Raw genomic sequence first — 41846 nt, forward strand, 5'->3', positions numbered from 1 at the left:
GGCCCCCCCCCCCCCCCCCCACGGCATGCGGCAACGTCCACGCCGTGGGCCTGGATCGGGCCAGGTTGCGAGGCATCCGCGATCGGCTTGCGCCTGCGCGCCGCCGGCGTTGCAGGCGCCGCGACGCGGCTCAACGCTTTCGTTTTGCGGCGTTTCCGCGGTGGTACACGCGATCGACCTCGAACACCCCGCCGCGCTGCGATTCGGCATGGCCTTCGGCGCGGATGTGCACGCGCAGGCTGTCCGCATCCTGCGCATCGGTGGTGTAGCGGTAGGACACGCGGATGCCGTTGCTGGTGCTGATTTCCACCACCATGCCGTCGGGGTTGTCGTGCAGCAGCGCCTGCACGCCGGGCGCGATCTGCACGCGCGCGCCGGACAGCGGCAGGATCACCACGTCGCTGCTGCCGGGGCGGCCGAACACCACCGATTCGCGGGTGCGGTACAGCAGTAGCGTATCGGTCAACGGCGCGGCGAAGTCCATCTCCGGACGCAGCATCTGCAGCGGACCGCTGGCGCGGCGTGCGCCGGATCCGCCGCCGGGGGGGCCGCCCGGCGGGCCGCCTTCGCCGCCTGGACCGCCCGGGCCTCCCTGACCACCGCCCGGGCCTTCGCCGTCAGGCGCGGGTCCGCCGGCGGCGGCCTTTTGCCGCGGCACCGCGCGCTCGGCGGCCTTTTCTGCCTGCTTGGCGGCTTTCTTGTTGGCCTTGGCGTCGGCTTGCCATTGCGTCGGCGGGTCGGTGGCGACCTGTTGCGCGAACGCCGGGACCTGCAGCATCAGCACCAGCAGCAGAAGAGGGGGACAGCGACGGCGAACGGGCACGGCAAGACTCCGACTGGCAACGAGTCCGACGATGCTACGGCGCGGCGTTCGCGCGCTCTTGCCGTGGTGTGTTGCCGCCGGCCACGCAGCGCGCGGCTTCCTTTTCGCCGCGGGACCATGGTGCCGTGTCGGGGAAGGTTCCCGGCGGGCGGATGAAATGGCGACCGAAGCCTGGCGGTTCGCTGCAGTCGGGACTGAAGTCCCTTCCACAAACGGCCGGCCCGACCATCGCCTGGCCCCATGTTCCCGAAGGCGCGACCGCCGGGATGGCTTCGGGCCGCCGGTTGCGCCGGACGCTGTCGGTACTGTCCGTCGCGACCGCTGCGCCGATCCCGCAAGCCACTGCGGGATGCGGCCGCATCTGGGCGAAACCGCCCTACAGGTAGAGTCCCTCGGTCCGCAGCGCCGCAGCGCCGTTGCCGGCGACTCCCGCGGCGTTGGCCGGACGCGGATCCAGCCGTGCCTGGTCGGTTTCGTCGGTCCACACCACGAACGATTCCAGCGTGTTGTAGCCGAAGGTGTTGCTGATCGCCACGTCGGCGGCGTCGCGGCCGCGCGCGATCAGCACCCGGCCGATGCGCGGCAGGTTGTGGCGCGCATCGAAGGTGTACCACTGCCCGTCCAGGAACGCCTCGAACCAGCCGGAGAAATCCATCGGCGCCGCCGAGGCGGGCACGCCGATGTCGCCCAGGTAGCCGGTGCAGTAGCGCGCCGGGATGTTCATGCAGCGGCACAGCGCGATCGCCGAGTGGGCGAAGTCGCGGCACACGCCGCGGCCTTCCTGCAGCGCCTGCGCCGCGCTCTTGGTCGGGCGCGCGTGCTCGTAGCCGAATTCGATCTGCGCATGCACGTAGTCGCAGATCGCCTGCACCCGCGCCCAGCCGGTCGGCGCGCTGCCGAACAGGTCCCAGGCCATGCCGCTGAGCAGGTCGGTCTCGCAGTAGCGGCTGCCGAGCAGGTACATCAGGGTGTCGTCCGGCAGCTGCTCCACCGGGGTCTGCGGCGCGTCGTAGCGGTACTGGTCGGGCAGGCCGCTGTCGCGCACCACCGCGTCGGCGCGCAGGGTCAGCACGCCGGCCGGGGCCAGCATGCGCGTGCAGCTGTTGCCGAACTGGTCGCGATAGCCGCGCAGCGGAATCGCCGGCTCGGTCTGCAGCGCGGTGGCCACGACGATGTCGGTGCGGCGGCTGTCGTGGATGTCGAGCATCGCCAGCACCGGGGTGGGCTGCAGGAAACGGTAGCGGATCTCGTAGCCGAGGCGGATGAGCATGGGGGAGGGGGTCCGGTGCATGCAGCGAGGGGGCGTCCGAATGGACGGCGATGCACCGAGAGTGCGCAGCCTGCGCTCAGCCCGGTGTGAAGGCAGCTTGCAACCGATTCAGCATGCTGAGCAAGCGCTGCGCCCATTGCCGCTGTCCTGCGCGGTCGGCGATCAGGTCCTGGCGGAGTTCCAGTTCCACGTGCGCCAGGCCGCGCGCCTCGGCGTGCACCGGGATCGCGTAGTCGGTGGCGTCGCTGACCGAATAGGGCTGGTTGTCGCCGACCACCAGGCCCGGCTCGGCGCGCAGTTCGGCCAGCAGCGCCTGCGCGAAGCGCGCATCGCGCTGGTACAGCACGCCGGCATGCCAGGGCCGGGACTCGCCTGCCATCGCCGGGGTGAAGCTGTGCATCGCGATCAGGATGGTGGCCAGGCCGGCGTCGCGGCGCCGGTCCAGTTCCGCGGCGATGCGCGCGTGGTAGGGCGCGAAGATCGCGCTGACGCGCGCCGCGCGCGCGGCGGCGTCCAGCCCCTGGTTGCCCGGCACCACGGTGCCGTCGCTGACCTCGGCGATCGAACCCGGCGCCGACAGCGGACGGTTGCAGTCGATCACCAGCCGCGAATAGGTCTGCACGATCGCGAACGCGTCCAGCGCCTGCGCCAGGTCGGCGGTGACGCCGGCGATGCCGATGTCCCAGCCGATGTGCCGGTCCAGTTCGTGCTGCGGCAGGCCCAGGTCGGCCAGCGCCTGCGGCACGCGCTGCCCGGCGTGGTCGGCGATCAGCAGGTAGGGCGAACGGCCGTGCGCCTGGTACACGGTGTAGGGCGGCGGATCGCCGGCGCCGAGCAGGGACGGCGCGGCATCCGCGTGCATCGTCGGCTCAGCCACGCGGGGTGCCGTCCAACTGGTGCTCGATCATCCACAGCCCGGCCCACAGCTTGGCGTCCAGCTCGTAGCCTTCGCCCATCTTCTGCACCAGCCAGGCCGCCGCGCGGGCGCGCGGCACCGTGTGCACGGTGATGTCCTCGCTGGCATCGCCGCCGCCGTCGCCGACCTTGCGCAGGCCGCTGGCACGGACGAAGGCGACCTTTTCGTTGCTGGCGCCGGAGGAGGTCGGGCCGATCATCAGCACCTCGGCCTGGTCGGCGGTCCAGCCGGTCTCTTCCTCCAGTTCGCGCACCGCCGACACTTCGATCGATTCGCCCGCGTCGATGTCGCCGACCAGCCCGGCCGGCATCTCGATGGTGCGCGCCTGCAGCGGCACGCGGAACTGCTCGACGAACAGCACCTCGTCGTCCGGCGTCACCGCGACGATGATCGCGGCCAGGCCGCCTGCGTGCACCCGTTCGGAATATTCCCAGGTGCCGCGCACCACCATGCGCTGGTATTTGCCTTCGTAGACGATGCGGGGCGGGGAATCGTGGCGGGTCATGGGTAGCGTTCGCTCGGTTCGGAAGAAGAAGGCGTGGCCGCGTCGGCGCGCAGCCCGGCTGTCCTGAAGTGTAGAGGCATCGGTGTCGCGATGATGCGCGTGCGTTTGTGGGTTTGCAGGTTCGGAGCGGTTCCGCAGGCCAGGTGCGTCGGTTCCGACGCAGCGACGGGCGTCGCTCCGTTTGTTATGGCTGAAGCCGCGTCTACCGCGACTTGCGGCGAGCTGTCGGGTGCATTGTGGGTGGGCCTGACTGGAGCCGCGGAGGTCCGCCGCTCCGTTCGTCGCGGCTGAAGCCGCTCCTACAGGGGGCTTGCGGCACGCCTGCTGGGTGCGCTGTAGGAGCGGCTTCAGCCCCGACCTCGCCGAGGTCAACACGCTTGTCGCTTGGCGACGGCCCGAGACCATCCGGCGTCGCTCTGCAAGCGCGTCATCCGTATCGCGTTGCGCCGACGCCTAGCCGACGGGACCGTCCAGCCCCGCCGCCTGCAGCAAGCGGCGCCGGGTCAGCGGGCCGAAGCGCAGCGCTTCGCACAGGCCGTGCAGCATGTCGGCGTCGGCCTGGCCGCGGGCGAAGCCCGGTGCGGCCGAATGCAGCGGCGCGTCCAGTGCGATGGTGGCCAGTTGCCGCCACAGCAGCGCGTGCTCGCGCTGCTCGCGCAGGCGCACCGCCATCTGCGCCGCGCCGCGCAGGCGCAGGAACGCCACTTCGTCGATCCGCGCCAGCAGCGTGTCCAGGTCGCCGAAATGCGCCAGCAGGATCGCCGCGGACTTGGCGCCGATGCCGGTGACGCCGGGAATGTTGTCGATCGCATCGCCGGTCAGCGCCAGGTAGTCGGCGATCTGGTGCGCGTGCACGCCGTGCCGCGCCTTGACCCCGGCCATGCCCCAGCGCTGGCCGCGCGCGTAGTCCCACTGTTCGTCGAAGTCGAGCAGCAGCAACTGCGACAGGTCCTTGTCGGCGGACACGATCACGCCGTGGAAGCCGGCGCCGCGCATGCTGTGCAGGGCGCTGCCGATCAGGTCGTCGGCCTCGTAGTCGTGGTGCGCCAGCACGCCCAGGCCGAGCGCCGCGCACAGCGCCTTGCAGTGCGCGAACTGGCGCCGCAACGCGTCCGGCGCCGGCGCGCGATTGGCCTTGTAGGCCGGGTACAGGCGATTGCGGAAGCAGCTGTCCAGCGCTTCGTCGAAGGCGATCGCGATGTGCTGCGGGCGCTCGCGTTCGAGCAGGTCGAGCAGGAAGCGGGCGAAGCCGTGCACCGCGTTGGTCGGCCAGCCCTGCGCGTCCTGGAACTCGTCGGGGATCGAGTGCCAGGCGCGGAACACGTACAGGCTGGCATCGACCAGGTACAGCGGCCGCGTCGGCGCCGCTGCGTTCACGGCGTCCAATCGCTCAGCAGCTGCTGCGGATCGGGACGCTCGCGCTCGGGCACCTGCATGCGCGGCGTGCCGATATGGATGAAACCGGCGATGCGCTCGTTCTCGGCCAGACCCAGCCGCGCCGCCACCGCGTCGTCGTAGGCCATCCAGGCGGTCAGCCACTGCGCGCCGAAGCCGTAGGCCTGCGCCGCCTGCAGCAGCGCGAAGCAGACCGAGCCGGCGGTCAGCCATTGCTCGATCTCCGGCACTTTCTCCTCGCGCTGCAGCCGCGCGATCACCGCGATCGCCAGCGGCGCATGCGCGAAACGTTCGCGATCCTTCTCCACCGCGGCGGGCGGGGCGCCCGGGTCGCGCTGCAGCGTGCGCTCGGCCAGGAAGTCGCCCAGCGCCAGGCGCGCCTGGCCGGCGATGCGCAGGAACCGGAACGGCACCAGCTTGCCGTGATCGGGCACGCGCACCGCCGAGCGCAGCATCGCCAGCAGGGTCGCCGCGTCGGGTCCCGGCTCGCCCAATTGCTTGGACGGCACCGAACGGCGCTCATCCAGCGCTTGCAGCGAATGAAGTGTGCGCATAGTCTCGATTCCGTGGGGCGGGCGCCGAATTATAGTCGCGTGCCCAAAAGCGGCAGCGGATGCCGCGGTTACACGGAGAGTCAAGCTTCATCCTCGATCTGCCGCTAACTTCCGAATTGACGTCGGTCTCACTTGCGCTTGCGTATCACACTGCCATGACAATCGCCGAATATGCCGAGGAGCTGCTGCCCAGCCGCAATTCGGACCTGCTCGACCAGGTCCGGGACGTGGTATCGGTGCCGCTTGCAGAGGCGTTCGGCGAGGTGCTGGACGTGCTCGCCGATGCGCTGTTCCGCATGGCCGAGCGCGCGGGGCCGACCCAGAACGACTATTTCGAGGCGATCCAGCTGCTGCGGCAGCAGCGCGAGCCGATCGCGGCGCGCTTCCGCGGGCACCTGGCGCAGGCCTGGCAGGCCCTGGAGGCCGGTCGCCCGCTGTCGGTCGAACGCACCCTGGCGCGCGAGCGCGGCGACCTGAGCCTGGTCTCCGAACAGGAGCTGGACGTGCGCTTGGCGGTGCGCAACCTGGCCGGCGCGATCCAGCACCGCTGGCGCCCGGAACTGATGCGGCTCAACCGTTTCCTCGGTTTCATCGCCGGCGGCCAGCGCATCGATGCCGACAACAACCCGTTCGGCCCCGAGCATATCGGCGCGGCGGTGTATGCGGCGCTGCACGGTCTGGTGCTGGCGCCGCAGGTGCAACTGGCGATCGTCAAGATCTGCGAGCAGGAACTGCAGGAGCGGGTCGGCGAGCTGTACGCGCGGCTGGAGCAGCGCCTGGACCAGGTCGCGCGGGCGCGTTCGCTGCCGATGGGCCGCACCCGCCGCCGCGCCATCCCGCGCAACGGCGCCAGCGGCGACGAAGCGGCGCCGGACTGGATCAGCCGCTTCTTCGAGAGCTGGCATGCCGCCGCGCCGCTGTCGGCCGCGCAGCGGCGCGCGGCGCGCGTGCTGGACGCGCATGCCCGCGACGACCATGAGGTGCTGCCGCCGGCGCTGCGCGCCTTGCTGCACGAAGCGCAGCCGGTGGCCCCCGATCCCGCCGAGGATGCGCGCCGCAGCCTGTCGCCGCGCGAACTGCTGTCGGTGCTGTCGCTGCTGCAGACCACGCCGCTGGCCGGCTTCGCCGCGATCGCCGAACACGGCGAACCGCTGGCGCAGGGGCTGCGCCGGCAGGTGGTGGCGACCGGCGCGTCGCTGGGGCTGGATCCGGCCAGCACCCGCCTGGAGCCGGCCGATGCGGACACGCTGGACCTGGTCGGCCTGCTGTTCGAGGTCATGCTCGACGAATGCGTGCTGCAACCGGCGCAACGCGAACTGCTCGGGCAGATGCTGGTGCCGCTGGCCAAGGTGGCGCTGATCGACGGCCGCCTGTTCGTGCGCGACGGGCATCCGGCGCGGCGCCTGCTCAATCTGCTGGCCGATGCCTGCGACGGCAATGCCGGCGACAGCGCGATCGAACAGGTGCTGCAGGCGCAGGCGCAGGCGGTGGTGGAACGGGTGGTGAGCGATTTCGACGAGCACCTGGCGGTGTTCCTGACCCTGGAGGCGGAATTCGGCAGCGCCTACGAGCAGTACCGGCGCCGGGTGGAGATCGCCGAGCGCCGCGCGGCCGAGCTGCAGCGCGCCGAGGAACGCCGCGAGAAGGCACGGCGCCTGGCCGCACAGGCCGTGGACGAACGCGTGCAGGGCGACGCGGACGGTGCGGCCTTGCCGGTGCCGATCGACACCTTCCTGCGCCAGCCGTGGTACCAGTACCTGCAGCAGTCGGCGCTGCGCGACGACGGCCATGGCGCGGCGGTGAGCGCGGCGCTGGCGCTTGGCGACGCGGTGCTGGCGCAGTGCCGCCAGGCGCAGACCGGCGGCGGCGTGCCGGCGGGCGGCTGGCTGCAGCCGCAGCGCGCCGAGCTGTTGCGGCTGTGGACCAGCGTCGGCCTGGATGCGGCCGCCGCCGAGGCCGCCTGGCTGGGCTTGCAGACGGCGCTGGACGATGTGGCGCATGCGCGCCTGCTGCAGGCGCCGGCACCTGCGCCCGCGCCGGTCGCTGCCGAGACGCCGGCGGCCGAGACCGTGCCGGCGTTGCCCGAGCCGGCGCAGGCGGCCGATTTCGACCACACCACCGCCGAGTATTTCCGCACCCTGGCGATGGGGACCTGGCTGGACTTCGTCGATCGCGAAGGGCGCGTGCAGCCGGGCAAATTGTCCTGGGTCAGCCCGATCTCGTCGCGGCTGATGTTCGTCAACCGCCGCGGCGGCCGCCTGTGCGTCGCCTCGCCGGAGGCGCTGGCGATGATGGTGCAGCTGGATCGTTTGCGCCTGCATCGCGACGACGATGCGTTCTATAGCGCGATGCAGGGTGCGGTGGACCGGTTGGAACGGGTCGCGGTCGCGGCCTGAACGCGCCTGGGTAGGCGCGTTTCGCACGGTCTTGCAGGTGACGTTACGTAAAGACCGCCTAGGATGACGGACGAGGTCACGTTCCGGAGCGTAAAATGTGTAGCGCGTCACGGTTGCTGTTCAGGTACCTTGCCTACCATGCAGAGGCGGAAACAGGGGCCGTGTCCGTTCGACTTCCTTTTACTCTTTTCCTAGCGCCGCTCCCGGCGCGGAGCCTTCGCGCATGAGTTTCAGCCCCAGCTCGCCGCACGCACATCCCGCGCGCGACCCGCATCTGCTGATGCAGGCGCGCGACGGCATGCTGCCGGTGCTGGGGCAGGCGTTCGCTGCCGCGCTGGCGCATTTCGACGACGTCCTGTTCGACCGCGCCGAGAGCGCCGGCGCCTCGCAGCTGCTGTTCCTGGACGGCATGCGCGAGCTGCGCCGCCGCCGCGACGAAATCGGCGTGCGCTTCCGTGCGCAACTGGACCAGGCCTGGCAGGCGCTGGAAGCCGGCGCGCCGCTGTCGGCCGAAGTGGCGCTGGCCGGCTACGGCCAGGGCCTGAGCCTGGTGTCCGAACACGAACTGGAATCGCGGCTGGCGGTGCGCAACCTGGCCAGCGTGCTGCTGCGCGAATGGAAACCGGTGCTCAGCCGCATCGACCGCCGCCTGGGCTGGATTGCCGGCGGCCTGGAACTGGACGCCGACACCAATCCAGTCGGCCCCGAACACATCGGCGTCGCGGTGCATGCCGCGTTCTCCACCAGCGATTTCGCCCCGGAAGTGCGGCTGGTGCTGATCAAGCTGTGCGAGCGCGACCTCACCGGCGGCATCGGCAAGCTCTACCAGGAGTTGGACGACAGCCTGGCGCGGGCCGGGGTGATGCCGGAAATCTCGCGGCCGCGCCCGCCACCGCCGCCGCGCCGCGCGCCGTCGCCGCCGGAAGAGCGCCAGGCACGCGGCGACACCCCCGGGTTCGGCGAGGACAGCGGCGCTGCCGGCGAGGCGGGCGAGTACGACGAGCAGTACGCGCCGGCCTGGGCCAGCCGCTTCGTCAACCGCTGGGCCGAGAGCCGCGGCCGGCTGCAGGCCACCGATGGCTACGCCGAGGCCGGCGCCAACCTGCCCGGCGGCAGCCAGGGCGTGTTGCTGGAGGCGCTGCACGAACTGTTGCAGCAGACCCGCAGCGTGCGCGAGAACGCCACCTCCGCGGCCAGCGCCGCGGTCGGCCAGCAGCGCTCGTTGAGCCAGCGCGAAATGATCTCGGTGCTGTCGCTGCTGCAGGCCACGCCCAGCGCCACGCTGCGCGCGGCGATCGGCGACGACGGCGAATCGCTGGCGCAGCGGCTGAAGAGCGAGGTGTTGTCCAACGCCACCCAGTTCGGCGTGGATCCGGCGCATGCGCGGCTGGATCCGGTCGACGAGGACGCGATCGACCTGGTCGGCATGCTGTTCGACGTGATGCTCGACGAACGCGACCTGGAAGGGCGCTCGCGCGAGCTGATCGGGCGGCTGGTGGTGCCGTTCGTCAAGGTCGCGCTGCTGGACCGGCGCATGTTCGTGCAGAAGACCCACCCGGCGCGGCGCCTGCTCAACTCGCTGGCCGAGGCCTGCGAAGGCAATACTGGCGAGAGCCCGGCCGAGCGCGTGCTGATGGGCAAGGTCGAGGAGATCATCGAGCGGCTGGTCGCCGAGTTCAACGAGAACCTGGCGATCTTCCTGACCCTGGAAGAGGAATTCCGCGAGTTCCTGGCCCAGCACCGGCGCCGCATCGAGATCGCCGAGCGCCGCGCCGCCGAGACCCAGCGCGGCCAGGAAAAGCTGGAATTGGCCCGACAGCGCGCCGAGGCGGAACTGCAGGCGCGCTTGCAGGGCCGGCAGCTGCCGCGGGCGCTGGACGACTTCCTGCGCCAGCCGTGGCAGCACCACCTGACCATGGCGGTGCTGCGCGAGGGCGAGGACGGCGCCGGCGTGCGCGACGCGCTGGCGCTGGCCGACGGCCTGCTCGAGGAAGCGGCCGAGGCGCAGCGGCACATCGTCGGCAAGCCCTGGCTGCAGGCCTGGCAGGGACCGCTGACCAAGGTCTTCGCCAGCGTCGGCCTGCATGCCGAGGCCGCCGCTTCGGCGATCAACGTGCTGCACGACACGCTGCAGGCGGTCGCCGAACTGCGTCCGGAACTGGAGCGCCCGCTGCCGGAACTGCCGCAGGTGACGCTGCCGCAACCGCCGGTGCAGGAGGCGCAGCCGGTGGAACTGACCACGCCGGAAACGGTGGACGACTTCGACAACGCCGATGCCGACCGCTTCCGCAAGATGGCGATCGGCACCTGGCTGGATTTCATCGACCGCGACGGCAAGGTGCAGACCGGCAAGCTGTCGTGGGTGAGCCCGATCTCGGCGCGGCTGCTGTTCGTCAACCGCCGCGGCGTGCGCTTCTGCGTGGCCTCGCCGGAGGAACTGGCGGTGATGGTGCGGCTGGGCCGGCTGCGCAGCCATATCAACGATGGCGCGTTCGACAGCGCGATGCAGGGCGTCATCGACCGGCTCGACCCGCAGAACGCGACGCTGCATTGAGGGCCGTTGGCGCGAGGCGGATAGATTCTGTCTCGCCGCCTTCCCAGGCTCTGCGCGCGGTGCATGCCCTTGTAGGAGCGGCTTCAGCCGCGACCGGGCGTTCCCGGGAATGCCGTCGCGGCTGACGCCGCTCCTACAAAAACCGCCTGCGAACCGCTCGCCCGGCGCTGCCATCGCCGCGCGGACCCTGTAGCATCGGCGCCGACTAGGGCGGGCAACGCACGGGGAATCGCATGGCAGTGCAGGTGCTGGTGGTGAAGGAATCGGCGCACGGCGAACGCCGCGTGGCGGCGACGCCGGAGACGGTGAAGAAGCTGGTCGCGCTCGGCGCGCAGGTGCAGGTCGAACCCGGCGCCGGCGTGTCCGCCGGCTTCGTCGATGCGGCCTATCTCGCGGCAGGCGCGCAGCTCGCCGATGCCGCGACCCCGGCGCAGGCCGACCTGGTGCTGTGCGTGCAGCCGCTGCCGGTCGTCGCGCTGAACCAGCTCAAGCCCGCCGCCGGCGTGGTCGGCATCCTGCAGCCGCAGGCCGACCCGGCGCGCGCCGAGGCGATGCAGGCGCGGCAGCTGGTCGCGTTCCCGCTGGAGCGGCTGCCGCGCACCACCCGCGCCCAGGCGATGGACGTGCTCAGCTCGCAGGCCGGCATGGCCGGCTACAAGGCTACCCTGATCGCCGCGCAGCTGGCGCCGCGCTTCTTCCCGATGTTGACCACCGCCGCCGGCACCATCCGCCCGTCCAAGGTGCTGATCGTCGGCGCCGGCGTCGCCGGCCTGCAGGCCATCGCCACCGCCAAGCGCCTGGGTGCGCAGGTCGAAGGCTTCGACGTGCGTCCGGAGACGCGCGAGCAGATCGAATCGCTGGGCGGCAAGTTCCTCGACCTGGGGGTCAGCGCGGCGGGCGAGGGCGGCTACGCGCGGCAGCTGACCGAGGAGGAGCGCGCCGAGCAGCAGCGGCGCCTGGCCGAGCACCTCAAAGGCATCGACGTGGTGGTCTGCACCGCCGCGGTGCCCGGGCGCCCGGCACCGAAGATCCTCAGCACGGCGATGGTCGAGGGCATGAAGCCGGGCAGCGTGGTGGTGGACCTGGCTGCCGAGACCGGCGGCAACTGTGAACTGACCCGCCCCGGCGACACCATCGAGCACGCCGGCGTGGTCGTCGCCGGCCCGCTCGACCTGGCCAGCATGGGCGCCGTGCACGCCAGCGAGATGTATGCGCGCAACGTCTACAACTTCGTCGCGCTGTTCCTGAAGGACGGCGCGATCGCCTACGATTGGGACGACGAGTTGCTGGCCAAGACGCGCTGGACCGGTTGATCGGTGCGTCGGCCGCGTGCCGTGCCTGGCACGGCGCGCGGCCCCGACGCCGCGCGCCGATGCGACAGGTGCCGGCGCTGCCAGAGCGTTGTCTCCCGACATTCCCGGCATCGTGCCGGTCCCAATGAGGCAACGGCCAGCCGCAAGTTGCAGGCGGCGGGCTGCGGGAGCCAACTGTGGGAGCGACTTCAGTCGCGACGGGCATTCCCGATGACGCCAGTCCCGAATGTTCGCTCGATGGCGGCCGGGAAGCGCGCCCACCCCTGCAAAGTCTCCGAGCAAGGCCCCTGCGTCCACCTGCCGGCGCATTTCCGGCTCTGACGGTGGTGCGATGCAGCCTGGCGTCGCGTCGCGACGGATTCGACCGGCGTTGCGTCGCGATCGATGCTCCAGACCGGCCCCCAGTCGCGACGGCAGCGTTTAGACAGCGATAGAAAAGCGCCGCCGCCTCGGCGCGCTTACGGGACGGTCACCTGGAACCCGGCACAGGCCTGGTGTCCGGACTGGCGTTGGCCTTGATCCAGGCGTCGCGCTGCTGCGGGGTCATCGCTTCCCAGCGATCGCGCAGCGCCTTGCGTTGCTCCGGCGGCAGCGCCCGCATGCGTTCGAACAGGACCCGCGCCTCTTCGCGCTGCTGCGGCGTCATGTCTTCGTAGCGGCGCGCGCCCTTGCGCGCGCGTTCGCGCTGCTCGGGGGTCATGCTCTGCCAGCGCTGCGCGTGCTCGAACATCCTGCGCCGCTGCTGCGGCGCATCGTTCCAGCGCTGGCGCATCGGCGCGATCAGCAGCTCGCGCTGCTGCGCGCTTAGGTGCTCCCAGTCCGGCAGCGGCGGACCCGCATCGGCGTCGGTATCCGCCGGCGGTGGCGGCGCGGCGAACGTCGCCAGCGGGGTGGCCCCGGCCAGCAGGGCCAGCGCCAGGGACATGCGGATCAGGCGGTTCATCGTGTTCATTCCATCGCCAGCGAAGTATCGGAACCCAGCCACAGGTACAGGTCGGGGTTTTCGTCGAGCAGGCCGGCCACGGCATCGTCGCCGTCGCCTTGCGCGGCGACGCTCGCGGACACCGCGGCCGCGGCGGGAACGCCGGCGACGCTCGCCGCCTGGACCGCGACGGGCAGCGCCGGGCGCAGCAGCAGATGCATGCCGAAGGTGGCGCCGAGCAGGGCCGGGGCCGCCGCCAGCAGCCAGCCCCAGCGTCGCGCCGGCGCGGCGTGGGGGCGGCTGGCGGCGTGGCGGGCGGCGCGCAGTCGCGCCAGGGTCGGTGCCGGCAACGCCTGCAGCGAGGCCTGGTGCGCGCGGCGCATCTGCGCGTCGAACGCGGCCGAATGTGTGGTGTCGGGTTTCACCGGACGTCCTCCAGAAGTTTCTGCAACGCCTCGCGGGCGCGCGACAGATGGGTCTTGACCGAGCCTTCGGAGCAGCCCATCGCGCGTGCGGTGGTGGCCACGTCCAGCTCCTCGAGCACGCGCAGGGTGAAGGCTTCGCGCTGCCGCGCCGGCAGCGCGCGCAACGCCGTGACCAGGCGCGCATGCGTCTGCCGCTGCTCGTGGCGCTGCGCCGGCGTCGGGCCTTCGTCGGCCCAGTCCGGCTGGCTGTCCTCGCCGTACTCGCTGGCCGGCGCCCAGAAGCGCAGGCGGAAGCCGCGGCGGCGCTGCAGGTCGATGATGCGCCGGCGCAGGATGCTCCAGAACAGCGGGGTCCATTCCTGCGCCGGCCGCTCGCGGTAGGCGAGCAGCTTGATCATCGCGTCCTGCACGGCATCCAGCGCATCCTCGCGCTGGCGCAGGCCGGCCTCGGCGAAGCGGAACGCGCGCGGGCCGATCTCGGCCAGGAACGCGTCCAGCGACGCCGGCAGCGGACGCGCGGCGTCGTCGCTGTCGAGGTCGGTCGTCGGGGGATCGAGGGCGGGCGTGCTCACCAGCACAGCTTAGCTTCCTGGCGCGGGGATACCGTGGATAACGCGTTGCCGCCGCCGGGGTTGACCTGGCGGCGGCCCGGTTCGCCGCCGCTTGCCGCCCCAGACAGCCATCGCCCACCGATTCAGCACCCGGTTATGATTGCGGCGGTCGGGCGCGGCGCCCGGGAGAAGCGGAATGAGCGACGGTTTCGTGGCCTTGTACATCTTCATGCTGGCGGCCATCGCCGGGCATGTGATCATCTCGCGGGTGCCGGTGATCCTGCACACCCCGCTGATGTCCGGTTCCAACTTCATCCACGGCATCGTGCTGATCGGCGCGATGGTGGTGCTCGGCCATGCCGATACCACGCTGGAGAAGGCAGTGGGCTTCCTCGCGGTGCTGCTCGGCGCCGGCAACGCCGCCGGCGGCTACGTGGTCACCGAGCGCATGCTGGAGATGTTCAAGAGTTCCAAGAAGCCGGGGGACAAGCCATGAGCGCCGCGCAGCCGGCGCTGATCGCGGCGCGCCCGCAGGGCGCCAGGGTCTGGTTCCAACTGTTGAGCTACCTGCAGTATCCGGCGCTGGTCGTGGCCGCGGTCTACGCGGTCAAGCCGCTGTTCGCCGGCATGGTCGGCATGTTCGACGACTGGAACTACGCCTTGCTCTACGCCGGCGTGGGCGTGGGTCTGTCCTCGCTGCAGGATCCCACCCGCACCCAGAACAAGATCTCTCACCGGGTATGGCAGGACCCGCGCAAAGGCCGGCTGATGCTGTGGCTGCTGTCGATCGAGGCGCTGCTGCCGGTCGTGATCGGTCTGGTCGGCGCCTACCTGGCCAGCACCACCGCGCTGAACCAGCTGTCGCTGGGCCTGGTCGCGTTCGGCCTGGGCATGGTGGGGCTGCTGAAGACCGCGATCGAGATGTTCGAGCACCATCGCCTGGATCGTCAGCCGGATGCCGCGGCACCGCTGGCAGGGGAACCCGCATGAGCACCGCCGAAGCACTGTCCTGGCTGGTGAAGGCCAGCTACCTGGTGGCCGCCACCCTGTTCCTGCTCGGCCTGCAGCGCATGGCCTCGCCCAAGACCGCGCGCAGCGGCATCCATTGGGCCGGCTTCGGCATGTTGCTGGCGACCGCGGCGACGTTCCTGCTGCCCGGCCTGCACAACCTGACCCTGATCCTGCTGGCGATCGTGATCGGCACCGGCGCGGCCTGGATCTCGGCCAAGAAGGTCGCCATCACCGACATGCCGCAGATGGTCGCGCTGTACAACGGCATGGGCGGCGGCTCGGCGGCGGCGATCGGCGCGGTGGAACTGCTGCGCTTCTCGTTCCTGGCGCACCGCGACACCTCGCACTGGAGCGAGAGCGCGATCGCCGCGCTGGCCGCGCGCCAGCCCGATGCGACCACGCTGGCGCTGGCCATCGTCGGCTCGGCGATCGGCGCGATCTCGCTGTCCGGCTCGGTCATCGCCTGGGCCAAGCTCGACGGGCGGCTGGACAAGCGCGTCACCTTCCCCGGCCAGCAGGCGTTCAACCTGCTGGTGTTCGTGGCGATGCTGGGCCTGGGCGCCTGGGCCGCGATCGGGCTCAGCCCGGTGGCGATCGTCGCCTTCTTCGCGGTGGCGCTGGCGCTGGGCGTGCTGATGACGCTGCCGATCGGCGGCGCCGACATGCCGGTGGTGATCTCGCTGTACAACGCCTTCACCGGCCTGGCGGTCGCGTTCGAAGGCTACGTGCTCGGCAACGAGGCGCTGATCATCGCCGGCATGATGGTCGGCGCGGCCGGCATCCTGCTGACCCGGCTGATGGCCAAGGCGATGAACCGGCCGATCAGCGGCGTGCTGTTCTCCAACTTCGGCGGCGGCGGCCAGGCGCAGGAGATCAGCGGCGCGCAGAAGCCGATCGAGGCCGGCGACGTGGCGGCGATGATGGCCTACGCCGAACGCGTGGTGATCGTGCCCGGCTACGGCATGGCGGTGGCGCAGGCGCAGCACAAGATCTGGGAGCTGGCGCAGCGGCTGATCGAGCGCGGGGTCAAGGTCAAGTTCGCGATCCACCCGGTGGCCGGACGCATGCCCGGGCACATGAACGTGCTGCTGGCCGAGGCCGGCGTGCCGTACGACCTGATCGCCGACATGGACGACATCAATCCCGAATTCCCCAGCACCGACGTGTCGCTGGTGATCGGCGCCAACGACGTGGTCAACCCGGTCGCCAAGACCGATCCGGCCAGCCCGATCTACGGCATGCCGATCCTGGACGTGGTCAATTCCAAGAACGTCGTGGTGATCAAGCGCGGCAAGGGCACCGGCTTTGCCGGGATCGAGAACGCGCTGTTCTACGCCGACAACACGCGCATGCTGTACGGCGACGGCGCCGAGGCGGCCGGCGCGCTGGTCAGCGAATTGAAGGCGCTCGACGGCGGGCATTGAACCGGCGCCGGCGATCGGCGCCCATGGATGCTATCGCGGCCGAAGCCGCTCCTACAGGGCTTGCGGGAACACTGTAGGAGCGGCTTCAGCCGCGACCATTGCCTTCAACGCGCGCTGAAATAGGCCACGACCAGGCCGATGCCCAGCCACAGCACGTCGCCGGGGCGGTTGGCCAGCACGGTCAGCGTCCAGGCGTAGCGCGCGCCCAGTTTCAGCGACGAATCCCAGGTATCCAGGCCCAGCCCGGCGCCTACGTGCGCGGCGGCGATGCCCCAGTTGGCGGCGACGATCACCAGCGCGGTGGCGAGCACCGCCACGGCGATGCGCAGCTTGCCGCGCGGCAGCGTGCCCAGGCGCAGCATCCACGCGACCTCCAGCGCCACCAGCACCGCCATCCAGCCGGATTGGTGGCCCAGGCTCAGCGCGACCAGCATCCAGGCGATCAGGGCGGTGAAACAGCCCAGGCAGAGCAGCAAGGGCCATAGCCAGTGCGAAGTCCTGGCCGGCGTGGAAGAGGGCGGCATGCGATGTTCCCGGAGAATCCGTACAGGATACCCTTCGCCGCGTTCGCCGCGCACTCGGATAAACTGGACGACTTGCACCGGCGGGGCCAGCCCCCATATCGCCCCCATGTACTCACGCAGCAGCGAACCTGTCCAATTCGAACGCGATTGCGCGGCGGTGATGGTGCCGCAAGGCGACGCGGTCACCCTGCCGGCCGGCAGCTACGGCTACATCACCCAGGCGCTGGGCGGCAGCTATACGGTGTTCGTGGAAGGCAACCTGTTCCGCATCGCCGGCAAGGACGGCGACGCGATCGGCAAGGAACCGCCGCCGGGCCTGGACCTGCCGGAAGGCGCCGGCGACGAGCAGGTCGAGGCGCTGATCTGGCAACAGCTGCGCACCTGCTTCGATCCGGAGATCCCGTTCAACATCGTCGACCTGGGCCTGGTCTACGAAGTCGACATGCAGCCGCGCGAGGACGGCCAGCGCATGGTCGAGGTGAAGATGACGCTGACCGCGCCCGGCTGCGGCATGGGCGACATCCTGGTCGACGACGTGCGCAGCAAGCTGGAACTGATCCCGACCATCGCCGAGGCCGATGTCGAACTGGTGTTCGATCCGCCGTGGGGCCGGCATATGATGTCCGAGGCCGCCCGCCTCGAAACCGGCATGCTCTGACCCGCGCGCGACTGCGCGACCTGGGGCCGGGACAAGGCGCCGCCGCTGCGCTTCGATGATGCAGCGGCACGGCCGTCCCTCGACTACCACAGGAAACCCCGGTGTCCGCTACCGAGCCGTCTTCGCAGTTCCGCCTGATCCCGTCCACCACCGCACGCAGCGCCGACGCGCGCGCGCAGATCCTTGCCGCGCCGGGCTTCGGCAACTACTTCACCGACCACATGGTCGCCATCGAATGGGACCGCGAGCAGGGCTGGCACGACGCCCAGGTGCGCGCCTACGGCCCGCTGGCGCTGGATCCGGCCGCCTCGGTGCTGCACTACGGGCAGGAGATCTTCGAGGGCATCAAGGCCTATCGCCATGCCGACGGTTCGATCTGGACCTTCCGCCCTGACGCCAACGGCAAGCGCCTGCAGCGCTCGGCGCAGCGCCTGGCGCTGCCGGAGCTGCCGGTGGAGCTGTTCGTCGAATCGCTGCGCCAGCTGATCGCGGTCGATGCCGCGTGGGTGCCGTCGGCGCCGGAGACCAGCCTGTACTTCCGTCCGTTCATGATCGCCAACGAGGCGTTCCTGGGCGTGCGCGCGGCGCAGAAGGCCGGCTACTACGTCATCGCCAGCCCGGCCGGCGCCTACTTCGCCAAGGGCGTGGCGCCGGTGGCGATCTGGCTGTCCACCGACTACGCGCGCGCGGCCAAGGGCGGCACCGGCGCGGCCAAGTGCGGCGGCAACTACGCCGCCTCGCTGCTGCCGCAGCAGCAGGCGCAGGCGCAGGGCTGCTCGCAGGTGCTGTTCCTGGACCCGGTCGAGGGCAAGTACCTGGAAGAGCTGGGCGGCATGAACGTGTTCCTGGTGATGCGCGACGGCAGCCTGGTCACCCCGGCGCTGTCCGGCAGCATCCTCGAGGGCATCACCCGCGACAGCATCCTGCAGTTGGCGCGCGATCGCGGCATGCAGGTGGTCGAACGCCAGGTGACCATCGACGAGTGGCGCGACGGCGTGGCTTCCGGCGCGATCGCCGAGGTCTTCGCCTGCGGCACCGCCGCGGTGGTGACCCCGATCGGGCAGCTGAAGGGCAAGGATTTCGAGGTCGGCGACCTGACCGCACCGGCCGGCCCGGTGACCCTGTCGCTGCGCCAGGAACTGACCGACATCCAGTACGGCCGCGTGGCCGACCGCCACGGCTGGCTGTTGCGGTTGGGCTGAGTCCAGGCGTTCTCCCGCCCGCCGGCACTGCTGGCGGGCGCCGAGCTGGGCGTGGCGCAGGCTGCGCCCAGCTTCGATCCCCGGGGACGTCGTCCGTTCCCGGGTATGCCACGGGCGCCCCGGCACACCGCCCGGCGCGTGCGGCCGCGCATCGCCGCGACGTCCCCAATGCGCGCCTTGACCCTGCACTACCGCTGCGCAGGGCGTTCGCTGGCCCTGCCGCCGTCCGGCGCACCTGCTTCTACGGATGGGCCGCTGTCTGCATTGGCGCGTGACCACGCCCGCGCCGCGCAAAAATGTCCCGGGACTGTCTTCTCGGGTCATCGTCATTGCCTTCGTGTCGCAAAAAGATAAAGCGCAGCCCGTCTTTATGTTGACAACCGTCACGCTTATGAATTTTGGACGATCAAAAGTTGGTCCATACGCGTCTGTATTGGGATAGCGTCCGATGAACGGCTGGCAACAGGGGGCCGGCCTGGGAGTCGCGCTGCACTCGGATTCAGTGCCTGTTTAGGCCTCCGCAGCGCGAAAAATCGCCGTCAGGTGGCAATCAACGAAAAGGAAGTTCCGAATGTCCGAAATTTCGCAACGTGGTTCGCGCCAGCGTCCTTGGCTGATCGTGCTGGGAGCGTCCGCATTGACTTCGCTGTTGCTGGCGACCCCGGCATTCGCCGGCGACGTCAACCTCTCCGGCCTGAACGCCGAGCCGACCGTGCAACGTTTCATCGTCAAGACCCGCGATGCCGCCCTCGTCGGCGTCGCCAGCACGTCCGCCGCCGCCACCTCGGCCTCGCTGCGCGCGACGCTGCAGTCGGTCGCCGCGGCGATGCCGGCCAAGAACGGCCGCGCGCTGGGGCTGACCAGCCTGCGCCGCCTGGCGGTCGGCCCGGAAGTGATCCAGTCCAACCGACCGCTCGACCACGCCGAGGCCGAGACGCTGATGCGACAGCTGGCCGCCGATCCCAATGTCGAGTACGTCGAAGTCGACCAGCGCATGACCATCGCGCTGACCCCGAACGATCCCAGCCTGTCCAACCAGTGGGCCTTCGGCACCACCACCGCCGGCATCAACGTGCGTCCGGCCTGGGACCAGGCCACCGGCAACGGCGTGGTCGTGGCGGTGATCGATACCGGCATCACCAGCCATCCCGATCTCAACGCCAACGTCCTGCCGGGCTACGATTTCATCAGCGTCGCCGCCGACGCGCGCGACGGCAACGGCCGCGACAGCAACCCGGCCGACGAAGGCGACTGGGCCGCGGCCAACGAGTGCTACTCCGGTTCGCCGGCGTCCAATTCCAGCTGGCACGGCACCCACGTGGCCGGCACCATCGCCGCGGTGACCAACAACAGCACCGGCGTGGCCGGTACCGCGTTCAATGCCAAGATCCTGCCGGTGCGCGTGCTCGGCAAGTGCGGCGGCTACACCTCCGACATCGCCGACGCGATCACCTGGGCCTCCGGCGGTACCGTCAGCGGCGTGCCGGCCAACACCACCCCGGCCGAAGTGATCAACATGTCGCTGGGCGGCAGCGGCACCTGCTCGACCACCTACCAGAACGCGATCAACGGTGCGGTCGGCCGCGGCACCACCGTGGTGGTGGCGGCCGGCAACAGCGCCGCCAACGTCTCCGGCTCGGTACCGGCGAACTGCGCCAACGTGATCGCGGTGGCCGCGACCACCTCCTCGCGCGCCAAGGCCAGCTACTCGAACTACGGCACCGGCATCGACATCTCCGCGCCGGGCTCGAGCATCCTGTCCACGCTCAACGACGGCACCACCACCCCGGGCAATGCCAGCTACGCGTCCTACAACGGCACCTCGATGGCGACGCCGCACGTGGCCGGCGTGGTCGCGCTGATGCAGTCGGTCGCGCCGTCCCCGCTGACCCCGGCGCAGGTGGAGAGCACCATCAAGAGCACCGCGGCCAGCTTCTCCTGCTCGCAGGGCTGCGGTGCCGGCCTGCTCGACGCCAATGCCGCGGTGACCGCTGCGCTGGGCGGCGGCACCACCACGCCCCCCACCGGCAACACGCTGCAGGACGGCGTGCCGGTCACCGGGCTCGGCGCCAGCAGCGGCTCGGAGCTGAACTACACCGTGACGGTGCCGTCCGGCGTCAGTTCGCTGACCGTCACCATCTCCGGCGGCAGTGGCGATGCCGACCTGTACGTACGCCTGGGCAGCGCGCCGACCGACAGCACCTATGGGTGCCGCCCGTATCTCAACGGCAACAACGAGACCTGCACCTTCAACGCGCCCAGCGCCGGCACCTACTACGTGCGGCTCAAGGCGTACAGCACGTTCTCGGGCGTCACCCTGACCGCGAACTACTGATCCGCACGCGGCGCGGCGCTCGCCTGGACGGCGGCGCCGCGTACGCCGCGAATGCCGAACGGATCGGCAGGGCAGGACGCCCTGGACGCTGCAGATACGACAGCCCCGCGCCCCGGCGCGGGGTTTTTTGTTGCGCGGCGTCCGTCGCCATCGCCGCTGCGCGGAGATCTGCTTCTGCAGTCCGCAACACGGGTGGCCTGCTGTCACAGATCGACACATTGGCAGCAGGTTTCCCTGCGCCGGCTGCAGCCAGCGCCGATATGGAGGATGCAGGACCGTCTTCACCGGCTGCGGCGGCGATGCCGTCGCGGCCCAAGCGCGCTTGGCGGCGTCCGCCCAGCGCCAGGCACGGCCGACTGCGCCATGCGCCACAGGGGGGGAAGTCCGATGTCCAAGCATGCAATGTCTCGCCGTGCCCGCTGCGCTGCGATCGTCTCCATCCTGTCGCTGGCGGCCTGCGCAAGCGCTGCCGCCGCCGGCGAGATCGGTCTGCAGGGCCTGGCCTCGACGCCGAATCCGCAGCGTTTCATCGTCACCTACCGCGACGGCGCTCGTCCCGCGCTGTCGGCGCGCACGGCACCGCTGGCGGACGCGGCACGCATCCTGCCGGCGCGGCGCGGCCGCGCGCTCGGCCTGGCCTCGCTGCGGCGCCTGGCGACCGGCGCCGATGTGGTCGGTGCCGATCGCGCGCTGGACCGGGTCGAGGCCGAGACGCTGATGCGCCGCCTGGCCGCCGATCCGGCGGTGAAGAGCGTGGAGGTCGACCTGCTGTTGCGGCCGACGCTGGTCCCGAACGACCCCGGCCTGTCACAGCAGTGGGCGTTCGGCACCACCTCGGCAGCGATCAACGTGCGCCCCGCCTGGGACGTGGCCAGTGGCAAGGGCGTCGTGGTGGCGGTGATCGACACCGGCATCACCGCGCATCCGGACCTGGCCGCGAACGTGCTGCCAGGTTACGACTTCATCAGCGCCCCGCTGGTCGCCGGCGACGGCGGCGGCCGCGATGCCAATGCGGCCGATCCGGGCGACGGCTATCCGGCCAATACCTGCGGTGCCGGCACGCCCGGCGCATCCTCCAGCTGGCATGGCACCCACGTCACCGGCACCATCGCCGCGGTCAGCAACAACGCCGCCGGCGTGGCCGGCACTGCGTTCAATGCCAAGGTCCTGCCGGTGCGCGCGCTGGGCAAGTGCGGCGGTTACCTGTCCGATGTCGCCGATGCCATCGTCTGGGCGTCGGGCGGCAGCGTCGCCGGCGTTCCCGCCAATCCAACCCCGGCGCAGGTGATCAACCTGTCGCTGGGCGCCAGCGGCACCTGTTCGGCGACGATGGCCAATGCCATCGCCGCCGCCGTGGCGCGCGGCACCAGCGTGGTGGTGGCTGCCGGCAACAGCAACGGCAACGTCGCCGGCAGCGTGCCGGCCAACTGCCCGAACGTGATCGCGGTGGCCGCGACCACCTCCGCCGGCGCGCGCGCCAGCTTCTCCAACTATGGCGCCGGCGTGGATGTCGCCGCTCCAGGACAGGGCATCCTGTCCACGCTCAACACTGGCACCCTGGCGCCGGCCGCGGCCGGCTACGCATCCTATAGCGGCACCTCGATGGCGGCGCCGCATGTGGCCGGCGTGGCCGCCCTGGTGCTGTCGGCAGCGCTGAACCCGCTGACCCCGGCGGAACTGGAGGCGCGCTTGAAGGCGACCGCCAGTGCATTGCCGGTGGTCTGCACGCTGGGTTGCGGCGCGGGCCTGGTCAATGCCGGCGCGGCGGTGGCGGCGACGCTGAAGGCGCAGACCCTGGTCCGCGGCGTGCCGCTGGGCAGCCTGGCGCTCAAGGCGGGGACTTCGCTGTACTACCAGGTCACCGTGCCGGCCGGCACGCCCTGGCTGAAGCTGGCCCTGGCCGGCGGTACCGGCAACGCCGACCTGTATCTGCGCGGTGGCGGCCTGCCGACCGACACCGTCTACGGCTGCAGGTCGATCGCGACGGCCAATGCCGAGAGCTGCACGCTCAACCTGCCTGCCGGGACCTACTACGTGCGGGTGAAGGCGGTGACCGCGGTGGCCGGGGTAGGCGTGACCGCCAGTTACTAGGGAACCTCACTCGCATAGGTCGTACGCGCGCGCCTGCAATACGTCAAGCAGGCGCTCGGCGTCGATTTCCAGCAGCAAGCCGCGCTGCCCGGCGTTGAACCACACGCTGCCCGGGGCCAGCGCCGATTGCTCGACCAGCACCGGCGCCGGCCGCTGCTGGCCCAGCGGACTGATCCCGCCGACCTTGTAGCCGGTGCGGCGCTCGGCCTCGGCCACTTCCATCATCCGTGCCGATTTGCCGGCGCCGGCTGCGGCGAGCTTCTTCAGCTGCACGCGGCGATCGGAAGGCACAACCACGCACACGGCGTTTTGGTCGATCCACGCCATCAGGCTCTTCAACACCCGTGCCGGCGGCAGGCCGAGCGCCTGCGCCGCCTGCAGGCCCTTGGCGCCGGCTTCGGCCTCGTAATCGTAGGGATGCAGGCGATAGGCGACGCCGGTCGCGTCCAATGCCCTGGTTGCGCGGGTGGCTTTGGACATCGCGGCTCAGACGGGCTCGAAGCGGTTCGCGGCCACGTTCTTGCGCACCTTCTGCGGATCCCAGATCTGCCCGTTCATGGCGATGTAGACCCCGGCCGGCAGCGACTGCACCGCGCCGACCGCGCAACCGATGTTGAATTCGGCATCGGAGCCGCGGAACCGCGCCGGGTTCAGCGCGCCGGTCATCACGATGGTCTTGTCCGGGATCGTCTGCAGCACCTTGCCGGTCTGCACCATCGAGTCGGTGCCGTGGGTGAGCAGCACGTGGCGCGCGGACTGCGCGGCGACGGTGGCGCGGATCAGCTCGCGGTCCTCGTCGGTGATGTGCAGCGAGTCCTTGCGGATGATCGGGATCACGGTGAAGCGGAAGGTCACGCCCAGTTCCTTGAGGATCTGGCCGATCTGCGGATCGCCGATCTGGTAGTCGGACTTGTCGTCGAAATAGATCTTGTCGATCGTGCCGCCGGTGGTGACGATCAGGAGTTCTTCCATTGCCGGTTCCTAGAGCATGACGGGGCGCGGCCGCGGTCGCGCAAGGCCGCCATGATACCGGCAGGCCGGCGGCGGCCGCTCAGGGCGTGTCGTGGCCGGGCGGCTTGGGGCCGCGCTTGCGGGCGAAACGCGCGCGCAGTCCCGGCGCGCTGGACAGGCCGATCGCCAGCAGCGCCAGCAGCAGTTCGGCCCAGGCGTAGGCGCGCTGCGGCGGATGGCTCCAGGCGGCCATCACCCCGTGGCTGAACCAGAACAGCCCGAACACGCCGGCCCAGAAGCGCGCCACCGCCGAGCCGCGCAGCACGCCGATCGCCAGCAGCAGCGGCGGCAGCGCGAACACCAGCAGCGCGGCGAGACGGTGGCGGTCGTCGTGGAACCAGGCCGCGTACAACAGCGCCAGCACCAGCAGCGTGGCTGCCAACGCATGACGCAGGCGGGTGGTGCTCATGGCGCCGCCAGGCGTTGCGCGATGCCGGCCAGGCGCCGGCCCAGCGCGCGCGCCAGCTGCGCTTCTTCCTCGCTGGGTTGCGGATCGTCGTCGGCGCCGGCGACGTGGCTGGCGCCGTACGGGGTGCCGCCGCTGCGCGTGCTGCTGAGCAACGGCTCGGTGTAGGGAATGCCGACGATCACGCAGCCGTGGTGCAGCAACGGCAGGTGCATCGACAGCAGCGTGGCTTCCTGGCCGCCGTGCAGCGAGGCGGTGGAGGTGAACACTGCCGCCGGCTTGCCGGCGAGGGTGGCGCTGGCCCATTCGGCGCCGAGCCCGTCGATGAAATGCTTGACCGGCGCGGCCATGTTGCCGAAGCGGGTCGGACTGCCCAGCGCAAGACCGACGCAGTCGCGCAGGTCGCTGGCGTCCACGTACGGCGCGCCGCTGTCGGGCACCGGCGGCGCGCTGGCCTGGGTGACCGCGGCCACCGGCGGCACCGTGCGCAGGCGCGCGGCCATGCCGGGCACTTCGCCGACGCCGCGCGCGATCTGCCGCGCCAGGCGCGCCACCGAACCGCCACGGCTGTAGTACAGGACCAGGATCTCGGCCATGCGGCCCTCGCTTGCTTGCACCAGAACGGCCGCCAGTATCGGCGATGCCGGCATCCGTGCGCATCGGGTACCCTTGCCCGATGCAGCCTTTGGACACGGTCAATCTCTGGACGGAGCGGGTGCGCGACCGCGCGCGGATGCGCAGCTTCGCCGGGTTCCTGTGGCGGCGCTTCCTCGACGACCGCCTGTTCCAGGCCGCCGCCTCGCTGGCCTACACCACGATCTTCGCGCTGGTGCCGCTGGCGATGGTGGTGTTCGGCGTACTGTCGGCGTTCCCGGTGTTCGACCGCTGGAGCGACCAGCTCAGCGACTACATCTTCTCCAACTTCGTGCCGGCCGCGGCGCGCTCGGTGGAGGCCTATCTGCGCCAGTTCTCGGCCAGCGCCGGGCAGCTGACCAGCGCCGGCACCATCGCGCTGATGGTGTCGCTGCTGATCACCTTGAACAGCGTCGAGCAGACCTTCAACCGGATCTGGCGGGTGGTCTCGGCGCGGCCGCGGCTGACCCGCTTCCTGGTGTACTGGACGGTGCTGACCCTGGGGGCGCTGCTGGCCGCGGCGTCGCTGGCGGCGTCGGCGCGGTTCTTCGCGCTGCCGCTGTTCCGCACCAGCGAGGGCCGGCTGCTGGCGCAGATGGCGCTGGGCCTGGCCCCGGTGCTGATCGAATTCATCTGCATCACCCTGGTGTACCGGGTGGTGCCGCACCACACGGTCAAGCTGCGCCACGCGGTGCCCGGCGCGCTGCTGGCGGTGGCCCTGCTGGAACTGGTGAAGTGGGGGCTGAGCCTGTACCTGGGCAGCTTCCAGTCCTACCAGCGCATCTACGGCACGGTCGCATTCGTGCCGATCTTCCTGCTGTGGACCTACCTGAGCTGGATCGGGATCCTGCTCGGCGCCTCGCTGGCATCCTCGATCGCCGCCTTCCGCTACCAGCCGGCGTCGATGCGGCTGCCGGCCGGCTACGAGATCTACGGCTTGCTGCGCCTGCTCGGGCGCTTCGCGCAGGCGCGCAAGGACGGCCACGGCCTGCACGAGGATCAGATCCTGCAGCTGGAGCCGATGCTGACCGATTCGCTGGTGCAGGAACTGCTGTGCGAACTGGAGCGCAGCCGCCTGCTCAGCCGTGCCGAGCATGGCGAATGGCTGCTGGCGCGCGACCTGGCCGACGTGCCGCTGACCGAACTCTACGAAAACTGCCAGCTGCGCATCCCGATCGCCGAAGCCTACCTGCCGTGCCGCGACGACGCGCTGGGGCAGGCGGCGTGGCGCGCGCTGGACGAATTGCGCATGCCGCTGCGCGACGTGCTGAAACGGCGCGTCGGCGACCTTTACACCGATATCGGAGACCTCGCATGACCCTGCGCATCCTGTTCCCGTTGTTCGCCGCTGCCGCGCTGCTGGCAGGCTGCGATCGGCATCCTTCGCCCGCCGACGGCGCCGCGCCGGGCGCGCCGGCGCCTGCGGCTCCCGCCGCCCCACCGGCACCTGCCGCGCCCGCTGCGCCGACCGCGCCCGCCGCTGGCGAAGGAGCGAACGTGGTGCAGGAAACCCGGCCGCAGCCGACGCTGAAGGTGAAGGCGGTGGACGGCAGCGAGTACGACCTGGCCGCGCATCGCGGGCAGTGGGTGGTGGTGAATTTCTGGGCCACCTGGTGCGCGCCGTGTCTGAAGGAAATGCCGGAGCTGTCGGCGTTGCACGTGATGCGCGACAACATCGAAGTGGTGGGCCTGGCCTACGAGGACATCGAGCCGGCGGAGATGCAGGCGTTCCTGAAGGAACACCCGGTGGCCTACCCGGTGGCGATCCTCGACACCTATGCGCCGCCGGCCGATTTCGCGACCCCGCGCGGGTTGCCGATGACCTACCTGATCGCCCCGGACGGCAAGGTCGCCAAGCAGTTCCTGGGTCCGGTCAATGCGCACGACATCGAGGCGGCGATCGCCGCGGCCGGCGGCAAGGTCGCCGGCCAGGCGAAGGCCGCCGGTTGATGGCGGCCGCCCGCTTCCTGGTCTCCGGCCGGGTGCAGGGCGTGTATTTCCGCGCCTCCACCCGCGAACGCGCGCTGGCGCTGGGGCTGGATGGGCACGCGCGGAACCTGGCCGACGGAAGCGTGGAGGTCATTGCAGCAGGCGAGGCCGCGGCGCTGGAGGCGCTGGCCGAATGGCTGCGGCACGGCCCGCCGGCAGCGCGGGTCGAGCAGGTGCTGCGCGAGCCGTGCCCGGAGCCGGTGGCGGCGGGCTTCGCGATCGGGTGACATCGCGGAAATCTTGGCGGCTCGCGGGGGAGGGGCTTCAGTCCCGACGAGGCCTTACCGGTAGCGCGTCGGGACTGAAGCCCCTCCCACACCACCGCCGGTCGCTGCAGAAGGCGTCTGAATCCGGTCGCGTCGTTGCGGACGCGTCCTGTCGCGGCTGAAGCCGCTCCTACAGGAGGCCATTGCGCCGTCGGGCGCGGACCGCATCATCGAGTCCCGAGTCCCGAGTCCCGAGTCCCGAGTCCCGAGTCCCGAGTCCCGAGTTCCGAGTCCCCAATCCCCAATCCCCAATCCCGGCCTCAAACCGGATACGACGCGATCGGCTGCAACACGCCGAACTTTTCCTTGCGCGGTTTGTGCTTCAGCGGCGGCAGTTCCAGTTCCGGCTCCTGCAGCGGGGTGTCGGGCAACTGGTCGAGCAGATGCCGGATCAGGGTCAGGCGGCCGCGCTTCTGGTCGTTGAAGTCGACCAGCGTCCACGGCGCCTGGTCGCGGTGGGTGGCGTCCAGCATCGCCTCGCGGGCGCGGGTGTAGTCGGCGTACTGGGCGCGCGACTGCAGGTCCACCGGCGACAGCTTCCAGCCCTTCAGCGGATCGTGCAGGCGTTCGGCGAAGCGCTTCTCCTGCTGGTCCTGGTCCACGCACAACCAGTACTTGAACAGGCGGATGCCGTCGTCGACCAGCAATTGCTCGAACAGCGGCGCCTGGCGCAGGAAGGCCTGGTATTGCGCGTCGCTGCAATAGCCCATGACCCGCTCCACCCCGGCGCGGTTGTACCAACTGCGGTCCATCAGCACCATTTCGCCAGCGGCCGGCAGATGCGTGGCGTAGCGCTGGAAATACCACTGCGTGCTTTCGCGGTCGGTCGGCTTGGGCAGCGCCACCACCCGGCATTGGCGCGGATTCAGATGTTCGGCGATGGCCTGGATCGCGCCGCCCTTGCCGGCGGTGTCGCGGCCTTCGAACAGCACCAGCATGCGTTCGCCGCTGTGCTGCAGCGCTTGCGCCAGCGCCGTCAGCTCCAGTTGCAGCGGTTGCATCAATGCCTGGTACTGCTTGCGCTTGAGTTTGCTCATTTGCTGCGTCTCGTGCGGGTGCCGGCCATGCTGCGCGCCACTTCCAGCAGCGCGCCCTGCTGGCGGCTGTCGAGCGTGCGATAGGCCTGCAATAGGTCGTGTTCGCCGCGGGTGCGGGCCGGGTCGAGCTGGCTGGCCAGTTCGCCGAGCAGCGCGCCCGCGGGAACGCCGAAGGCGCGCGCCAACGCATTGAGCTGGTCGCGGCCGGGCATCTTCTCGCCGGTCAGCCAGGCCTTGACCGTGGCGGCGCCGGCGCGCGGGATGGCGGCAGCGATGTCCGCGGCGGTCATGCCGCTGGCTTTGGCCAGCAGGCGCAAGGTGGTGTCCAAGGGCATGCGCGGTTCCAGGTCATTCCTTCAGGCGTGGGCGCAGCGTGGCCAGGTTGCATGGCCGGGTGCGCGCGTCGAGCTGCGCGGCGACGATCCTTTCCCAGGCGGTGCGGCAGGCCGAGGTCGAGCCGGGCAGGCAGAACACGAAGGTGGCGTTGGCCAGGCCGGCGAAGGCGCGCGACTGCAGCGAGGAGGTGCCGATCTCCTCGAAGCTGATCGCGCGGAACAGTTCGCCGAAGCCGGGCATCTGCTTGTCCAGCAGTGGCAGCAGCGCCTCGGGGGTGGAGTCGCGGCCGGTGAAGCCGGTGCCGCCGGTGACCAGGATGCCGTCGACCTGCGGGTCGGCGATCCACGCCGAAACCACCGCGCGCATCCGGTAGCGGTCGTCGGGCAGCAGCTCGCGCGCGTACAGGCGGTGGCCGGCCTCGCCGAGCACCGACACCAGGTAGTCGCCGGAACTGTCTTCGGCCAGGCTGCGCGTGTCCGAGACGGTCAGTACGCACAGGTTCAACGCGATGAAATCGGCTTTGGCGCTCATGCCCGAAGCCTAGCGGCTCGCCCGGTCGGCGTATAGCCTGCCGGCGCGCATCGGCGGCGTCCGTACAGGCGCCGTCGCAGAAGCAGGGCGATGCCGGTTCAGGCGGTTGCGTGCGCGGGCTGCGCCGGGGTGCCGGGCAGGGTCAGCGCGCGCGGCCGGTAACGGCTCACGCTGGCCGCGGGATGGGACGCCAGGGGCAGGCGCTCGGGTTCGCGCTGCAAGGCGCGACGCTGCGCGTCGGCGCTGCTCCATTCGGCGTAGTCGAGCAGGCTGAGGCCGTCGTCGGACAGGTGCAGGTGCGAGGCGATCAAGCCGCGCAGCGCGTGCGCGCCGTTTTGCAGCGCAGCGAACGCCGCGCTGGCGTGGAGCTGCGCCTGCGCGGCATCGCGGGTCGCCAGTCTGGTCACCACGACGCAGCCGGGCGCGCGCTGCGGATCGGACACCCCGCTGCGGATGCGCCGGTAACGGTGCAGCGTCAGTCGCGGCGCCGGCGCGCGCGAGTGCAGGCTGCGGCCGAGCTGGGTGGTGTCGTCGCCGCAGCATTGTGCGTACAGCAGATCTGGCGCGGCGCTCAGCGATTCCAGCCAGGCCAGGGCATGCAGGCCGCCGCCGGGGTTGGCGTGCAAGCGTGCGAGCAGCGTCGCGCAGACCGGTGCCGAGGCGTGGGCGACCAGTACGCTGCGTGCGTGCGGGGAGGTGAGGTCGGGCGACAGGCGTGACGGCATCGGGGCGTGCGCGAACGGAAGGCGCGCAGTGTCGAACCTCAACCGAACTTCAGGTCAAGCGCGTTCGTGCATGGGGGCGCTTCGGCAGCGTGCGGCGATGTAGGTGTCGTCAGCCGCGGTCGGCTGCCGCTCGCGCTGCGTTGAGGAAGCAGGATCGCCGCTGCCGGCAACCTGTCGGGAGGTTCGGTCTGGCTGCGAACGCATCCGTTCCCGCGCGCCAGGTGTCGGTGACGCCGCGGCCGGGCGATTGGCGAGCTACTGCGGCCCGCTCCAGCCGTGCTGGCGCGCGGTATCGCGCAACACGTCGGCGAAGTCCGCAGCGAAGCCTTGCATGTCGAACAGGCCGGCGCTGGCGCGGCGCTGCTGCAGCGTGTCGCGCAGCGCCGCCGGATCGCGGCCCAGCTGCACGGCTTTGGCGATGAACGCGGCGTCGTCGGCCACGTTCATCTCGTCCATGCCCATGTGGTGGTTGAGACTGCCGGCCACGCGTGCGGCGAAGGTCGCGCCGGGGCAGGTCAGCAGCGGGCAGCCGGCCCACAGCGCGTCGGAGGCGGTGGTGTGCGCGTTGTACGGATGCGTGTCCAGGAACAGATCGGCATGCCGGTAGCGGGCCAGGTAGTCGGCATGCGCCAGCTTGGGCATGAAGCGCAGCCGCGCCGGATCCACTTCGGCACGGCGCGCGACATCGCGCAGCCGCGCATCGGCCTGGCCGGGCCCGGACAGCAGCCACAGCACGCTGTCCGGCACCTGGCGCAGCACCGCGAGCATGCGCGCCATGCTGCGCGGGGTCAGCTTGTAGCTGTTGTTGAAGCAGCAGAACACCGTGCCGTGCTCGGGCAGCCCGCAGTCGCGGCGCGACGGTGGCGCGCCGACGTGGCGGCTGTCGTCCGAGGGCTGGAACGCGCGCGGCAGGCGCAGCACGCGCTCGCTGTAGTGCGCGGCCAGCGCATCGGGCAGCGCGAACGCATCGCCGATGACGTAGTCGATCCACGGCGCGCCGGACGTGCCCGGGTAGGCCAGCCAGTTGATCTGCAGCGGTGCCGGACGCAGTGCCAGCACTTCCGGCGCACCGCCGCCGCCCCAGCCGCGCAGGTCGAACAGGATGTCGATGCCGGCAGCGCGAATGCCTTGCGCGATCGCCCGGTGCGGCTGTCCGGCGACGTCGTGCCAGGCGTGCGCCGCGGCGCGCAGGCGCGTGCGGATCGCGCTGCCGTCGTCGCGGTTCAATGCGAACAGCTGCACGCGCAGGTCGGCGTGCGCGCGCAGCCGTTCGAACAGGGCCACGGTCAGCAGCCCGGTGGGATGCGCGCCGAAGCCGTTGGACAGGAAGCCGACCTGCAAGGGGCCGGCGCGGCGCAGCGTCGCCGCCGGCAAGGGCGCCAGCGTCTGCGCCAAGGCGAGCGCACGGTTGCGCGCGCAGTGCAGCTGCTCGGCGGCGGTGGCGTCCTCGTTGAGGAACGCGAACGGTTCGATCGCCGGATGGCCCTGGCGTACCGCGCCGCGGACCTGCTGCGACAGCGCATCCAGCGCGCGCCAATCGCACAGTTTGCGCCGCCAGTTCAGCAGGTGCGCGGCGATCGACGGTTCCTGCGGCAGCAGCGCATGCGCGTGCGCATAGGCCTGCGCGGCGGCTTCGGCTTCGCCGTTGTCCTCCAGCGCATGGCCCAGCCACAGGGCGATGCCCGGGTGTTGCGGCGCGTGCTGCAGCGCCTGGCGCAACGCGGCGGCGGCTTCGGCATGGCGGCCCTGGGTCCAGCGGACGCGGCCCAGCCGTGCCAGGGCTTCCGGATGCGTCGGGCGCAGCTGCAACGCGCGCAGGGCGGCCTGTTCGCCGGCGGCGATCGCCCCGGCGCCGAGTTCGGCGTCGGCCAGCATCACCCAGGCGATGAAGTCCTGCGGGTCGCGGCGCACCGCGTCCTGCAGCTGGCGCAGTGCGTCCAGCGCGCTGCCGCTCACGCGCGCGCGGTGGCCGGCGCGTGCGCAGCGGCGCGGCGCATGCGCACGCTCACGGGCTGTCGCTCAGCCGCGCCAGTTCGTCGACCTGGTGCTCGTGGCTCAGCCGCTCGATCAGCGCGTCGAGGTCGCCTTCGATCACGTTCGGCAGGTCGTACAGGGTCAGGCCTTCGACCCGGTGGTCGGTGATGCGGCCCTGCGGGAAGCTGTAGGTGCGGATGCGCTGGCTGCGGTCGCCACTGCCGACCTGCAGCTTGCGGTCCTGCGCCTCGGCCGCGGCCTGCTTGCTGCGCTCGGCGTCGAGCAACTGCGCCTTCAGCCGCTTCATCGCCTTGTCGCGGTTGGCGTGCTGGCTGCGCTCGGTCTGGCATTCGACCACCACCCCGCTCGGCACGTGGGTGATGCGGATCGCCGACTCGGTCTTGTTGACGTGCTGGCCGCCGGCGCCGGACGAACGGAACGTATCCACCTTCAGGTCGGCCGGGTTGATCGCGATCTCTTCCACGTCGTCGGCTTCGGGGATGATCGCCACCGTCGCCGCCGAGGTGTGGATGCGGCCCTGCGATTCGGTCGCCGGCACCCGCTGCACGCGGTGCGTGCCGGATTCGAACTTGAGCTTGGAGTAGGCGCCGCGGCCGACGATGCGCGCCACGATCTCCTTGTAGCCGCCGTGCTCGCCGGGACTGTCCGATTCGACTTCCACCTTCCAGCCCTGGCGCTCGGCGTAACGCGCGTACATGCGGAACAGGTCGCCGGCGAAGATCGCCGCCTCGTCGCCGCCGGTGCCGGCGCGCACTTCCAGGAACAGGTTGCCGTCGTCGCGCGGATCGCGCGGCACCAGCAGCAGCGCCAGCTGTTCGTCCAGCGCGAGCAGGCGCGCGTGGGCGGCGGCGATCTCCTCTTCGGCCAGCTCGCGCAGTTCCGGATCGCCGCGCATCGCCTCGGCCGCGGCCAGGTCGGCCGAGGCCGCGGCCTCGTCGGCCAGTGCGGCGGCGACCGGCTCCAGCTGCGCGAATTCGCGCGAGTAGTCGCGGAAGCGCGCGTTGTCGCTCACCACCTCGGGATCGGACAGCAGGCGTTCGAGTTCTTCGCGACGCTCGGCCAGCGCCTCCAGCTTACGGCGCAGGGTCGGTGTCATCGGTCTTCAGAATGGGATGGAAATAGCCCGGTTTTTCCGGGAACAGGCGCTCGGCGGCGCGGGCCAGGTCGGCATCGCCGCTCAGCGCCGCCTCGCGCAGCGCCGCGGTGGGCGGATGCAGCAGGCGGTTGGTCAGGGTATTGGCGAGGAATTCCAGCACTTCGTCGGCCGGCTTGCCGTTGGCCAGCTGCTGCCGCGCCTTGGCCAGCACGTCGTCGCGGGTGCTGTCGCCGTGCGCGCGCAGGCGCTTGAGCGGCGCCTGGCGGGTGCTGGCCTGCAGCGTCTCGATGTAGCGCAGCACCTGCAGGTCGATGATCGTCTCGGCGGCCTCGGCCGCTTCGCGGCGGCCGCGACGATTGTCTTCGACCGCGCGTTCCAGGTCGTCCACGGTATACAGATAGGCATCGGCCAGCTCGGCCACGCCGGCCTCGATGTCGCGCGGCACGGCCAGATCGAACAGCAGCATCGGCTTGTGCTTGCGCGCGCGCAGCGCCTGCTCGACCTGCGCCCGGGTCACCACCGGCTCGCGCGCGGCGGTGGCCGAGAACACCACGTCGGCTTCCTGCAGATGCCGTTCCAGCTCGCTCAGCGGCAGCGCCACGCCGCCATGCCGGCTGGCCAGCTCCTGGGCGTGGGCGAGGGTGCGGTTGGCGATCAGCAGGCGCCGCACGCGGCCTTCGCTGAGGTGCTTGGCGGCCAGCTCGATGGTCTCGCCGGCACCGACCAGCAGCACCGTCGATTCGCTGAGCCGGGCGAAGGAGTTCTGCGCCAGGCGCACCGCGGTGGAGGCCACCGAGACCGGATTGGCGCCGACCCGGGTGTCGGTGCGCGCGCGCTTGGCCACCGAGAAGGTCTGCTGGAACAGCCGGTCCAGGCGGTTGCCCATCGCCCCGTGCTCGCGCGCCAGCGCCCAGGCGTCTTTCACCTGGCCTAGGATCTGCGGCTCGCCCAGCACCATCGAGTCCAGTCCGGTGGCGACGCGGAACAGATGCCGCACCGCGTCGGCATCCTGGTGCTGGTACAGATAGCCGTGCAGGCCGGCCGCGTGCGAATCCAGCCAGTCGGCCAGGCTCTGCGCGTCGTCGGCGATCGCGTACAGCTCGGTGCGGTTGCAGGTGGACAGCAGGGCGGCCTCGGCGACGTTGGGCAATGCGCGCAGCGACTGCAGCGCGCGCGGCAGCGCATCGCCGGCGAACGCCACCCGTTCGCGCAGGTCGACCGGCGCGGTCTGGTGGTTCAATCCGAGCACCCACAACGTCATCTGTTCAGTTGCTTGCGATAAGCTGCTGGCCATTCAGGGCCCCATTTTACGGCCCGGTTGCCCCCGATGCCCGCATTGATTCGCATCCGTATCGTTCTATTGCTGTCGGCGCTCGCCGCTTTGCCGGCCATCGGCGCCCCCGCCGCCGCGCCGACGGCCGCCGCCAAGGTGCCGCCGAGCGCCGCGGCGTCTTCGTTGACGCCGGTGCTGGCCGGCGAATTCGCGCTGCAGGCCGGGCAGCTGGCCGATGCCTCGCACTGGTACCTGCAGGCGGCGAACGAGGCGCCCGGCGATGCCGGTCTGGCCGAGCGTGCGACCCGTATCGCGATGCTCGCCAACGACAATGCGGCCGCGGCGCAGGCCCTTGCGCTGTGGCGTCAGCGCGCGCCGGAGTCGCTGCCGATGCGCGGCGCCGAGGCGGCGCTGGCGCTGCGCAACGGCAATCTGCGCCAGGCGCGCGGTCTGCTGGTGGCGCTGCTGCGCGACAAGGACGCGCGCGGCTGGCGCTACGCGCTGGTGGCGCTGGTCAGCGGCAACCGCGATCCGGAAGTCGCGGCCAAGGTGCTGGACCAACTGCTCGACGCCAATGCCATCCCCGACCAGCTCGAGGCCTGGCAGGAGTTCGGGCGCCTGGCGCTGCGCCTGGAACAGCCGAAGCTGGCCGAGCGCATCGTCGATCAGCTGGTCAAGCGTTTCCCGGAGGAGCCGCGGGTGGCCCTGCTGCACGCCACCCAGCTGCAACAGGCCGGCAAGACCGAGCAGGCGCGCGCGCTGCTGCAGGGCGTGGAGCCCAAGGCGCCGCGCGATCCTGAACTGCGCGGCGCGCTGGCCTACGCCTACGACGCGATCGGCGACACCGCCGCGGCGGCGCGGGTGCTGGCGCTCGGTCCGCAGGACACCCAGAACTACGGCCTGCGCGCTTCGATGCTGGCCAAGCTGCAGGACAACGCGGCGCTGAGCGCGCTGTACGCGGAGCTGAGCAAGGAGACCGTGCAGCCGGATCCGGAGCGGCGCCTGCTGCTCGGCAAGATCGCCGAGTTCCTGAAGCGCTATCAGGAAGCGGTGACCTGGTACCGCGGCGTGCCGGCCGGCCCGTTGCGCAACGAAGCGCGGCTGCGCACCGCCGGGGCGCTGTACGAACTCGGGCAGAAGGATGCGGCCTTCGCCGAGGCGCGCGCGCTGCAGGACGATGCCGAGGCCGACGATGCCGCGCGCCGCGACGCCTACGTGCTGGAGGCGGAATTGCGCCAGCGCAGCGGCGACGACGCCGGCGAACTGCAGGTGTTCGAGCGCGGCCTGGCCGCCTATCCGGACGACAACGCGCTGCTGTACGCGCGCGGCCTGGCCTGGGAGCGGCGCGACCGCATCGACCGTGCCGAAGCCGACCTGCGCAAGATCCTGGTCACCGAGCCGGAGAACGTGGCCGCGCTCAATGCGCTCGGCTACACCCTTGCCGACCGCACCCATCGCTACCGCGAGGCGCTGCAGTTGATCGATCGCGCGCGTACCGCCGATCCGGACAACGCCGCGATCATCGACAGCTACGGCTGGGTGCTGTACCGGTTGGGCAAGACCCAGGAGGCGCTGGTGCAGCTGCGCCGCGCCTGGACCCTGTTCAAGGATCCGGAGATCGCCGCGCACATCGGCCAGGTGCTGTGGGAACAGGGCAAGCGCGACGAAGCCACGAAATACTTCGACGAGGCGCGCAAGCTCGATCCGAAGAATCGCGCGCTGCAGCGGGCGATGGAAAAGGTCGCGCCGTGAGGTCGGCGTTGCGCGCGGCATGGGCGCTGACGGCGCTGCTGGTGCTGGCCGGGTGTACTTCGCTGGCGCCGCGGCAGGCGCCGCCGGCCGCGAGCGCACCGCTCGGCGAGGCCGCGCGCCAGGCCGAAGCGGCCCGCGGCGCATGGCTGCAGGCGCATCCGCAGTGGTCGTTCCAGGGCCGGGTGGCGATCACCAAGGGCCGCAATGGCGGCAGCGGCCGCATCGACTGGGCGCAGCAGCAGCGCCAGTACCGGATCGAGCTCAGCGCGCCGGTGACCCGGCAGAGCTGGCGCCTGACCGGCGACAGCCAGCGCGGGGGAGGCCGTCTGGAAGGGCTGGAGGGCGGTCCGCGCGCCGGCGATGACGCGCAACAGCTGCTGCTCGAGGCCACCGGTTGGGAGATTCCGGTCAATCTGCTGCCGGATTGGGTGCGCGGACAGGTCGCGGCGGACGTGGGCGCACCCGAGCAGGTGAGCTACGACGCCGAGGGGCGCCCGCAGACGCTGCGGCAGATGGGCTGGGAGATCCAGTTCCAGGAGTGGTACCCGCCCAGCGACGGCCGTCCGGCCCTGCCGCGGCGCATCGAGGCGCGCAACGGCGACGCCAAGGTGCGCCTGTTGCTGGACCAGTGGGACTTCGCCGCGCCATGAGCGCCGTGGAAGAGGGCGGCTGGTCGGCGTGGCCGGCCCCGGCGAAGCTGAACCTGTTTCTGCAGATCACCGGCCGCCGCGCCGACGGCTATCACGAACTGCAGACCGTCTTCCGCCTGCTCGATTGGGGCGACACCGTGCATCTGCGTGTGCGCGCCGACGGCGTGGTGGCGCGGATCGGCGACTCCGTGGCAGGCGTCGCCGAGGCCGACGACCTGTTGGTGCGGGCTGCGCGACTGCTGCAAACGCATGCCAAGATCGCTCAAGGTGTCGACATCCGCGTCGAAAAGCGCATTCCTGCAGGTGGCGGTTTCGGTGGCGGCTCGTCCGACGCGGCGACCGCGCTGGTCGCGCTGAATGCGCTGTGGGGCGCCGGACTGGACGAGGATGCGCTGGCCGGCCTGGGTTTGACGCTGGGCGCGGACGTGCCGGTATTCGTGCGCGGCCGCGATGCCTGGGCCGAAGGGGTGGGCGAACGGCTGACCCCGTTGCGCCTGCCGCCGGCCTGGTACGTGCTGGCCGATCCGGCGGTTCACGTGCCCACCGCGGCGCTGTTCCAGGCTCCGGATTTGACGCGGGATGCTGCGCCCGCGAAAATGGCCGACTTCGTTTCAGGTTTCCTGCTCGGCAATGCGTTCGAGCCGGTGCTGCTCCGCCGCGAACCGGCCATCCAGGCCGTGTTCCAGGCGCTTGCGCAGATCGGCACGCCGCGCCTTACCGGGTCGGGGAGCGGGTGCTTCGTCGAGTTCGCCGATCGCGCTGCCGCCGTGCGCGCGCTGGCGGCCTTGCCGGACGGGTTGCGCGCCTGGGTGGCCGGCGGCGTGACCCGATCGCCGCTGCTCGATGCGCTGGAGGCATAGCAACAGTTTCATGCAGGGGCGTCGCCAAGAGGCCCAAGGCACCAGGTTTTGATCCTGGCATTCGTAGGTTCGAATCCTACCGCCCCTGCCAATTGTGTCTGCAGATCCTTCTGCAAGAGCCCGCACATCCATGTGCGGGGGTTCAACAGGTAGAAGCCTTCTTCGCCTGGGTTTTCACAAGTTTCATGCTGTTTCTTCGTTTCGCAGTTCTTTCGCCGCCGCCGCCCGAGACACTCCTCATGCAAGATCAACGTAACCTGCTGGTGTTCTCTGGCAATGCCAACAAGCCGCTTGCCAAGAGCATCTGCAAGGAGCTGGGCGTGCGTCCCGGCAAGGCGATGGTGTCGCGCTTCTCCGATGGCGAAGTGCAGGTGGAGATCGAGGAGAACGTGCGCCGGCAGGAAGTGTTCGTGATCCAGCCGACCTGCGCGCCCAGCGCGGAAAACCTGATGGAGCTGCTGGTGCTGATCGACGCGCTCAAGCGCGCCAGCGCCGCCAGCGTCACCGCGGTGGTGCCGTACTTCGGCTACTCGCGGCAGGACCGGCGCATGCGTTCCTCGCGCGTGCCGATCACCGCCAAGGTCGCGGCGAAGATGTTCACCGCGGTCAATGCCGACCGCGTGCTGACCGTGGACCTGCACGCCGACCAGATCCAGGGCTTCTTCGATATCCCGGTCGACAACGTCTACGCCTCGCCGCTGCTGCTGGCCGACATCTGGCGCGCCTACGGCACCGACAACCTGATCGTGGTGTCGCCTGACGTGGGCGGCGTGGTCCGCGCCCGCGCCGTGGCCAAGCGCCTGGACGACGCCGACCTGGCGATCATCGACAAGCGCCGCCCGCGCGCCAACGTGTCCACGGTGATGAACATCATCGGCGACGTCGAAGGCAAGACCTGCGTGCTGGTCGACGACATCGTCGACACCGCCGGCACCCTGTGCGCCGCGGCGGCCGCGCTGAAGGCGCAGGGCGCGCTGAAAGTGGCCGCGTACTGCACCCATCCGGTGCTGTCGGGCCCGGCGGTCAGCAACATCAGCAATTCGCAGCTCGACGAGCTGGTCGTCACCGACACGATTCCGTTGTCGGACGCCGCGCGCGGCTGCAGCAAGATCCGCCAGCTCAGCGTCGCCGAGCTGCTGGCCGAAACCATCCGCCGCATCGCCTTCGGCGAGTCGGTGAGTTCGTTGTACGTGGATTAAGGCTGGGAATGGGGAATCGGGAATAGGGAATCGCAACGGCGCAGTGTCGCGCTTTGCCCGATTCCCCATTCCCGATTCCCCACTCCCGGCTTCACAGACTCTTCTGGTCGCGGAAGAGTCCTCAAAACCGCCGCGAGGCGGTTCATTCAACCAAGGTAGTAAACGCAAATGGCAACCACACATGAAATCAAGGTTCAGCGCCGCGAGGTCGAGGGTAAGGGTGCGAGCCGCCGCCTCCGTCGCGACGGCCTGATCCCCGCCATCGTCTACGGTGGCGAACTGAAGCCGGTCAACATCGAGCTCAACCACAACGAAGTCTGGCTCGCCAGCCAGAACGACTGGTTCTATTCGTCGATCCTGAGCCTGAGCCTGAACGGCGACATCCAGAAGGTGCTGCTGCGCGATATGCAGCGCCACCCGTTCAAGCAGCTGATCATGCACATCGACTTCCAGCGCGTGAACGACAACGAGGCGCTGCACGCTTCGGTACCGCTGCACTTCCTCAACGAGGACACCTCGCCGGCCGGCAAGTCGGCCGAAGTGGTCGTCACCCACGAGCTGAACGAGATCCAGGTCGTGTGCCTGCCGAAGGACCTGCCGGAGTTCGTCGAAGTCGACCTGTCCGCGCTGTCCGTCGGCGACGTGATCCACCTGTCCGACCTGAAGCTGCCGGCCGGCGTCGAGCTGCCCGAGCTGAAGCTGGGCAAGGAGCACGACGTGGCGGTGGTCATCGCCAAGCACGGCCAGATCGAGGCCGAGCCGGAAGCGACCGAGGCTCCGGCCGCGGCCGAGCCGACGAAGAAGGACGGCAAGTAATCGCCTGCGCAGCGCCCGGGCCATCGGGTCCGGGCGCTGCGGCGATGCTGCGGCATGACTGGTCTGCGTCTGATCGTCGGTCTGGGCAATCCCGGAGCCGAACACGCGAACACCCGGCACAACGCCGGGTTTCGTTTTGTCGAACATCTGGCCGAGCGGGCCGGCGCGCGCTGGAGCGTGGACGCCAAGCTGTTCGGCGAAACCGCCAAGGTCGATGTGGCCGGGCAGGCGCTGTGGCTGCTGAAGCCGGCCACCTTCATGAATCTCAGCGGCAAGTCGGTGACCGCCGCGTTGCGCTACTGGAAGATCGAACCGGCGCAGGCGCTGCTGGCGCACGACGAACTGGATCTGGCGCCGGGCACGGCGCGGCTCAAGTTCGACGGCGGCCATGGCGGGCAGAACGGCTTGCGCGACACCATCCGCCTGCTCGGGCATGCCGGCTTCCATCGGCTGCGCATCGGCATCGGCCATCCCGGCCACAAGGACAAGGTCGTCCCCTGGGTGCTGGGGCGTGCGAGCAAGGACGACCAGATCCTGATCGACCGCGCCATCGACGACGCCATCGCGGTGCTGCCGCTGGCGGTGCAGGGCGATTTCAACGAGGCGATGAAGCGGTTGCATACGCAGGGGAAATAGGGAATGGGGAATGGGGAATGGAAAGGCGGCTATGCTTTTCCGATTCCCTATTCCCGATTCTCCATTCCCGGATTACAAACATGGGCATCAAATGCGGCATCGTCGGCCTGCCCAACGTCGGCAAGTCGACTCTGTTCAATGCGCTGACCAAGGCGGGCATCGCTGCGGCCAACTTCCCGTTCTGCACCATCGAGCCCAACGTCGGCGTGGTGCCGGTGCCGGATCCGCGGCTGGGCGAGCTGTCCAAGATCATCAATCCGCAGAAGGTCGTGCCGACCGCGGTTGAGTTCGTCGACATCGCCGGCCTGGTCGCCGGCGCGGCCAGCGGCGAGGGTCTGGGCAACAAGTTCCTGGCGCACATCCGCGAGGTCGATGCGATCACCCACGTGGTGCGTTGCTTCGAGAACGCCGACGTCATCCACGTCAACAACAAGGTCGATCCGATCTCGGACATCGAGACCATCGATACCGAGCTGGCCCTGGCCGATCTGGACAGCGTCGAGAAGGCGTTGAACCGCGCCGAGCGCAGCGCCAAGGGCGGCGACAAGGACGCGGCCGCGCGCAAGCCGGTCCTGGCCAAGCTGCAGGCCGCGCTGGCCGACGGCAAGGCCGGGCGCAGCGCGGGCCTGGACGAGGAGGAGAAGGCGCTGGTGCGCGACCTGTTCCTGCTCACGCTCAAGCCGGTGATGTACATCGCCAACGTGCTCGAGGACGGCTTCGAGAACAACCCGCACCTGGACGCGGTGCGCGCGCGCGCCGCCACCGAGGGGGCCGAGGTGGTGCCGGTGTCGGCGGCGATCGAGGAAGAGCTGTCGCAGCTGGACGACGCCGACCGCGACACCTTCCTGGCCGACCTGGGTCTGGCCGAGCCGGGCTTGAACCGGGTGATCCGCGCGGCGTACTCGCTGCTCGGGCTGCAGACCTATTTCACCGCCGGCGTCAAGGAAGTGCGCGCGTGGACGGTGAAGGCCGGGTCGACCGCGCCGCAGGCCGCCGCGGTGATCCACACCGATTTCGAGAAGGGCTTCATCCGCGCCGAAACCATCGCCTACGACGACTTCATCAAGTACAAGGGCGAAGCCGGCGCGCGCGAGGCCGGGCGGCTGCGCCTGGAGGGCAAGGAATACCGCGTGCAGGAAGGCGACGTGCTGCATTTCCGCTTCAACGTCTGACCCGCATGCGCGCGTTCGCGCCGTGCCACGGGCGCGGCGCGCGCGGTGCGCGTTTCCTGCGACATCGCGTCAAAATACTGTTGACAAGGCAGGGATGTCAGGGAAGAATAGCGGGCTGTTTCACCCCGGACTGATTTCGGCCTTGCGGCCTGGTCGGGACGGGTAGCTGGAGGGATACCCAAGCGGCCAACGGGGGCAGACTGTAAATCTGCTGGCTTACGCCTTCGGTGGTTCGAATCCACCTCCCTCCACCAGTTTTTTTGTTGTGGCAGTGCGGCATCCCGTAGCGGGAGTAGTTCAACGGTAGAACCTCAGCCTTCCAAGCTGATGGTGCGGGTTCGATTCCCGTCTCCCGCTCCATTGAACGCGCTTGTGTCACAATAGAACTACGCTCACGTAGCTCAGTCGGTAGAGCACCTCCTTGGTAAGGAGGAGGTCGAAGGTTCGATTCCTTTCGTGAGCACCATATTCAGTCTCCAAATCTTTCTACGATCACCGAGAAGAAGCAGCCATGGCCAAGGGTAAGTTCGAGCGCACCAAGCCGCACGTCAACGTCGGCACCATCGGTCACGTCGACCACGGCAAGACCACGCT

Annotated in this window: 41 protein-coding genes, 4 tRNA genes and 1 pseudogene; 25 read left to right on the forward strand and 21 right to left on the reverse strand. The window is 70.3% G+C overall.

Features of this window, described 5'->3' with window-relative positions; all coding sequences use genetic code 11:
• Positions 1-130: 130 nt before the first annotated feature.
• From H9658_RS20885 to H9658_RS20910, 6 genes are all read right to left on the reverse strand, one after another.
• Positions 131-823 (reverse strand): hypothetical protein, encoded by a 693-nt coding sequence (locus H9658_RS20885; RefSeq protein ID WP_191826800.1) that lies wholly within the window; start codon positions 821-823, stop codon positions 131-133.
• A gap of 376 nt (positions 824-1199) precedes the next feature.
• Positions 1200-2093 (reverse strand): transglutaminase-like domain-containing protein, encoded by an 894-nt coding sequence (locus H9658_RS20890; RefSeq protein WP_191826801.1) that lies wholly within the window; start codon positions 2091-2093, stop codon positions 1200-1202.
• A 76-nt stretch (positions 2094-2169) separates the two neighbouring features.
• A complete protein-coding gene (locus H9658_RS20895) occupies positions 2170-2955 on the reverse strand; it encodes an N-formylglutamate amidohydrolase (protein WP_191826802.1) in 786 nt (261 codons plus the stop codon).
• Positions 2956-2962: 7 nt separating this feature from the next.
• Entirely contained in the window at positions 2963-3514 is a 552-nt protein-coding gene (locus H9658_RS20900; RefSeq protein ID WP_191826803.1) for an NUDIX hydrolase, read from the reverse strand.
• 453 nt (positions 3515-3967) lie between these two features.
• The gene (locus H9658_RS20905) at positions 3968-4891 is read right to left on the reverse strand and encodes a 5'-3' exonuclease (protein ID WP_179568174.1); all 924 of its coding nucleotides are present in this window, start codon (positions 4889-4891) and stop codon (positions 3968-3970) included.
• Complete coding sequence (locus H9658_RS20910; protein WP_179568172.1) at positions 4888-5463, reverse strand: nitroreductase family protein; 576 nt, start codon at positions 5461-5463, stop codon at positions 4888-4890. The genes H9658_RS20905 and H9658_RS20910 overlap by 4 nt, the downstream gene beginning before the upstream one ends.
• A 155-nt stretch (positions 5464-5618) precedes the next feature.
• Between H9658_RS20910 and H9658_RS20915 the strand changes: the two genes are divergently transcribed.
• From H9658_RS20915 to H9658_RS20925, 3 genes are all read left to right on the forward strand, one after another.
• Positions 5619-7859, forward strand: a complete 2241-nt coding sequence (locus H9658_RS20915) for a DUF1631 family protein (protein WP_191826804.1) — start codon at positions 5619-5621, stop codon at positions 7857-7859.
• A gap of 223 nt (positions 7860-8082) precedes the next feature.
• Positions 8083-10413 (forward strand): DUF1631 domain-containing protein, encoded by a 2331-nt coding sequence (locus H9658_RS20920; protein WP_191826805.1) that lies wholly within the window; start codon positions 8083-8085, stop codon positions 10411-10413.
• 233 nt (positions 10414-10646) lie between these two features.
• Positions 10647-11726, forward strand: coding sequence for an NAD(P) transhydrogenase subunit alpha (locus H9658_RS20925; protein ID WP_191826806.1), 1080 nt, complete (start codon positions 10647-10649; stop codon positions 11724-11726).
• Between the two features lie 469 nt (positions 11727-12195).
• Here the strand turns inward: H9658_RS20925 and H9658_RS20930 are convergent, their stop codons facing one another.
• From H9658_RS20930 to H9658_RS20940, 3 genes are read right to left on the reverse strand one after another with little or no spacing between them, the layout of a single operon-like run.
• Positions 12196-12669, reverse strand: coding sequence for a DUF3106 domain-containing protein (locus H9658_RS20930; protein WP_191826807.1), 474 nt, complete (start codon positions 12667-12669; stop codon positions 12196-12198).
• A 5-nt stretch (positions 12670-12674) separates the two neighbouring features.
• Positions 12675-13031, reverse strand: a complete 357-nt coding sequence (locus H9658_RS20935) for a hypothetical protein (protein ID WP_179569385.1) — start codon at positions 13029-13031, stop codon at positions 12675-12677.
• A 38-nt stretch (positions 13032-13069) separates the two neighbouring features.
• Positions 13070-13651, reverse strand: coding sequence for an RNA polymerase sigma factor (locus H9658_RS20940; RefSeq protein ID WP_191826808.1), 582 nt, complete (start codon positions 13649-13651; stop codon positions 13070-13072).
• Between the two features lie 169 nt (positions 13652-13820).
• Here H9658_RS20940 and H9658_RS20945 point away from each other — a divergent pair, with 169 nt between their 5' ends.
• Genes H9658_RS20945 through H9658_RS20955 form a run of 3 tightly spaced genes read left to right on the forward strand, consistent with a single transcriptional unit; the run spans position 13821 to position 16059 of the window.
• Positions 13821-14120 carry an NAD(P) transhydrogenase subunit alpha gene (locus H9658_RS20945; protein WP_145705660.1) on the forward strand — a complete coding sequence of 100 codons (300 nt, stop codon included), beginning with the start codon at positions 13821-13823 and terminating at the stop codon, positions 14118-14120.
• Complete coding sequence (locus tag H9658_RS20950; protein WP_191826809.1) at positions 14117-14614, forward strand: hypothetical protein; 498 nt, start codon at positions 14117-14119, stop codon at positions 14612-14614. Before H9658_RS20945 ends, H9658_RS20950 begins: the two co-directional genes overlap by 4 nt.
• Entirely contained in the window at positions 14611-16059 is a 1449-nt protein-coding gene (locus tag H9658_RS20955; protein ID WP_179568158.1) for an NAD(P)(+) transhydrogenase (Re/Si-specific) subunit beta, read from the forward strand. The genes H9658_RS20950 and H9658_RS20955 overlap by 4 nt, the downstream gene beginning before the upstream one ends.
• A 104-nt stretch (positions 16060-16163) precedes the next feature.
• On the opposite strand, the gene H9658_RS20960 is transcribed toward H9658_RS20955, so the two are convergent.
• Positions 16164-16583: a hypothetical protein gene (locus tag H9658_RS20960; RefSeq protein ID WP_179568156.1), complete on the reverse strand. Its 420-nt coding sequence runs from the start codon at positions 16581-16583 to the stop codon at positions 16164-16166.
• Positions 16584-16689: 106 nt separating this feature from the next.
• Here H9658_RS20960 and sufT point away from each other — a divergent pair, with 106 nt between their 5' ends.
• The 4 genes from sufT (at position 16690) to H9658_RS20980 (ending at position 22869) form a co-directional block, all read left to right on the forward strand.
• Complete coding sequence (gene sufT / locus H9658_RS20965; RefSeq protein ID WP_191826810.1) at positions 16690-17241, forward strand: putative Fe-S cluster assembly protein SufT; 552 nt, start codon at positions 16690-16692, stop codon at positions 17239-17241.
• Positions 17242-17342: 101 nt separating this feature from the next.
• Positions 17343-18443 (forward strand): branched-chain amino acid aminotransferase, encoded by a 1101-nt coding sequence (locus H9658_RS20970; protein WP_179568152.1) that lies wholly within the window; start codon positions 17343-17345, stop codon positions 18441-18443.
• A gap of 571 nt (positions 18444-19014) precedes the next feature.
• On the forward strand, positions 19015-20778 hold the full coding sequence (locus H9658_RS20975; protein WP_191826811.1) for a S8 family peptidase: 1764 nt from the start codon (positions 19015-19017) through the stop codon (positions 20776-20778).
• 387 nt (positions 20779-21165) lie between these two features.
• Positions 21166-22869, forward strand: a complete 1704-nt coding sequence (locus H9658_RS20980) for a S8 family peptidase (protein ID WP_191826812.1) — start codon at positions 21166-21168, stop codon at positions 22867-22869.
• Positions 22870-22875: 6 nt separating this feature from the next.
• Here the strand turns inward: H9658_RS20980 and ybaK are convergent, their stop codons facing one another.
• The 4 genes from ybaK to wrbA form a co-directional block, all read right to left on the reverse strand.
• Positions 22876-23349 (reverse strand): Cys-tRNA(Pro) deacylase, encoded by a 474-nt coding sequence (gene ybaK, locus H9658_RS20985; RefSeq protein ID WP_191826813.1) that lies wholly within the window; start codon positions 23347-23349, stop codon positions 22876-22878.
• Between the two features lie 6 nt (positions 23350-23355).
• Positions 23356-23841 carry an asparaginase domain-containing protein gene (locus H9658_RS20990; protein WP_179568138.1) on the reverse strand — a complete coding sequence of 162 codons (486 nt, stop codon included), beginning with the start codon at positions 23839-23841 and terminating at the stop codon, positions 23356-23358.
• Positions 23842-23920: 79 nt separating this feature from the next.
• Entirely contained in the window at positions 23921-24289 is a 369-nt protein-coding gene (locus H9658_RS20995; RefSeq protein WP_191826814.1) for a DUF2069 domain-containing protein, read from the reverse strand.
• Positions 24286-24882 (reverse strand): NAD(P)H:quinone oxidoreductase, encoded by a 597-nt coding sequence (gene wrbA, locus H9658_RS21000; RefSeq protein ID WP_003472251.1) that lies wholly within the window; start codon positions 24880-24882, stop codon positions 24286-24288. The genes H9658_RS20995 and wrbA overlap by 4 nt, the downstream gene beginning before the upstream one ends.
• Positions 24883-24962: 80 nt before the next feature.
• Between wrbA and H9658_RS21005 the strand changes: the two genes are divergently transcribed.
• The 3 genes from H9658_RS21005 to H9658_RS21020 are packed head-to-tail and all read left to right on the forward strand — an operon-like array spanning position 24963 to position 27135.
• On the forward strand, positions 24963-26237 hold the full coding sequence (locus H9658_RS21005) for a YihY family inner membrane protein (RefSeq protein ID WP_191826815.1): 1275 nt from the start codon (positions 24963-24965) through the stop codon (positions 26235-26237).
• Complete coding sequence (locus H9658_RS21015) at positions 26234-26869, forward strand: TlpA family protein disulfide reductase (RefSeq protein ID WP_406848149.1); 636 nt, start codon at positions 26234-26236, stop codon at positions 26867-26869. Before H9658_RS21005 ends, H9658_RS21015 begins: the two co-directional genes overlap by 4 nt.
• Positions 26869-27135: an acylphosphatase gene (locus tag H9658_RS21020; RefSeq protein WP_191826816.1), complete on the forward strand. Its 267-nt coding sequence runs from the start codon at positions 26869-26871 to the stop codon at positions 27133-27135. The genes H9658_RS21015 and H9658_RS21020 overlap by 1 nt, the downstream gene beginning before the upstream one ends.
• Before the next feature lie 299 nt (positions 27136-27434).
• Here H9658_RS21020 and ppk2 read toward each other — a convergent pair whose 3' ends face one another.
• The 7 genes and pseudogenes from ppk2 to hemA all read right to left on the reverse strand — a co-directional run bounded on the left by ppk2 (position 27435) and on the right by hemA (position 34155).
• Complete coding sequence (ppk2, locus tag H9658_RS21025) at positions 27435-28211, reverse strand: polyphosphate kinase 2 (RefSeq protein WP_191826817.1); 777 nt, start codon at positions 28209-28211, stop codon at positions 27435-27437.
• Positions 28208-28546 (reverse strand): helix-turn-helix domain-containing protein, encoded by a 339-nt coding sequence (locus tag H9658_RS21030; protein ID WP_191826818.1) that lies wholly within the window; start codon positions 28544-28546, stop codon positions 28208-28210. The genes ppk2 and H9658_RS21030 overlap by 4 nt, the downstream gene beginning before the upstream one ends.
• A 13-nt stretch (positions 28547-28559) precedes the next feature.
• A complete protein-coding gene (gene moaB, locus H9658_RS21035; protein WP_053841088.1) occupies positions 28560-29078 on the reverse strand; it encodes a molybdenum cofactor biosynthesis protein B in 519 nt (172 codons plus the stop codon).
• A 98-nt stretch (positions 29079-29176) separates the two neighbouring features.
• Positions 29177-29803, reverse strand: coding sequence for a hypothetical protein (locus tag H9658_RS21040; RefSeq protein ID WP_225210159.1), 627 nt, complete (start codon positions 29801-29803; stop codon positions 29177-29179).
• Positions 29804-30058: 255 nt separating this feature from the next.
• A pseudogene (locus H9658_RS21045) lies at positions 30059-31765 on the reverse strand (O-linked N-acetylglucosamine transferase, SPINDLY family protein); the annotation flags it as partial.
• 43 nt (positions 31766-31808) lie between these two features.
• The gene (gene prfA / locus H9658_RS21050; RefSeq protein WP_191826820.1) at positions 31809-32894 is read right to left on the reverse strand and encodes a peptide chain release factor 1; all 1086 of its coding nucleotides are present in this window, start codon (positions 32892-32894) and stop codon (positions 31809-31811) included.
• On the reverse strand, positions 32872-34155 hold the full coding sequence (gene hemA, locus H9658_RS21055) for a glutamyl-tRNA reductase (RefSeq protein ID WP_191826821.1): 1284 nt from the start codon (positions 34153-34155) through the stop codon (positions 32872-32874). The genes prfA and hemA overlap by 23 nt, the downstream gene beginning before the upstream one ends.
• A gap of 66 nt (positions 34156-34221) precedes the next feature.
• Here hemA and H9658_RS21060 point away from each other — a divergent pair, with 66 nt between their 5' ends.
• The 12 genes from H9658_RS21060 to H9658_RS23150 all read left to right on the forward strand — a co-directional run.
• Positions 34222-35919: a tetratricopeptide repeat protein gene (locus H9658_RS21060; protein WP_191826822.1), complete on the forward strand. Its 1698-nt coding sequence runs from the start codon at positions 34222-34224 to the stop codon at positions 35917-35919.
• Positions 35916-36569 (forward strand): lipoprotein insertase outer membrane protein LolB, encoded by a 654-nt coding sequence (gene lolB, locus H9658_RS21065; RefSeq protein WP_191826823.1) that lies wholly within the window; start codon positions 35916-35918, stop codon positions 36567-36569. Before H9658_RS21060 ends, lolB begins: the two co-directional genes overlap by 4 nt.
• Complete coding sequence (ispE, locus tag H9658_RS21070; protein WP_191826824.1) at positions 36566-37429, forward strand: 4-(cytidine 5'-diphospho)-2-C-methyl-D-erythritol kinase; 864 nt, start codon at positions 36566-36568, stop codon at positions 37427-37429. The genes lolB and ispE overlap by 4 nt, the downstream gene beginning before the upstream one ends.
• A gap of 14 nt (positions 37430-37443) precedes the next feature.
• A tRNA-Gln gene (locus H9658_RS21075) sits at positions 37444-37520 on the forward strand.
• A 148-nt stretch (positions 37521-37668) separates the two neighbouring features.
• Positions 37669-38628: a ribose-phosphate diphosphokinase gene (locus H9658_RS21080; protein ID WP_179568115.1), complete on the forward strand. Its 960-nt coding sequence runs from the start codon at positions 37669-37671 to the stop codon at positions 38626-38628.
• Between the two features lie 168 nt (positions 38629-38796).
• A complete protein-coding gene (locus tag H9658_RS21085; protein WP_191826825.1) occupies positions 38797-39444 on the forward strand; it encodes a 50S ribosomal protein L25/general stress protein Ctc in 648 nt (215 codons plus the stop codon).
• A 54-nt stretch (positions 39445-39498) separates the two neighbouring features.
• Positions 39499-40080 (forward strand): aminoacyl-tRNA hydrolase, encoded by a 582-nt coding sequence (pth, locus tag H9658_RS21090; protein WP_191826826.1) that lies wholly within the window; start codon positions 39499-39501, stop codon positions 40078-40080.
• Between the two features lie 80 nt (positions 40081-40160).
• Positions 40161-41252, forward strand: a complete 1092-nt coding sequence (gene ychF, locus H9658_RS21095) for a redox-regulated ATPase YchF (RefSeq protein ID WP_191826827.1) — start codon at positions 40161-40163, stop codon at positions 41250-41252.
• A 168-nt stretch (positions 41253-41420) separates the two neighbouring features.
• Positions 41421-41506: transfer RNA gene (locus H9658_RS21100), tRNA-Tyr, on the forward strand.
• Between the two features lie 32 nt (positions 41507-41538).
• Positions 41539-41612 (forward strand) — tRNA-Gly (locus H9658_RS21105).
• Positions 41613-41642: 30 nt separating this feature from the next.
• Positions 41643-41718 (forward strand) — tRNA-Thr (locus tag H9658_RS21110).
• A gap of 45 nt (positions 41719-41763) precedes the next feature.
• Positions 41764-41846 (forward strand): GTP-binding protein (locus H9658_RS23150; RefSeq protein ID WP_042615313.1); only part of this gene is annotated, 83 nt, incomplete at its 3' end.

Source organism: Xanthomonas bonasiae, from assembly GCF_014836395.1.
GTDB classification, from domain to species: domain Bacteria; phylum Pseudomonadota; class Gammaproteobacteria; order Xanthomonadales; family Xanthomonadaceae; genus Xanthomonas_A; species Xanthomonas_A bonasiae.

What these genes read in the sequence shown, in the direction of transcription:
- H9658_RS20890 (WP_191826801.1), bottom strand. Translation starts at nt 2,093, where the DNA reads ATGCTCATCCGCCTCGGCTACGAGATCCGCTACCGTTTCCTGCAGCCC.
- H9658_RS20895 (WP_191826802.1), bottom strand. Translation starts at nt 2,955, where the DNA reads ATGCACGCGGATGCCGCGCCGTCCCTGCTCGGCGCCGGCGATCCGCCG.
- H9658_RS20900 (WP_191826803.1), bottom strand. Translation starts at nt 3,514, where the DNA reads ATGACCCGCCACGATTCCCCGCCCCGCATCGTCTACGAAGGCAAATAC.
- H9658_RS20910 (WP_179568172.1), bottom strand. Translation starts at nt 5,463, where the DNA reads ATGCGCACACTTCATTCGCTGCAAGCGCTGGATGAGCGCCGTTCGGTG.
- H9658_RS20915 (WP_191826804.1), top strand. Translation starts at nt 5,619, where the DNA reads ATGACAATCGCCGAATATGCCGAGGAGCTGCTGCCCAGCCGCAATTCG.
- H9658_RS20920 (WP_191826805.1), top strand. Translation starts at nt 8,083, where the DNA reads ATGAGTTTCAGCCCCAGCTCGCCGCACGCACATCCCGCGCGCGACCCG.
- H9658_RS20925 (WP_191826806.1), top strand. Translation starts at nt 10,647, where the DNA reads ATGGCAGTGCAGGTGCTGGTGGTGAAGGAATCGGCGCACGGCGAACGC.
- H9658_RS20930 (WP_191826807.1), bottom strand. Translation starts at nt 12,669, where the DNA reads ATGAACCGCCTGATCCGCATGTCCCTGGCGCTGGCCCTGCTGGCCGGG.
- H9658_RS20935 (WP_179569385.1), bottom strand. Translation starts at nt 13,031, where the DNA reads ATGCGCCGCGCGCACCAGGCCTCGCTGCAGGCGTTGCCGGCACCGACC.
- H9658_RS20945 (WP_145705660.1), top strand. Translation starts at nt 13,821, where the DNA reads ATGAGCGACGGTTTCGTGGCCTTGTACATCTTCATGCTGGCGGCCATC.
- H9658_RS20950 (WP_191826809.1), top strand. Translation starts at nt 14,117, where the DNA reads ATGAGCGCCGCGCAGCCGGCGCTGATCGCGGCGCGCCCGCAGGGCGCC.
- H9658_RS20955 (WP_179568158.1), top strand. Translation starts at nt 14,611, where the DNA reads ATGAGCACCGCCGAAGCACTGTCCTGGCTGGTGAAGGCCAGCTACCTG.
- H9658_RS20960 (WP_179568156.1), bottom strand. Translation starts at nt 16,583, where the DNA reads ATGCCGCCCTCTTCCACGCCGGCCAGGACTTCGCACTGGCTATGGCCC.
- sufT (WP_191826810.1), top strand. Translation starts at nt 16,690, where the DNA reads ATGTACTCACGCAGCAGCGAACCTGTCCAATTCGAACGCGATTGCGCG.
- H9658_RS20975 (WP_191826811.1), top strand. Translation starts at nt 19,015, where the DNA reads ATGTCCGAAATTTCGCAACGTGGTTCGCGCCAGCGTCCTTGGCTGATC.
- H9658_RS20980 (WP_191826812.1), top strand. Translation starts at nt 21,166, where the DNA reads ATGTCCAAGCATGCAATGTCTCGCCGTGCCCGCTGCGCTGCGATCGTC.
- ybaK (WP_191826813.1), bottom strand. Translation starts at nt 23,349, where the DNA reads ATGTCCAAAGCCACCCGCGCAACCAGGGCATTGGACGCGACCGGCGTC.
- H9658_RS20990 (WP_179568138.1), bottom strand. Translation starts at nt 23,841, where the DNA reads ATGGAAGAACTCCTGATCGTCACCACCGGCGGCACGATCGACAAGATC.
- H9658_RS20995 (WP_191826814.1), bottom strand. Translation starts at nt 24,289, where the DNA reads ATGAGCACCACCCGCCTGCGTCATGCGTTGGCAGCCACGCTGCTGGTG.
- wrbA (WP_003472251.1), bottom strand. Translation starts at nt 24,882, where the DNA reads ATGGCCGAGATCCTGGTCCTGTACTACAGCCGTGGCGGTTCGGTGGCG.
- H9658_RS21005 (WP_191826815.1), top strand. Translation starts at nt 24,963, where the DNA reads ATGCAGCCTTTGGACACGGTCAATCTCTGGACGGAGCGGGTGCGCGAC.
- H9658_RS21015 (WP_406848149.1), top strand. Translation starts at nt 26,234, where the DNA reads ATGACCCTGCGCATCCTGTTCCCGTTGTTCGCCGCTGCCGCGCTGCTG.
- H9658_RS21020 (WP_191826816.1), top strand. Translation starts at nt 26,869, where the DNA reads ATGGCGGCCGCCCGCTTCCTGGTCTCCGGCCGGGTGCAGGGCGTGTAT.
- ppk2 (WP_191826817.1), bottom strand. Translation starts at nt 28,211, where the DNA reads ATGAGCAAACTCAAGCGCAAGCAGTACCAGGCATTGATGCAACCGCTG.
- H9658_RS21030 (WP_191826818.1), bottom strand. Translation starts at nt 28,546, where the DNA reads ATGCCCTTGGACACCACCTTGCGCCTGCTGGCCAAAGCCAGCGGCATG.
- moaB (WP_053841088.1), bottom strand. Translation starts at nt 29,078, where the DNA reads ATGAGCGCCAAAGCCGATTTCATCGCGTTGAACCTGTGCGTACTGACC.
- H9658_RS21040 (WP_225210159.1), bottom strand. Translation starts at nt 29,803, where the DNA reads ATGCCGTCACGCCTGTCGCCCGACCTCACCTCCCCGCACGCACGCAGC.
- prfA (WP_191826820.1), bottom strand. Translation starts at nt 32,894, where the DNA reads ATGACACCGACCCTGCGCCGTAAGCTGGAGGCGCTGGCCGAGCGTCGC.
- hemA (WP_191826821.1), bottom strand. Translation starts at nt 34,155, where the DNA reads ATGACGTTGTGGGTGCTCGGATTGAACCACCAGACCGCGCCGGTCGAC.
- H9658_RS21060 (WP_191826822.1), top strand. Translation starts at nt 34,222, where the DNA reads ATGCCCGCATTGATTCGCATCCGTATCGTTCTATTGCTGTCGGCGCTC.
- ispE (WP_191826824.1), top strand. Translation starts at nt 36,566, where the DNA reads ATGAGCGCCGTGGAAGAGGGCGGCTGGTCGGCGTGGCCGGCCCCGGCG.
- H9658_RS21080 (WP_179568115.1), top strand. Translation starts at nt 37,669, where the DNA reads ATGCAAGATCAACGTAACCTGCTGGTGTTCTCTGGCAATGCCAACAAG.
- H9658_RS21085 (WP_191826825.1), top strand. Translation starts at nt 38,797, where the DNA reads ATGGCAACCACACATGAAATCAAGGTTCAGCGCCGCGAGGTCGAGGGT.
- pth (WP_191826826.1), top strand. Translation starts at nt 39,499, where the DNA reads ATGACTGGTCTGCGTCTGATCGTCGGTCTGGGCAATCCCGGAGCCGAA.
- ychF (WP_191826827.1), top strand. Translation starts at nt 40,161, where the DNA reads ATGGGCATCAAATGCGGCATCGTCGGCCTGCCCAACGTCGGCAAGTCG.